The sequence below is a fragment of the Pseudomonas sp. ZL2 genome, assembly GCF_054788455.1.
In genome coordinates this window covers 1-57,671 of record NZ_JBGOGX010000025.1, presented here as the reverse complement: position 1 = coordinate 57,671, position 57,671 = coordinate 1, and the positions used below count along the sequence as shown (strand labels likewise).

35 protein-coding genes (1 of these 35 running past the window's edge) are annotated in these 57,671 nt (G+C 62.9%); 14 read left to right on the top strand and 21 right to left on the bottom strand.

Features of this window, described 5'->3' with window-relative positions; all coding sequences use genetic code 11:
• Positions 1–4,255, top strand: partial view of a hypothetical protein gene (locus ABM562_RS17350; RefSeq protein WP_460422759.1) — the 3' portion only. It extends 611 nt beyond the left edge of the window; the window shows 4,255 of its 4,866 coding nt (coding positions 612–4,866); its start codon lies beyond the left edge, outside the window; the stop codon is at positions 4,253–4,255.
• 10 nt (positions 4,256–4,265) lie between these two features.
• Here ABM562_RS17350 and ABM562_RS17345 read toward each other — a convergent pair whose 3' ends face one another.
• The 8 genes from ABM562_RS17345 to glgA form a co-directional block, all read right to left on the bottom strand.
• Positions 4,266–5,336, bottom strand: coding sequence for an autotransporter domain-containing protein (locus tag ABM562_RS17345; protein WP_115086896.1), 1,071 nt, complete (start codon positions 5,334–5,336; stop codon positions 4,266–4,268).
• A 309-nt stretch (positions 5,337–5,645) separates the two neighbouring features.
• Positions 5,646–6,440: an endonuclease/exonuclease/phosphatase family protein gene (locus tag ABM562_RS17340; RefSeq protein WP_115086895.1), complete on the bottom strand. Its 795-nt coding sequence runs from the start codon at positions 6,438–6,440 to the stop codon at positions 5,646–5,648.
• 64 nt (positions 6,441–6,504) lie between these two features.
• The gene (gene glgX, locus ABM562_RS17335; RefSeq protein WP_460422757.1) at positions 6,505–8,667 is read right to left on the bottom strand and encodes a glycogen debranching protein GlgX; all 2,163 of its coding nucleotides are present in this window, start codon (positions 8,665–8,667) and stop codon (positions 6,505–6,507) included.
• Between the two features lie 119 nt (positions 8,668–8,786).
• Positions 8,787–9,038, bottom strand: coding sequence for a DUF2934 domain-containing protein (locus ABM562_RS17330; protein WP_134065168.1), 252 nt, complete (start codon positions 9,036–9,038; stop codon positions 8,787–8,789).
• A gap of 18 nt (positions 9,039–9,056) precedes the next feature.
• Positions 9,057–11,822 (bottom strand): malto-oligosyltrehalose synthase, encoded by a 2,766-nt coding sequence (locus ABM562_RS17325; protein ID WP_460422755.1) that lies wholly within the window; start codon positions 11,820–11,822, stop codon positions 9,057–9,059.
• Positions 11,819–13,891, bottom strand: a complete 2,073-nt coding sequence (gene malQ / locus ABM562_RS17320) for a 4-alpha-glucanotransferase (RefSeq protein WP_460422753.1) — start codon at positions 13,889–13,891, stop codon at positions 11,819–11,821. The genes ABM562_RS17325 and malQ overlap by 4 nt, the downstream gene beginning before the upstream one ends.
• Positions 13,884–15,662: a malto-oligosyltrehalose trehalohydrolase gene (treZ, locus tag ABM562_RS17315; protein ID WP_460422751.1), complete on the bottom strand. Its 1,779-nt coding sequence runs from the start codon at positions 15,660–15,662 to the stop codon at positions 13,884–13,886. Before treZ ends, malQ begins: the two co-directional genes overlap by 8 nt.
• Before the next feature lie 15 nt (positions 15,663–15,677).
• A complete protein-coding gene (gene glgA / locus ABM562_RS17310; protein ID WP_115086889.1) occupies positions 15,678–17,237 on the bottom strand; it encodes a glycogen synthase GlgA in 1,560 nt (519 codons plus the stop codon).
• A gap of 301 nt (positions 17,238–17,538) precedes the next feature.
• On the opposite strand from glgA, the gene ABM562_RS17305 reads away from it, so the two are divergent.
• Positions 17,539–17,682, top strand: a complete 144-nt coding sequence (locus tag ABM562_RS17305) for a hypothetical protein (protein ID WP_166675758.1) — start codon at positions 17,539–17,541, stop codon at positions 17,680–17,682.
• 11 nt (positions 17,683–17,693) lie between these two features.
• Here ABM562_RS17305 and ABM562_RS17300 read toward each other — a convergent pair whose 3' ends face one another.
• Positions 17,694–17,861 carry a DUF6026 family protein gene (locus tag ABM562_RS17300; protein WP_166675757.1) on the bottom strand — a complete coding sequence of 56 codons (168 nt, stop codon included), beginning with the start codon at positions 17,859–17,861 and terminating at the stop codon, positions 17,694–17,696.
• Positions 17,862–18,058: 197 nt separating this feature from the next.
• Between ABM562_RS17300 and gnd the strand changes: the two genes are divergently transcribed.
• A complete protein-coding gene (gene gnd / locus ABM562_RS17295) occupies positions 18,059–19,042 on the top strand; it encodes a phosphogluconate dehydrogenase (NAD(+)-dependent, decarboxylating) (RefSeq protein ID WP_460422748.1) in 984 nt (327 codons plus the stop codon).
• Positions 19,039–20,541 carry a glucose-6-phosphate dehydrogenase gene (gene zwf / locus ABM562_RS17290; protein WP_460422746.1) on the top strand — a complete coding sequence of 501 codons (1,503 nt, stop codon included), beginning with the start codon at positions 19,039–19,041 and terminating at the stop codon, positions 20,539–20,541. Before gnd ends, zwf begins: the two co-directional genes overlap by 4 nt.
• Positions 20,542–20,566: 25 nt before the next feature.
• Here the strand turns inward: zwf and nhaB are convergent, their stop codons facing one another.
• Entirely contained in the window at positions 20,567–22,069 is a 1,503-nt protein-coding gene (nhaB, locus tag ABM562_RS17285; RefSeq protein WP_115086886.1) for a sodium/proton antiporter NhaB, read from the bottom strand.
• A 158-nt stretch (positions 22,070–22,227) separates the two neighbouring features.
• On the opposite strand from nhaB, the gene ABM562_RS17280 reads away from it, so the two are divergent.
• Genes ABM562_RS17280 through ABM562_RS17270 form a run of 3 tightly spaced genes read left to right on the top strand, consistent with a single transcriptional unit; the run spans position 22,228 to position 24,935 of the window.
• On the top strand, positions 22,228–23,040 hold the full coding sequence (locus ABM562_RS17280; protein WP_115087123.1) for a crotonase/enoyl-CoA hydratase family protein: 813 nt from the start codon (positions 22,228–22,230) through the stop codon (positions 23,038–23,040).
• A 34-nt stretch (positions 23,041–23,074) separates the two neighbouring features.
• Positions 23,075–23,905, top strand: coding sequence for an NAD(+) diphosphatase (gene nudC, locus ABM562_RS17275; protein WP_460422743.1), 831 nt, complete (start codon positions 23,075–23,077; stop codon positions 23,903–23,905).
• A 31-nt stretch (positions 23,906–23,936) separates the two neighbouring features.
• Positions 23,937–24,935, top strand: a complete 999-nt coding sequence (locus tag ABM562_RS17270; RefSeq protein WP_254285414.1) for a hypothetical protein — start codon at positions 23,937–23,939, stop codon at positions 24,933–24,935.
• Positions 24,936–24,976: 41 nt separating this feature from the next.
• On the opposite strand, the gene ABM562_RS17265 is transcribed toward ABM562_RS17270, so the two are convergent.
• From ABM562_RS17265 to ABM562_RS17255, 3 genes are all read right to left on the bottom strand, one after another.
• Positions 24,977–25,756 carry a TSUP family transporter gene (locus tag ABM562_RS17265; RefSeq protein ID WP_115086883.1) on the bottom strand — a complete coding sequence of 260 codons (780 nt, stop codon included), beginning with the start codon at positions 25,754–25,756 and terminating at the stop codon, positions 24,977–24,979.
• Between the two features lie 202 nt (positions 25,757–25,958).
• Positions 25,959–26,726 (bottom strand): SDR family oxidoreductase, encoded by a 768-nt coding sequence (locus ABM562_RS17260; protein WP_115086882.1) that lies wholly within the window; start codon positions 26,724–26,726, stop codon positions 25,959–25,961.
• Between the two features lie 22 nt (positions 26,727–26,748).
• Positions 26,749–27,816 carry a phosphotransferase family protein gene (locus ABM562_RS17255; RefSeq protein WP_115086881.1) on the bottom strand — a complete coding sequence of 356 codons (1,068 nt, stop codon included), beginning with the start codon at positions 27,814–27,816 and terminating at the stop codon, positions 26,749–26,751.
• 223 nt (positions 27,817–28,039) lie between these two features.
• Between ABM562_RS17255 and ABM562_RS17250 the strand changes: the two genes are divergently transcribed.
• Entirely contained in the window at positions 28,040–33,136 is a 5,097-nt protein-coding gene (locus ABM562_RS17250; RefSeq protein ID WP_460422740.1) for a dermonecrotic toxin domain-containing protein, read from the top strand.
• A 64-nt stretch (positions 33,137–33,200) separates the two neighbouring features.
• Here the strand turns inward: ABM562_RS17250 and ABM562_RS17245 are convergent, their stop codons facing one another.
• Together ABM562_RS17245 and ABM562_RS17240 are read right to left on the bottom strand one after the other, a co-directional pair.
• Entirely contained in the window at positions 33,201–33,518 is a 318-nt protein-coding gene (locus ABM562_RS17245) for an SCP2 sterol-binding domain-containing protein (RefSeq protein ID WP_028941938.1), read from the bottom strand.
• Between the two features lie 56 nt (positions 33,519–33,574).
• A complete protein-coding gene (locus tag ABM562_RS17240; RefSeq protein ID WP_115086879.1) occupies positions 33,575–34,285 on the bottom strand; it encodes a histidine phosphatase family protein in 711 nt (236 codons plus the stop codon).
• 196 nt (positions 34,286–34,481) lie between these two features.
• Between ABM562_RS17240 and sohB the strand changes: the two genes are divergently transcribed.
• Positions 34,482–35,501, top strand: a complete 1,020-nt coding sequence (sohB, locus tag ABM562_RS17235; protein ID WP_115086878.1) for a protease SohB — start codon at positions 34,482–34,484, stop codon at positions 35,499–35,501.
• A gap of 99 nt (positions 35,502–35,600) precedes the next feature.
• Positions 35,601–40,517 carry an NEL-type E3 ubiquitin ligase domain-containing protein gene (locus ABM562_RS17230; protein ID WP_460422737.1) on the top strand — a complete coding sequence of 1,639 codons (4,917 nt, stop codon included), beginning with the start codon at positions 35,601–35,603 and terminating at the stop codon, positions 40,515–40,517.
• Between the two features lie 63 nt (positions 40,518–40,580).
• On the opposite strand, the gene ABM562_RS17225 is transcribed toward ABM562_RS17230, so the two are convergent.
• Together ABM562_RS17225 and ABM562_RS17220 are read right to left on the bottom strand one after the other, a co-directional pair.
• On the bottom strand, positions 40,581–41,075 hold the full coding sequence (locus ABM562_RS17225) for a DUF934 domain-containing protein (RefSeq protein ID WP_115086876.1): 495 nt from the start codon (positions 41,073–41,075) through the stop codon (positions 40,581–40,583).
• Positions 41,059–42,711 carry a nitrite/sulfite reductase gene (locus ABM562_RS17220; protein ID WP_134065152.1) on the bottom strand — a complete coding sequence of 551 codons (1,653 nt, stop codon included), beginning with the start codon at positions 42,709–42,711 and terminating at the stop codon, positions 41,059–41,061. The genes ABM562_RS17225 and ABM562_RS17220 overlap by 17 nt, the downstream gene beginning before the upstream one ends.
• A 217-nt stretch (positions 42,712–42,928) precedes the next feature.
• Between ABM562_RS17220 and ABM562_RS17215 the strand changes: the two genes are divergently transcribed.
• Positions 42,929–44,011 carry an ABC transporter substrate-binding protein gene (locus tag ABM562_RS17215; RefSeq protein ID WP_115086874.1) on the top strand — a complete coding sequence of 361 codons (1,083 nt, stop codon included), beginning with the start codon at positions 42,929–42,931 and terminating at the stop codon, positions 44,009–44,011.
• Between the two features lie 261 nt (positions 44,012–44,272).
• Here the strand turns inward: ABM562_RS17215 and ABM562_RS17210 are convergent, their stop codons facing one another.
• Positions 44,273–44,491, bottom strand: a complete 219-nt coding sequence (locus ABM562_RS17210) for a DUF2970 domain-containing protein (RefSeq protein ID WP_010223692.1) — start codon at positions 44,489–44,491, stop codon at positions 44,273–44,275.
• Positions 44,492–44,608: 117 nt separating this feature from the next.
• Positions 44,609–48,316 carry a methionine synthase gene (metH, locus tag ABM562_RS17205; protein ID WP_134065150.1) on the bottom strand — a complete coding sequence of 1,236 codons (3,708 nt, stop codon included), beginning with the start codon at positions 48,314–48,316 and terminating at the stop codon, positions 44,609–44,611.
• A gap of 156 nt (positions 48,317–48,472) precedes the next feature.
• Between metH and ABM562_RS17200 the strand changes: the two genes are divergently transcribed.
• The 3 genes from ABM562_RS17200 (at position 48,473) to nfuA (ending at position 52,562) form a co-directional block, all read left to right on the top strand.
• A complete protein-coding gene (locus tag ABM562_RS17200; protein ID WP_115086872.1) occupies positions 48,473–50,773 on the top strand; it encodes a fatty acid cis/trans isomerase in 2,301 nt (766 codons plus the stop codon).
• Positions 50,774–50,885: 112 nt separating this feature from the next.
• Positions 50,886–51,908 carry an acyltransferase family protein gene (locus tag ABM562_RS17195; protein WP_233674556.1) on the top strand — a complete coding sequence of 341 codons (1,023 nt, stop codon included), beginning with the start codon at positions 50,886–50,888 and terminating at the stop codon, positions 51,906–51,908.
• 69 nt (positions 51,909–51,977) lie between these two features.
• A complete protein-coding gene (gene nfuA / locus ABM562_RS17190; protein WP_115086870.1) occupies positions 51,978–52,562 on the top strand; it encodes a Fe-S biogenesis protein NfuA in 585 nt (194 codons plus the stop codon).
• 97 nt (positions 52,563–52,659) lie between these two features.
• Here nfuA and ABM562_RS17185 read toward each other — a convergent pair whose 3' ends face one another.
• Together ABM562_RS17185 and ABM562_RS17180 are read right to left on the bottom strand one after the other, a co-directional pair.
• Entirely contained in the window at positions 52,660–55,119 is a 2,460-nt protein-coding gene (locus ABM562_RS17185; RefSeq protein WP_460422733.1) for a TonB-dependent receptor plug domain-containing protein, read from the bottom strand.
• Positions 55,120–55,156: 37 nt separating this feature from the next.
• Positions 55,157–57,400, bottom strand: a complete 2,244-nt coding sequence (locus ABM562_RS17180) for a TonB-dependent receptor (protein ID WP_346617273.1) — start codon at positions 57,398–57,400, stop codon at positions 55,157–55,159.
• Between the last annotated feature and the right edge of the window lie 271 nt (positions 57,401–57,671).

Below are 57,671 nucleotides of genomic sequence, written 5' to 3'. Positions count from 1 at the left end.
TAGCGTCCTGGCTGCAATCCCCGCCAGCTTCGGGGTGTTCGGTGCCTTTGGCTTGCCGGTGGTGCTTGGTGCCTGGTATCTGGGGTTGCCGATGGCGGCAGCGGTGCAGTTGGGTAACCAGTCACAGCGGGACACCCGCGAGGCGCTGGTGTTGACGCTCGCCAGGAAACTGCCCGGGCTCGACGATGCTCAGTTGCACATCCTGCTGCAGGCACTTGACGGGAAGCTGGCCGATCTGGATCTTGAAGTCGTTGTCGACAACCTCAGAAGCCAGTTCGCACAGCGCGCCCCGAACATGACGGGCAATGAGCTGCTGGAGCGCATCAATCCCTGGGACTGGTTGCGCGATACCCGCGAAAAGGAACAGTCCAGACCCGACCTGAGCCTGAAGCCGACGCTCTTGGGGGCAGGGCTTGAGTTACTGGTGGGCTGGGGTGCGCCAGGCTTTATACCGGGTGAAAAATACTATGCCGGCAAGCCCCCTTTGAATTTGAAGCAGCTTACCCAGGTTGTTCGCGAGCAGGATGGCAGCGAGCGTGTCGTCACCCAAGCAAAGGATTCGGCAGTCGCGTATTCCTCAGCAGGATCATTCGTCGCAGCAGAGGAATATACTCAACCGGCGGTCCAACTGCCCTGGCGTTCGGAGCCTTGGCAGGTGCCGCTGGTTGAGGCGCAAGGCAAAAGGCGACAAGCACGCGAAGCCCCCACCTCGACGTCTCAGGCCCAATTGCTAGCGGATATCCAGCGCTTGCAAAAGCACAATCAGCAATTGGAGCGTCAGGCCACGCGGCTACGCAAGCGCGCCGCAGCAGCGCCCGCCTATGCCAAGCAAGCGGTTCCTGACCTGTTGGGGCTGGTCACGGTAAAAGCCGTGCTATCGCTTAAGGCAGAAAAGTTGCAGCGCGAGGCGCTCAAGGCTGCGTTCACCATCAGCGAGCGCTACCGACAACTGCAGGGCTTGAAGCAGCCGCAGCCGAAAGACACTGGCACTGTGGCGGCTCCCGCGCTGGACACTTCCCAAACCACGGGGCTGGTCCTCGGCCAGGCGCAGCATATCGACGAGACCATCATCCGCTGTTTGCAGCAGGATGCGCAGGCAGCAGGTATGGATCCGCGGTCCATCAACCTGGCGCTGCTGAACCAGACGCTGTCCTTTCAGCCGAAAACGCCGGTGACTTTCCTGGGCAGCGCCAGTCATTCACGCAAGGAAGTGTTCAGCGTCCGTCAGGTAGCCTTGGGTGAGCATCAACGCAACCTCGTAAACTACGTCGATCAATTGCCGTCAGCCTCACCTGGGCTACCCGCGCCGCTGCTGCCACTGGTCCTCGATGCTCAACTGCGTACTCGCGTTCAGGCCGCGGTGATGGAGGACTTTGTCCAGTTGGCGAGTGATGATGCGTTCAAGCAGCAATACCAGAGCTTTGCCCATCACCGTTTCAATGGCGTAATGACACGACTGCTGGCCAGCACCAATGGCCCCTTGCGCCATGTTCTTGATCGTTGGGTGTCGGGTGATCTGGTTGCCGAGGTGGTAAAGGTCACGGACAAGGTTGTACCCAATCTACTGGCGGTGAGAGACCACGCTGGCGGCTTTCTGGTTTCACTGACCACTGGCAGTGTATATCCGTGGGTGGCCGACGATACCTCGGTTGCCCTGGAGCGGTTCATCCGCTCGCATCTGTCGGATTTTGACAACGGCGTGATCGAGCGCACCGCCATTATCGCCAAGCGCTCGCTCAGGCTGACCGATGTGACTTTTTATCAATCGCAGTTGACCTTTGGCGGTGGTGAGGTCATGCCACAGTTGCTTGCGGCTGATCTGGAGATGATCAAAAGCAACCTCAATAGTGCGGTCTTCACTGCCCAGGAAGAGAATCAGCAACGCTGGACGCAGGCTGCAGAACGCCTGATGCAGTTCGGCACGACCTTGATCTCGATGGTGGTAATGGTGCCATTCGAAGGCTTGGCGATGCCGATGGCACTTGCCTCGATGGACGTGGCACTGGCGGCGGGCAATCTGTATTTCGATGAGCGGATGCTGGACGTTGCTGATCGGGGCGATGTCTACCGCCAGGCCCAGGCGGATGTTGCCCTGGGCAAGCTGACGTTGGTTTTCGTCGGCGCTGGCGATCTGGCGGTCCTGGCCAGGCCTGTGGCCCGTGCGGTGCCGGCAGCGGCGCACTTGGCCGCCGACGTGCGCAACCTGGTCGCGCTGATTCGTTCATCTTCGCTAACCGAAGGCTACAGCAAGTCGCTGGACCTGTTGATCAGCCTGTCGCCCCGCCAGCGTGCGCTGATGCTGGCGCAACTGAATTTGGTGCCGGCTGCCATCAGTGACGCTGCCGGCCCGCTGGAAGGCGTTCTGCATCTGCAGCAACGCGCCGGGGTGATTGATGCGCAGACGCTGCAACGGCTGGTGAGCCTGCCCGGGGCCGATACTGTCGAGGGGTTTCTGGGGGGGAGCGGTCAACAGCTTTATTGCCTGGATGACATCAAGCGCCTGCCAGCCGGTTACCGCGTAGTGGTATTGGCAAAGGACAGCAACAAGGTGCTGCAGGCGGGTTTGAGCCTGGGCGAGGGTAAGGTCATCAGCCTCGATAACAGTGCGCTCACCTTGGGTGAATCGGTCAAAGGCTGGCATGAGCTGAACCTGGCGGATGCTCGGTTGCTGAGGTTCGAGCGACAGGCGGGCAAGCTGGCGGACGGCCGCGACGTACGGATTGTTGTCGAGCACGCTGCGCCCGAATTCAGGGCCGAGGAGCTGCGCAGTGCACAAGCAGCCAGTCTCAGTGAGTCGCAAACATTGCTTGAGCAGGGCTTCCTCGCCGATTTGCGCAAGTATCCGAAAGTCTCGCGCTTGCTCGCCACCGGCAAGCAACGCCCTGGCCCGCTTTTGCGAACAGTCAGAGCCTACATGGCAAAGCACGGCTTCTTCGATATCAAGGTCAGGGTGGTGCACAGCTGGGACAAGGTCAACAAGGCCAGTAGCAGCCATTTCCTGTTGGTAGGTCGTCACCCGGAGCACGGTCACATGGCTTTCGACCTGATGGCTGCCCGGCGCACCCGCCTGGACCTGGAGCCGATGGTTGTCCCCGAGCCGGTCTGGGCGGCCCGCTTTCAACAGGCTGGCGGCAACCGGCTGATGAAATACCAGGATTTCGTCGATCTACCCAGTGCCAGGACGTCGGCGCGGTTGGCACGCAGCACGGCAGCCACTGCGTATCAGGAACGGTCCGTCTTGTTGACGGCTCCGGATTTCTACAAAGTCGAGTCGGGGCGTGAATGGGTACGAACAGAAGAGCTGCTCGGGGGAGGGAATTTTGCCCGTCACGAGCTCATGCCGGCAAAGCAGGTGGAGCAACGTTACGCCAAGCTGTGCAAGGACTGGCAAAACCTCAGCAACAAGAAGACGGAGTTTCAACAGGGACTGCGGGATTACGGAATGCTTACCGTCCCCGGTGTGGATCTGCGCGCCCGGCGTGATCTGGTGCATTTGAAACGGCTGTTCATACGTCCCGATTCGAACCTCACACCTCATCAACTTGGCGCACTGGCAGGCAGGATCAATCGCTTGGAGCTTGAGCAGCACTGGCAGCAAGCCTTCGCCCGTGCCGGAGCTCATGGCAGAAAGCTGCGTCTGCATGGGGCGAGGAGTTACCGGCCGGCGCCGCAAATCCTGGTGACCCGCCCGGACAACGGCCGCTGTCTGCCATTGGCACGCACCATGGCTGTAGCACTGGAAGGGGGCAGCGAACACGCGCTGATGGACAGGATGTATCTGGTGGCGGCGGATGCCCAGAGCAGCGAAGCGGTTCTGTTCAGCAAAGCGCTTGGGGTGCTGCACGGTAGCGGTGGGTCTGCAGTGAGGACCCTGCCAGGCAACCTTGAGCTGGAGGCAGTCATCAAACGCCTGGCGGATGAGCGACACAACGCCTATCTGCAGATCAATACCCCCAACCATTCCATGCTGATGGCCGTGCGTCAGGAACAAGGGCGCTCGGTATTCCACTTCTATGACCCCAACATCGGCCTGATCTCGGCCGATTCCTTGTCGGGTTACAGCTCGGTACTTAAGCACTACTTTTCCCAAAGACCCATGCTCAGTGCTTATGGGCTTGCTGTGCCTGAGTCGCTGCCACACTTTCGCGTCGAGGTCATAGACCCGGCGGCCATGCAGGCGGTGCCGCTGAATCAGGGCCTGACGGTCAAGGACCTGGGTGCGGCACCGGCGCTGTACAGTCGCACGCGCTGGTAATAGCGCGCCTTTACCAGCGCACCCTGATCCCCAGGTTGCCGATCAAGCCATTCAAGTCATTGTCGTCCACATCGCTGCTGTAATCGGCACTGACAAACAGCGCGACCTTCGGCGTTACCCGCGCCACCAGGCCCAACCCCAACTCGACGGTGGCGGAGTTGCGTCCGCTACTGATCTTGTCGACCTGGCCCAGGCTCACGGTTTCAGCGTTGGTGAAGTCATACCAGACGTTGGTACGTACGAACGGCTCGATCGGCATGCCGTGCACGTTGTAGCGTGCCGACAACCTGGCACCGACCCGCCCGGTCCAGTTCGGTTGCTGGTCGAACGCTTCCTGTGTGTCAGTCTGGCTCTGGCTGCCCGGAAAGTACTGCTGGTTGATCAACTGCGCTTGCGGCTCCAGGGTCCAGTTGCTGCCCAGGCTGATGGGGTAGCCGCCTTCGATCGACAGCGTCAGGGCATGGCCGTTGCCGTCCAGGCGCTGGCCGGTTTCGCTGCGGCCATTGATATCGAAGCGTGTACCCATGGCCACTGCATCCAGGTGCCAGCCCTGGTCGTGGGTCATGCTCCAGTACACACCCAGGCTTTCACCGTCGAGGTTGACGACGGTCTTCTGGTCACCGACCTGGGGTCTGCGCAGGCCGTCAAAACCGCTTTGCAGGGTGCTGTGGCCGACGAAGAAACCGGCACGGTGAGTATTGCCGCCGGCTGTTTCACGAATGAACAGGTCCGGGCTGATCTGCAGGCTCTGGTTCGGGGTATCGAGTTGATCGATTTCCGGGCCCGGGGTACGCACCGGCGTCGGGAAAAACTGCGCCCACTGGCTGGCGATGCTGTCGGTGGCGGCCGGGGCGTTGCGCTCGGCCAGGCGCTCGGAAAAGGCGCCAAGGGCACCGAGGCCCAAGCCGCTGGCGCTGACCGGGGTCAGCGAGAGTACAGGCTGGGCTTGCACAAGATTAATCAACGGGTCGTTATCCTCCAGGCCCAATGCATGGGTTTCCAACGGGGTTGCCAAGAGCAGCGACGTGGAAACCGCATAGAAAACATACTCAAAGCCCGTAGGATTTGGAGTTTTTTTCATGGCGGATCTCCTCTGTGTTTAACAGCCAAGGTCTGGCCTGATGTCACGGCTGTAAGGCATAACCAGAGGGCGACCCAAACCAGCAAACCGCTCCCTGCCACGCGCTGAAAAGCGCGAGCTAGAGGTTCGGAATGGAGTCTGCAGTTGCTGCATTACTTCTAGCTAAGGAGAGGACGGGGCGTGCGTCAAGAAAGCGTGAAACAACCGTTATCAAGCTATTGGAAGCGCCAATAGGCTGAAATCAAACAAAAATATACATCTGATAGCCGCAACCGCTCTTTCCAGGGTCGCGGCTATGCCGAATCATTGCTAAAGCTGCACTTCCACCGCCAATGGCAGATGATCGGAGAGGTGACTCCAGGGCTTGTTGCCGAGGATTTGCGGGGCATGGCTGTTGGCATTGCGCAGGTAAATACGGTCCAGACGCAGCAGTGGCAGGCGGGCAGGGTAGGTTCGTGCGAGCAGGCCGTGATGGCGCTCGAAGGCTTCGTGCAGGTCGCGGTGCAGGTTCAGGGTGCGATTGCCGCGCAGTTTCCAGTCGTTGAAGTCACCCGCGATGATCACCGGGGCGTCGGCCGGCAGCGAGTCCAGCAGACGCCGCAGCAGTTGCAGCTGTTTTTGCCGATGACTTTCGAGCAACGACAGGTGCACGCAAATGGCGTGCACCTCGCTCTGCCCGGGCACGTCCAGCACGCAGTGCAGCAGCCCGCGGCGCTCGGGGCCGGTAATCGAGACATCAAGGTTGCGGTGTTCGATGATCGGGTACTTGGACAACAGCGCATTGCCGTGATGGCCGTCCGGGTACACGGCATTACGCCCGTAGGCGAAATCGCTCCACATGCTATCGGCCAGGAATTCGTACTGCGAGGTCTGCGGCCAGCCGGCGTAGCGCGCGGCATGGCGGTCGTGGGAACCGAGCACTTCCTGGAGGAAGACGATATCGGCGCGGGTACTGCGCACCGCTTCACGCAGTTCGGGGAGGATGAAGCGGCGGTTGAAGGCGGTAAAGCCCTTGTGGGTATTGACGGTCAGTACCCGCAGGCGCTTGATCGCAGCAGCCTGGCGGGCAGTGGCGGTGTTGCTGGTGTCCGATTCGACGCTCACGGTTACTCCTAGTCGACAAATCTATAGCATCGGACTTGCCGGGGAACCTCCAGTTCCCCGGCATTCAGGCATCGTCGTCGCGGTACAGCTCGAGCAACAGCAGCGAGCGCCCGCTGACCTGAAACTCGCTGCCAAAGTCATGATGCTCGCCTTTGCGCAATTGTGGTCGGTCGGTGTCGATCAGGCAGTTCCAGTATTCGCCCTCCGGCACCTCGGGCAGGGTGAAGGCGACCGCTTCGTGATGAGCGTTGACGATCAGCAGCAAGGTGGCATCGGCGCCGGGGCGCAGAATACCGCTGACCTGGGCACGGCCATCCATCAGCATGCCCAGGCAGCGCCCGTGGGCGTCTTGCCATTGCTCGACGCTCATCTCGCTGGCGTCCGGCGCCAGCCAGGTGACGTCCTTGACCCCGATCGCCTCATTGTAGTCACCGACCAGAAAACGCGAGCGGCGCAGCACCGGATAGGCCAGGCGCAGCTTGGTCAGGCGCTTGACGAACTTGAGCAGCGCCGCGCCATCGTCATCCAGTTCCCAGTTGACCCAGCCGATTTCGCTGTCCTGGCAGTAGGCATTGTTGTTGCCGTGCTGGGTACGGCTGAACTCGTCGCCAGCGACGATCATCGGCGTGCCCTGGGCCAGCAGCAGGGTGGCGAAGAAGTTGCGCATCTGGCGCAGGCGCAGGGCCTTGATCTCGGGGTCGTCGGTGGGGCCTTCGACGCCATGGTTCCAGGACAGGTTGTTGTTGCTGCCATCCTGGTTGTCTTCGTCGTTGTCCAGGTTGTGCTTGTCGTTGTACGACACCAGGTCACGCAGGGTGAACCCGTCGTGGGCGGTGATGAAGTTGACCGAAGCATAGGGCCTGCGCCCGCGGCGGTTGAACAGCTCGCCGGAGGCGGTCATGCGCGCGGAGAAGTCGGCCAGTTGGCCTTCGTCGCCTTTCCAGAAGGCCCGCACGGTATCGCGAAAGCGGTCATTCCATTCCGCCCAGCCGGGGGCGAAGTTGCCCACCTGATAACCTCCCGGGCCGCAGTCCCAGGGTTCGGCGATCAGTTTGACCTGGCTGAGCAACGGGTCCTGACGACAGGCGACGAGGAAGCTGTGACGTTCGTCAAAGCCCTCGTGATAACGCCCGAGAATGGTCGCCAGGTCGAAGCGGAAACCGTCCACGTGCATCTCGCCGGCCCAGTAACGCAGCGAGTCGGTAACCAGTTGCAGCACGCAGGGGTGGCTGAGGTCGAGGGTGTTGCCGGTGCCGGAATCGTTGATGTAGAAGCGTTTGTCGTCGGGCATCAGGCGGTAATAGGACGAGTTGTCGATGCCGCGCATGGACAGGGTCGGTCCTAGCTCGTTGCCCTCGGCAGTGTGGTTGTAGACCACGTCGAGAATCACCTCGAGGCCGGCGTCATGCAGGTGCGCGACCATCTCCTTGAACTCGGCGATCTTGCCATTGGCCAGGTAGCGCGGGTGTGGGGCAAAAAACGCAATGCTGTTATAGCCCCAGTAATTGTTCAGGCCTTTTTGCAGCAGGTGCTGGTCGTTGACGAAGGCATGAATCGGCAGCAGCTCGATCGACGATACCCCGAGCTGCTTGATATGGCCGAGCAACTCGTCGCACATCAGCCCGGCAAAGGTACCGCGGTTGGCCTCCGGCACCGCCGGGTGGCGCATGCTGATGCCGCGCACATGGGCTTCGTAGAGGATGGTGCGCTCCCAGGGGATGCCCACGCGCTGGTCGCGGCCCCAGGTGTAGGCCGGATCGATGACCTTGCACTTGGGTACGAACGGCGCGCTGTCGCGCTCATCGAAGCTGAGGTCGCCATCGGGGTGGCCGATGGTGTAGCCGAACAGTGCTTCGGACCATTTCAGGCTACCGACCAGTTGCTTGGCGTAGGGGTCGATCAGCAGCTTGTTGGGATTGAAGCGGTGGCCGTTTTCCGGGGCGTACGGGCCGTGTACCCGGTAGCCGTAGATTTGCCCGGGGTGGGCGTCGGGCAGGTAGCCGTGGAAGATCTCATCGGTGTATTCCGGCAGCTCGATACGTTCGAGCTCGACCTCGCCGCTGGCATCGAACAGGCACAGCTCGACCTTGGTGGCGTTGGCCGAGAACAGCGCGAAGTTGACCCCCAGCCCATCCCAGGTAGCACCCAGGGGGAAGGGCAGGCCTTCGCGGATGCGCGAGGGTTCGAGGTGAACTTCGGCGGCAGGCTTGGCTTTGCGGATGGTCATTTGTGCTCCTTGATGAGGCTGGGACTGCTCTGCAGCCCATCGCCGGCAAGCCGGCTCCCACAGGATTCGGTGCAAGCAGCCCCTGTGGGAGCTGGCTTGCCAGCGATGCTTTCAACGGCTTAAGCCACCGGTGGCTTCTTGGCTGCCCTGGGCTTTTTCGGCGCCGCCGCCGCGCTGGCCGGTTTGGCCTTGCTGGTGCTGGCCGCCGGCGCCTTGGCTGGCTTGCGTGGCGTCACCTTGGGTGCCAGCGCTTCGGCTTCGGCGAGCTTGCGCGCCATCGCCCAGTGCCGCTCTTCCTGGCCTTCGGGCTTACCTTCCGACTCCCAGATCTGATAGGCGAATTCACGGATACGTTTTTCTTCGACACTCATCTCTACGCTCCTGAGGACTTAAGTATGTTCAACGAACAGATTGACCGGAAACTCCTTGAGTGCAGTGCTCAGCCACAGCTCCTTTGAGGCTGTGACTGCGCCCGTGGCAAAAAGTCCCGAGCAAGTGGCAGGCGACAAGGCAAACGGCAGGATCAGCCGGGTATCGTCCCAGTTCTGTGCCGGGATCAGGGGGGTCGGGGACTGTGCAAGCAAGCCCCAGGCCAGGCGCGGCACGACGACAATGGCGCGCTCGCCAGCCGTCACGCGGGCAAACGCCAGGACCCGGTCGGCGTGTCTGCCGCGCACTTCGAGCGGCAGGTACTGACCGCGCAGGAACAGCTGCGGGTATTGTTGACGCCACTCCAGCACCTGGTTGATCAGCGCCTGTTTGATCCGGCCGCTGCGCCAGTCCTGCAGCCGCTGCGCCGTTGTGGTGCCGTCCACCAGCGCCTGACGGCGGCTGGCAAAATCCACCGGGCGGCGGTTGTCAGGGTCGACCAGGCTGAAATCCCAGAATTCGTTGCCCTGGTACAGGTCGGGCACGCCTGGCGCGGTCATGCGCAGCAGGCACTGCGCCAGGCTGTTGAGGGCGCCCGGGCAAGCGATCGCCTGCGCCGCCTCGGCCAGTGAGTGCCGCAACTGCTGGCTGGCGCGCTCCAGCAACAGGGTGTCGATGAAGTCCAGGCAAGCCCGCTCATAGGCCTCGTTGGGTGCGCTCCAGCTGCTGCGCAACTTGGCCTCGCGCAGGGCCTTGCGCTGCCACTGGCACAAGCGTTGGGCATAGGCTTCGAGCGCCGTCGGATCGTTCTCGTCCAGGTCCAGCGGCCAACTCCCGAGCAGGGTCTGGTACAGCAGCAGTTCATCAGCGGCGCCCGGTGCCTCGCCGTCGGCCAGCGTGCTGCGCAAGGGACTGGCAAGTTCACGCCAGTGTTCGACCCGGCTGGCAAACCAGCTGCTGCGTTCGCTGAGCACCGCCAGGCGCGCACGGGTGTCTTCACCGCGTTTGTGGTCATGGGTGGCGGTGGCCAGCAGGTTGTCCGGGAACTGCTCCAGGCGCACAAGACAATGCTGATGGAAGTCTTCGATCGGCGCACTGAAACGCTCGGCATCAAAGCCGACATCGTTACGCGACAGCAGCAGCGCCGAGCGGTAGAAGGCGGTGTCTTCCACGGCCTTGGCGGCCGTGGGTGAAGTCAGCTGCTGAAAGCGTACGCAGGCATGGCGCAGGTGCTTGCGCGGGCGTCCTGGCGGCAAGCGGCACCAGGGTTCGCCACCGAGCCAACGTTGCAGGTAATCGAGCACCGGCCAGTCGGCCTCGCTCAGGCACTGGCGGGCACCGCGCATGGCCTGCTGGAAGAACGCTTCGTCTTCTGCGGGACGGCCGCAAGCATTGATGTAGGTGCGGTACACCGGATAGTGCTCGATCAGTGCCTGCAGGGCGCGGCGAATGGCGCCGAAGGTCAGGTCGCGGCTCATCAGGTCGTCACGGGCAACCTGCAACAATGCCTGGGACACCGATTCGAAATCGCCGGCCAGGCTGGCGCTGAGGATCTGCTGGCGAGCCAGGCGCACTTCCTCGGTAAACTCCGGGCGGTCGCTCACCGCGCTCCACAGCGCTGCCAGTTCGCCTTCGCCGTCCGGGTCGTGCTGCAACAGCGAGACCTGGTTCATGAATTCGTAGCCGGTGGTGCCGTCGACTTGCCAGTCGCGGTGCAACTGCTCGTCGGCACCGAGGATCTTCTCGACAAAAATCGGAAAGTGCTCCAGCGCCGCCTCAAGCGGGCGCTGGGCCAGCAGCCCGTCGACCCGGCGGCGCAGCTTGCGGCAGTAGCCACGGGGGTCGGCCAGACCGTCAATGTGGTCAACCCGCAGGCCGTCGACCAGGCCGCGGCCGATCAGCTCGAACACCTTGCTGTGGGTGGCCTCGAACACCGCCGCACGCTCCACCCGCAGGCCGCCCAGCTCATTGACGTCGAAGAAGCGTCGCCAGTTGATATCGTCGCCGGCGGTGCGCCAGCTGGCCAGGCGATAGGGCTGGCGTTCGAGCAGGGCGTGCAGGCGCTTGAAGCCTTCAGGCATACGACTGTCGAACGCAGTGAACACATCGTCCAGAGGCTGCTGCCGGGCCACTGCTGCCAGCTCAGCCAGCAGTGGCCTGGCCCGCAGCGGCGCATCGGCACCGCTGCGCAAACCACTCAAGCGTGTACCCAGCTCCTGCAGGGCGGCGCCGCCGTTGGTGAGAATCACCCCATAATCTGCGGGGCAGATCGGAAAACGGTGTTCGTGGTGCTGGATATGAAACTGGCCCGTAGCGGCATCGAACCGCAGGGGGATTTCTCCGGCCTGTAGCATCGCACCGTAGTCACTGGCCAAAAACGGCAGCAACAGCTGGCCTTCGAGCAACGGGTCCGGCGAGTGCCACTGGATGTCGAAGAATTCGGCATAACGGCTGCGCCGGCCCCAGGCCAGCAGGTCCTGCCACCAGGGATTGTCGCTGCCGACAGCCATATGGTTGGAGACCATGTCGAGGATCAGCCCCATGCCATGCAGGCGTAGCGCTGCCACCAGCCGCTCCAGCGCCGCTTCGCCGCCCAGCTCCGGGCTGACCTGGCCGGGGTCGACCACATCGTAGCCATGACGCGAGCCGGGGCGGGCGCGCAGCAGCGGCGAGGCGTACAGGTGGCTGATACCTAAGCGGGCGAAGTAGGGCACCAGAGGCACGGCATCGTCGAGGCTGAAGTCGGCATGAAACTGCAGGCGCAGGGTCGCCGTCAGGGCTTTCATCGGTCACGCTCCCAGGCTTGTTCGCGGGCTTGCGCCAGCAGCTCCAGGCGCCGCGCCGCGTCCTCGTCGTCGAGCAGGCCGGTAGCGGTCAGGGCAAAACGCCGGCGCCAGTTCGGGTGGCTGTCGGTGGTGCCCGGCAGGTTGGGTTGCTCGTCGATGCCCAGCAGGTCTTCCAGCGGCACCAGCACCAGCGGCGCGCGGGTATGGCCGAGGTAGCGGATGCTGGCATCGATCAGGGCGTCGCTGTCTTGCAGGGGCTGGCCGTAGTTCTGCTCAAGGATCCGCCGCAGGCCCTGGCGTTCGTGTTGGCGGGTTTCGCGCCAGTGGCGTTCGGTGATGCCGTCGATCAGGGTCAGGCGCTGGTTCCAGTCGATATCGCGCGCCTGCAGCCAGCCGGCCAACGGCGGCAAGTCATGGGTGCTGGTGGTGGCCAGGGCACTGTCGGGCCAGTCGAGGATGGGTTTGAAATGGCCGGGCGGGTCCTGTTCGAACAACAGTACGCGCATACCAAGGATCGCCCGTGCGGCGAGCTTTTCGCGCAGGCCGTCGGGCACGGTGCCCAGGTCTTCGCCGAGGACGATGGCCTGGTGGCGCACCGACTCAAGGCTCAGCAGGCGCAGCAGATCATCGAGCGGGTAATGCAAATAGGCGCCTTCGGCCGGGGTGGCGCCTTGGGGAATCAGCCACAGGCGTTGCAGGCCCATCACGTGGTCGATGCGCAAGCCGCCAGCATGGGCGAAGTTGGCCCGCAGCATTTCGATAAAGGCGCGGTAGCCGTTGCGCCGCAGGCCTTCGGGCGAGAACGCGCAGATGCCCCAGTTCTGCCCGGCGCGATTGAGGATGTCGGGCGGGGCACCGACGTTGAGGCCGGCCAGCAGCTCGTCCTGGCGGCTCCAGGCCTGGCTGCCGGCGCCGTCGGCCCCCACCGCCAGATCGGCGATCAGGCCGATGCTCATGCCATTGCTGCGTGCCGCATCCTGGGCGCGCTGCAGGCTGCGTTCGATCAACCATTGGCAAAAGGCGTGAAACTCCACCTCTTCGCTGTGCTGGCGGGCGAACGCACTCACCTCCGGGCTGTGCGGGTCGTGCCAGGCGGCGGGCCAGTCGCGCCAGTCCTGGCCGATATCGCGCTTGAGCGCGTGTTCCAGCAGCACCTCGAAACGGCAATGACGTTCAAGGGCGGGACCTGCGTGCTGGCGATAGCTGTCGAAATCGGCGAACAACGGGTGCTCGGCGGCGATAAAGTCGCGATACAGCGCCCGCAGCAGGCGCTGGCGGAACGACGCTGCCTGGGGCCAGTCGATCAGCGGCAGCTGTTCAAGCTGCTCCAGTGGGCCATGCAACTGACAGGCTTCAATGGCCATGCGCACGGCGCGATCACCGAGCAGCGCCGCGGGGCTGGCATAGAGGCTGTTGAGAAACAGCCGGCTGGACGGCGAGTAAGGGCTGTAGCGCTGGGTGTCGCTGGCGAACATGGCGTGCAGGGGGCTGATCGCCAGGGCATCGGCACCACGCTCGGCGGCGCTGCGTACCAGCGCTTCGAGGGCCAGGCAGTCACCATAGCCACCGTCGTCGGGGCGACGCAGGCTGTACAGCTGGGCACTCAGGCCCCAGCAGCGCGGCGTCGGTGTGTCGAGGGCATCGGCAATGCTGTAGCAGCGTGCCGGTGCTACGGCCAGGGTAAAGTGCTGCCGGTCGATTTGCACCTGGTGATAGCCGATGGGCAACCCGGCGGGAAGCCTGGCCTGAGCGTCCAATTGCAGCAACTGTTCGCTGCCATCCTCAAGCTGCACCCGGCAATCCATCGCGGCAGGGAAATAGCCGGACAGCTCAAGTGCCAGGTCCTGGTCGACCGTCAACAGCGGCGGCAGGTGGCGGGCATCGTGGGCGCTGAGCAGGGCCTGGATGCTGACTTCGATCGCTTCAGCGCTGCCTGCCGGGTGGCCAAGCCCTGCCAGAACCCGTTGCAGCGCCGGGTCGTTGACTCGCTGGGCACGGCCATTGGCGTCGATCCAGTCCACTGCCAGGCCTGCCAGTTCGGCCAGTTGCTGCAAGCGTGAGTCAGTCATGGGCAGGCTCCGCTGGGGTGGTCGGCGTCAGGCTGACCAGGGTGGTGTAAGGCGGTAGTTGTGTAGTGCCGACACTGGCCTGGCTGCAGGTGAACAGCCGCGAAGGGCCATCGGGAAGATCGGCAAGTTGCGCAGTCGGGCCCAGGTTCAGGTCGATACGCAGCTCGCCACCCTGCTGTAATTGCCAGCGCACACTCAGGGCCTGTGGCCCCAGCACATGTGCGCCGAGGGCATGGATACCCGGCAGGTGCGGGACGATGTGCCGGGCGCGCAGAGCCAGCAACTGCCGGTAGAACTGTAGCCAGGGTCGCTGGCGCGATTCAGGCGGGCGTGGCCGTGAGGCGTTAAAGGTATTGATGGCGTTGGGGTCGGGAATGCGTGCCCGGGCGGCTGCGTCCTGGAAGGCGGCAAAGCCGGCAAATTCGGCCCGTCGCCCTTCGCGCACGGCGTCGGCAAGTTCGTCGTGATGGTCGGTGAAAAATACGAAAGGTTGCTCGCAGCCCCATTCATCGCCCATGAACAACAGCGGGATCATCGGCGACAGCAACAACAGGGTGGTGGCTGCCCGCAAGGCCTGCGGCGGACACAGCTGGTTCAGGCGCTCACCGAACGCGCGGTTGCCGATCTGGTCGTGGTTTTGCAGGAACAGCACGAAGGCTGTGGGCGGCAAGTGCCCGCTGGGCTCGCCGCGGGGACGGCCGTTGCGGTCGGGTTGGCCCTGGAAGACAAAGCCCTGGCTCAGGCAGCGCGCCAGCTTCTCGATGGTCGACTCGCTGTAGTCGGCGTAATACGCCTCCTGTTCGCCGGTGAGCAGCACGTGCAGGGCGTTGTGACCGTCGTCGTTCCACTGCGCATCGAAGCCCTGTTCAAGCAGGTGCGCCTGGTTGTGTTCGTTCTCAAGGTTCAGCCATACCTGACGCCCCGGGGTGATCTGGCTGCGCACCCGGCGCGCCAGTTCGGCGAGAAAGTCCGGATCGTCGATGGCATGCACGGCGTCCAGGCGCAAGCCATCGACGCGGTAGTCCTGCAGCCACATCAGGGCGTTCTCGATAAAGAAATCGCGCACCTGGCGGCGGCGAAAATCGATCGCCGCGCCCCAGGGGGTCTGGCGATCATCACGGAAAAACCCGCTGGCGTAGCGGCCGAGGTAATTGCCATCCGGGCCGAAGTGGTTGTAGACCACATCCAGCACGACCATCAGGCCATGCCCGTGCGCCTGGTCAATCAGTTGGCGCAGTTGGTCCGGGGTGCCATAGCTGTGCTGCGGGGCGAACGGCAGCACGCCGTCATAGCCCCAGTTGCGATTCCCGGGGAGCTGCCCGATCGGCATCAGTTCGATCGCGGTAATACCCAGCTCGGCCAGGGCCGGCAAGCGCTCGATGACCCCGGCATAGCCGCCGCACAGGCCGACGTGCAGCTCATAGATGACCGCTTCGTGCCAGGGGCGGCCGTGCCAGTTCGGATGTTGCCAGCGGTAGGCCGCCTGGTCCACCAGCTCGCTGGGGCCGTGCACGCCTTCGGGCTGGTAGCGCGATGCCGGGTCGGCGACCGTCTGCTCAGCGTCAATCCGGTAGCGGTACCGGCTACCGGCCTTGCAGGCGAGGCGGCCGACGAACCAGCCGTCGGCCTGTGCCTGCAAAGGTTCACGCGGGCCCGCTTCGAACTCGACTTCAACCCGTTGCGCGTCCGGTGCCCAGAGGGCAAACCGGGCGCTGCTACTGTCCAGCATCGCGGCCCCGTGGGTCGCTTGTTCCTGTGACCTCAAGGGCATACCTGCCACCTCGCGTCAGCGTGGGGTTACACGGGCGTTTTCAACCAATTCCTCGTAGAGACGGGCATAAGGCTCGACGGCCTGGCACCAGTTGAAGGGTTGGGTCATGGCCAGGCAACGCATGGCGTTGAGCAGGTTCTGCTTGCCGTACACGTAAAACGCCCGGCTCAGGGCTTCGCGGTAGCTGTCGACAGTGGACTCATCGAACAGAAAACCGGTGACGCCGTTCTCGATGGTGTCGGCCAGGCCCCCGGTGTTGCGTGCCACCGGCAGCGAACCGAAGCGCTGGGCATACATCTGGCTCAGGCCGCAGGGTTCGTAGCGAGATGGCATCAAGAGGAAATCGCTGCCGGCGAACATGCGCCGGGCATCGGTTTCGTTGAAGCCGATGCGCACGCCGATCTGCCCGGGATAGCGCAGGGCGAGTTCGCTCATGGCTTGCTCTTCTTCTGGCTCGCCGCGGCCGATGATCGCGATCTGGCCGCCTTGGCGAACAATGTAGTCGGCCACCCCCAGCGTCAGGTCCAGGCCTTTCTGGTACACCAGGCGCGAGACCACGGCGAACAGCGGCCCGGTCGAGGGCTGCAGCTCGAACAGCGCGCGGACCTGCCGGGCGTTGACGGCTTTGCCCTCCCAGTCGTTGAGGCTGAAGGGGTGGGCCAGGTGCGGGTCGCTGGCCGAGTCCCAGCTTTCGTCGATGCCGTTGGGAATGCCGCTGAGCAGGCCTTGCTGAGCCTTGCTGGCTAGAAAGCCATCCAGCCCGCAGCCGAACGACGGCGTGGTGATCTCTCGGGCGTAGGTGGCGCTGACCGTGGTGATGTGGCTGGAATAGGCAAGGCCGGCCTTGAGGAACGACAGCTTGCCGTAGAACTCCATGCCTTCCTGCTGCAGGGCATGGTTGGGAATCGCCAGCTCCGGGCAGCAGGCGCGGCTGACCACGCCCTGGTAGGCCAGGTTGTGAATGGTGAACAGGGTCGGGGTCTGCAGGCCGCGCCAGTGCATGTAGGCCGGGGCCAGGCCGGCGGGCCAGTCGTGGGCGTGGACCAGGTCGGGCTTCCAGTGGACCATGCCTTCACCGGCAGCGATTTCCGCGGCGGCCAGGCCCAGGCGGGCGAAGCGGATATGGTTGTCGGGCCAGTCGCGGCCGTTGTTGGCACCGTAGGGGGTGCCTTCACGCTGGTACAACTCGGGACAGATCAGCACGTAGATCACCAGGCCGTCGGCCAGGTCCATGCGGCCGATCTTGCATGGCGGCAGCGCTGCGTGGCCGCCCAGTTCGCCGACCAGGTGGATCGGGTTGTCGCTCTCCAGCACTTGCGGGTAACCGGGGATCAGCACCCGCACATCGTGCAAGTGGCGCATGGCTCGTGGCAATGCCGCCGAGACATCGCCCAGGCCGCCGGTCTTGACCAGGTCGGCGATTTCCGAGGTAACGAACAACACTTTGCGCTTCTTCGATGAATGTCTGGGGTCAGCACCCAGTGCCTTGGCTGTCGGCGTGAAATCCGCTCCAAGCGACTCACGCGTATCCGGGGTGAAATGCTCTACATGAGGTTCGACAGCGGCACTGATCATACTTCTCTCCGTCCCTATGTTGTGCGGGCGTGGGCGCCCGTTGTTGTTTCTCTGCTGATACTTCTCTCTATAAGTGGTCTTGCCTTGCATTCCATGCCCCGAAGCCAAGCGCACAAGCGCTACGCAAGCCGGCGTCCTGCCGACGGCGTGGTGACGATATGGGATGGGTGGGCCGCGTCCGTTGAAGCGGAATCGATGGCCTACTTAGTTCCTGACCTACCGCGATTCCAGAAGTTTCGACTAATTTCAGTCGAGTTTTCCGGGCGATGTCTGGCCGAATACCGAGTGTAGGAGAGATATCGTGAAATATGTGACCCGCTGGTCACTTTTGCTGGCGGGAAAACCTGCAGCATTTGTACCGCAGGTCATGGCGCAAATTCAGCCGCGCGGCAACAGCGAGGAATGGTGGCTGCTGATCAGCCACTGCTGGCCATTCCAACGATAGAGGCGGCGCCGTCAGGCGCGAGCGGGCACCTGGCCATCCTGCGCTTGCTGCAGCAGCAGGTTGAGCCGGGCGACTTGTTGTTGCAACTGGTCGCGTTCTTCTTTGAGGCGACGCAACTCGTCGCGGTGAACCGTCACGTAGAGGGTCTGGGCAGGCATTTTCGGCAGAAGGGTTCCCATTGCACACCTCGCATAGGGTGGGTCGTTTTTCTAACAGCGTAGCTGCTTGATCGGCGGCGATTCTGAATTCTTTTGTCGGTCATGGGAACTTTTTTGTTTCTGGGTGTCTTGCCGTTCGTCGCTGAACCAAGTGGGCGATGGCTGGACTAACCTTGAAGGCCTGAACCGGCATTTTTCATTCCAGGGGAGCATCGCACATGCAATTGGGAATCGTGGGGCTGGGCCGCATGGGCGGCAATATTGCACGGCGCTTGATGCGTGGCGGGCACCGGATGGTGGTGCATGACCGTGATCGCCAGGCGGTGGAAACCCTGGTCAAGGAAGGTGCCAATGGCGCCCACGACCTTGGCGCACTGGTGGGCAAGCTGGAGAAACCACGCGCGGTGTGGGTGATGTTGCCGGCCGGTGAGCCGACCGAGCAGACCATTGCGCAACTGGCCGACCTGCTGGATGCCGACGATGTGATCATCGATGGCGGCAACACCTTCTACAAGGACGATATGCGCCGTGCCGCCGAGCTGGGCACGCGCAACCTGCACTATATCGACGTCGGCACCTCGGGCGGTGTCTGGGGCCTGGAACGGGGCTACTGCATGATGATCGGCGGCGAAAAGGCCGTGGTCGATCGTCTCGATCCGCTGTTCGCAACCCTCGCCCCCGGGGTCGGTGACATCCCTCGCACCCGGGGCCGCCAGGGCCCGGCCGAACGTGCCGAGCAAGGCTATATCCATGCCGGCCCTGCAGGTGCCGGACACTACGTGAAGATGATCCACAACGGCATCGAGTACGGCCTGATGCAGGCCTATGCCGAAGGTTTCGACCTGCTCAAGAGCAAGGGCAGCGATGCCTTGCCGGCCGAGCAGCGCTTTGACCTGAACCTGGCCGAAATCGCTGAAGTCTGGCGCCGTGGCAGCGTGGTCACCTCCTGGCTGCTCGACCTCACCGCCGATGCCCTGGTGGCCGATCCGCAACTGGGTGGCTACAGCGGCTCGGTGGCAGACAGCGGTGAAGGGCGCTGGACCATCGATGCGGCGGTGGAGCAGGCGGTGCCGGTGCCGGTGTTGTCCAGCGCCCTGTTCGCCCGCTTTCGTTCGCGCCAGCAGCAGGGCACCTATGCCGACCGCATGCTGTCGGCCATGCGCTTCGGCTTTGGTGGTCATGTCGAGAAGAAAGCCGAATGAGCAAAACACAAATCGAAGCGGCCCCGCCTTGCAACCTGTTCCTGTTTGGCGCCAACGGCGACCTGGTCAAACGCCTGTTGATGCCGGCGCTGTACAACCTGAGCCGCGACGGCTTGCTCGACAAGGGCCTGCGGATCATCGGCGTCGACCATAACGCCGCCACCGACCGTGAATTCGCCGCGCGCCTGGAAGCCTTCATGCGCGAGCGCGACAAGGCCAGTGAAGGCGCCAGCAAGTACCTGGATGACAAGCTCTGGGCACGCCTGGCCAAGCGCATCGGCTACCTGACCGGCGACTTTCTCGACGAGGCCACCTACCAGGCCATCGCCGAACGCATCCGCAGCAACCCCAGTGCCAACGCGGTGTTCTACCTGGCCACCTCGCCGCGCTTTTTCAGCGAAGTGGTGCAGCGCCTGGGCGCCGCCGGCCTGCTCGACGAAACCGATGGCTTTCGCCGGGTGGTGGTGGAAAAACCCTTCGGCTCGGACCTGGCCAGTGCCGAAACGCTCAACGCCTGCCTGCTCAAGGTCATGAGCGAAAAGCAGATCTACCGTATCGACCACTACCTGGGCAAAGAGACGGTGCAGAACATCCTCGTCAGCCGCTTTTCCAACGGCCTGTTCGAAGCGTTCTGGAACAACCACTACATCGATCATGTGCAGATTACCGCTGCCGAAACCGTCGGCGTCGAAAGCCGCGGCGCCTTCTACGACAATACCGGCGCATTACGGGACATGGTGCCCAACCACTTGTTCCAGTTACTGGCCATGGTCGCCATGGAGCCGCCGGCAGCCTTTGGCGCCGATGCGGTCCGAAGCGAGAAAGCCAAGGTCATCGGCGCGATCCGGCCCTGGTCGAAAAACATGGCCCTGAAGCACTCGGTGCGCGGCCAGTACACGGCGGGCAAGCAGGGGCGCAAGAACGTGCCCGGTTACCGCGAAGAGCCGCGGGTCGAGCCCGACAGCAACACCGAAACCTTCGTCGCGCTCAAGGTGATGATCGACAACTGGCGCTGGGTCGGCGTGCCGTTCTACCTGCGCACCGGCAAGCGCATGAGCGTGCGCGATACCGAGATTGCCATCTGCTTCAAGCCAGCGCCCTATGCCCAGTTTCGCGACACCGAGGTCGAGCGGCTCAAGCCCAACTACCTGAAGATCCAGATCCAGCCCAACGAAGGCATGTGGTTCGACCTGCAGGCCAAGCGCCCGGGCCCGGCCCTGGCCATGGAGAACGTCGAGCTGGGTTTTGCCTACAAGGACTTTTTCAAGATGCAGCCGTCCACGGGCTACGAGACGCTGATCTACGATTGCCTGACCGGCGACCAGACGTTGTTCCAGCGCGCCGACAACATCGAGAACGGCTGGCGCGCAGTGCAACCGTTTCTCGATGCCTGGAAGGAGGGCGGCGAGGTGCAGCCCTATGCCGCCGGCGAAAATGGCCCGACGGCGGCGGATGAGTTGCTGGCCCGGGACCGGAGGGTCTGGCACCGCATCGGGTGAAACCCATCGCGGGACAAGCCCGTTCCTACAGCCAGTAAGTCACCGCCCACCACCCCAGGCCACCCATGACCACGGTGTAGGGCAGCGCCATCCACACCATCCGCCCATACGACAGGCGAATCAGCGGGGCGATCGCCGAAGTCAGCAGGAACAGGAACGCCGCCTGGCCATTGGGCGTGGCCACGCTTGGCAGGTTGGTGCCGGTATTGATCGCCACCGCCAGGGTCTCGAAGTGCTCGCGACTCATGCCACCGTTGACAAACGCCTGCTTGACCTCGGTGATATAGATGGTGGCGACGAACACGTTGTCGCTGATCGCCGACAACAGGCCGTTGGCGATAAACAGCATGCCCGGCTGCTGATCCGCCGGCAGCGCCAGCACCCACTGGATCAGCGGGGTAAACAGCTGCTGCTGGTGAATCACCGCCACCACGGCAAAGAACACCACCAGCAGCGAAGTAAACGGCATGGCGTCCTGGAACGCGCGGCCGAGGCGGTGTTCGTCGGTGATGCCGGTAAAGGCGGTGATCAACACGATCACCAGCAGGCCGATCAGGCCGACTTCGGCCACATGCAGGCCCAGGCCGATGATCAGGATCAGCGCCGCCAGGCCTTGCACCACTAAGGCGGCACGTTGATGAGTCGTGCGCTGGGCGTCGTCTTCGGCGGCATAGGCGGCCAGCACCTGGCGCACGTTGTCCGGCAGCAGGGTGCCATAGCCGAACCAGCGCAGTTTCTCCAGCAGTACGCAGGTCACCAGGCCGGCGGCCAGCACCGGCAGCGACACCGGCGCAACCTTGAGGAAGAACTCGGCGAAGTGCCAGCCCATCTCGTGGCCGATCAGCAGGTTCTGCGGTTCACCCACCAGGGTGCACACACCGCCCAGGGCCGTACCGACGGCGCCATGCATCAGCAGGCTGCGCAAAAAGGCGCGGAACTGCTGCAGGTCGTCACGGTGCAGGTGAGCGATCTGCTGGTCGCTGTCCAGGTCCGAGTCTTCCCGCGGGTTGCCGCCGGAAGCGACCCGGTGATACACCGAGTAGAAGCCTACCGCCGCGCTGATGATCACCGCCGTGACCGTCAGGGCATCGAGAAACGCCGAGAGAAACGCCGAGAGAAAGCAGAAGAGCAAGGCCAGCAGGGTCTTGGACTTTACCCCGAGCAGGATGCGCGAAAACACGAACAGCAGCAGGTCTTTCATGAAGTAGATGCCGGCGACCATGAACATCAGCAGCAGGATCACCGGAAAGTTGTGCTGCAGCTCTTCATACAGCGCTTGCGGCGTGGTCATGCCCAGCAGCAGGGCTTCGACCATCAGCAGGCCGCCGGGCATCAGCGGGTAGCACTTGAGCGCCATGCCGAGGGTAAAGATGAACTCGATCACCAGCACCCAGCCGGCCACCACCGGGCCAAGGGTGAACAGCAGCAGGGGATTGAGCAGCAGGAACAGGCACAAGGTGGCCTTGTACCAGCGCGGCGACTGACCGAGAAAATTGTGGGCCAGGGCGCCGGCCAGGGAGCGGGACATGAAAATGTATCCTTATGATTCAACAGCTGGGCAAAGTGCCGCATGTGCGAAAGGAGATCAAGGTAAAAGTCCCGGTTTTGGCACAAGCGCGGCCTTGGCGCCGACGGCCACCTTGTTATAGTCCTGCGATCAACCTCGCCGCCATCAAGGAAAGCACCGTGACTGACTACCAAGCGTTCAAGGTCGAACTGATTCACCACATCGCCCACGTGCAGATCAACCGCCCGGAAAAGTACAACGCCATGAACGCGGCGTTCTGGAGCGAAATCGTCGAGATCTTCCGCTGGATCGATGAAACCGACGAAGTGCGCGCGGTGGTGATCAGCGGCGCGGGCAAGCATTTCTCCGCGGGTATCGACCTGATGCTGCTGGCCTCGGTGGCCAACGAGCTGGGCAAGGACGTCGGCCGCAACGCACGCCTGCTGCGCCGGACCATCCTGCGCATGCAAGCGTCGTTCAATGCCGTGGACAACTGCCGCAAGCCGGTGCTGGCGGCGATTCAGGGCTATTGCATCGGCGGCGCCATCGACCTGGTCTCGGCCTGTGACATGCGCTACTGCAGCAGTGACGCGCAGTTCTCGATCAAGGAGGTCGACATGGGCATGGCCGCCGACGTCGGCACCCTGCAGCGCCTGCCACGGATCATCGGCGACGGCATCATGCGCGAGCTGGCCTACACCGGGCGCAATGTCGCGGCTGACGAAGCCCTGCGCATCGGCCTGGTCAACCGGGTGTTCGACACGAATGAGGCGCTGCTTGACGGAGTCTTTGCCATTGCCGCTGAAATTGCGGGAAAATCGCCGCTTGCCGTGGCCGGCACCAAGCACATGATCAGCTACATGCGCGATCACCGCATCGACGATGGCCTGGAGTACATCGCCACCTGGAACGCCGCCATGCTGCAGTCCACCGATCTGCGGGTGGCGGTTGCCGCCCACATGAGCAAACAGAAACCCGAGTTCGCCGACTGACGCCCGGCGGCGAACCCCCGCAAGGAACCGCACGATGTCAGCGCGCTGGATCACCGCAGTACTGGATACGAACATCAGCGGCGGCTGGGCAGTAGCCCGCAGCAGCGAAGGGTTCCTGGTCGATGACAATGGTGCGCTGTTCCCGCGCGACTGGCTCAGGCGTCAGGAACTGGACGTACTGTGCGAGCACGGCATTGGCCATTTCGATGGCCAGCCGGTGTTCCTTCTCGAGCTGCGCAGCCCGCAGGCGGTAGCGGGCTGCAGCTGGCGCGGCTTGCGTCAGTTCATGCTCGAAGGCGACTTCGATACCTACAAGATCCTCGGCTACGCCGCGCAGATCGGCACCTGGGCCCGCGAGCACCGCTTCTGCGGCAGCTGCGGCCAGCCCATGGCGCAGATCCACTGGGAGCGGGCCATGTACTGCGCGCCGTGCGAGCTGCGCAGCTACCCACGCATCTCGCCGAGCATGATCGTGCTGGTCACCCGTGGCGATGAAATCCTCCTGGCCCGTTCTCCACGCTTTGTCACCGGCGTGTACAGCACCTTGGCCGGCTTTGCCGAGCCGGGTGAGTCGGCTGAGGATTGCCTGGTGCGCGAGGTGCGCGAAGAGGTGGCGATCGAGGTGCAGAACATCCAGTACGTCGTTAGCCAGTGCTGGCCGTTCCCGCATTCGATGATGCTCGGCTTTCATGCCGAGTACGCCGGCGGCGAGATCATCATGCAAGCGGACGAGATCGAGGACGCCCAGTGGTTCCGGGTCGACGCGCTGCCGCCGTTGCCGGCGGGGCGCTCGATTGCCCGTTACCTGATCGACTTGTACGTGGCGCGGCGCTTGGGGTTGCAGGAGCCGGTGCTGCTCAGCTGACACAAGCTGACAGGGAAAGTATTCCCTCTAGGTGCCTGGACCCTATCAGAAGAAACTGCCCGACTTTACTAACCAGCCGGGAAAGATCGTCGTGGAGTTGAATCCAGCAGCCAGCAGCTACAGTCATTCTGTTGACCTTCAGGCAGAGTCGCCGGGCGCTTATGAACTACGCGAGCAGCTGGAGCAGGCTTGCGTGGCGTTGGGCGAGGGCCGAGGTTCACGTCCCGAGGCCTATCAAAATCTATTGGCGTTTCTGGCGGCAAGTATCAGCGAAACGCAAATGTCGTCAGAGCAGCAGACGCTGGCTGAGCAGATACTGCATCAGGCAGGGCTCTCTGGCACTGACGCCAACCCCTTCGAACTGCTACCCCGGCTTCTGCCCCGTAACGTGTCGGCACCTGCGCAGGAGGGGGCGCCTGAACATCAGCTTGGGGTGGCGGTATTTGAGGACAGCGATCTGGGGGCGTGCGTGTATTTCGATCGCACCGGCGGCGCGGACGCGTTCTCGGGTGCAGATGCCCTGTTGGAGAGCTTCCCCTGGGAGCTTGAAGTCCGCCCATCGCCACCGGGTAATCCATTCAGCGCACTGCTTGATATCCCGGTCCAGCGCCTGGAGCGGCGCAATGCGGTAATTATTGAAAGTGGCCGCCTTCTGCTGGGCCCTGATGAGGGGTGGGGAGCGATTGAGCGAAAAGGCCAGGACAACATGCTTGCTGAGCTGACGCAGCTTGCACAGGCTTTCAGAATGGACGAGCGACAACTCAAGGCCGCTGTGCCGGAGTTTCTGCTTGATGCACAAAGCGAGTGGCAAGGGTTCTTCAGAGAGGAGCATCCCACGCGTTTTCGCGAGCATGACGCAGTCTTCAACGAACGCTTTGAAGACCTTGAAGCAGCCCAGCCCCATCTGGAGGACGGGCTGTACCGTTTTTATATCGAGCAGTTGAGCTGTGACAAGGCCAAAGACGAGATCGACGTGTTCAAACAGTTGGTGATCGATCATTTCGCCGGTGTCGAAATTACCCGCCTTTGATCCAGCGCCTGCCTATTGCATTCAATGGGCGGGCGCAGGGCTTACACCTGCCCGAACCAATGCTGCCACGCTAGACGCACGGTCAATGCCAGCACCACGGTGATGAACACCGGGCGGATGAACTTGCTGCCGCCGCTGATGGCGGTGCGCGCGCCGAAAAATGCGCCGACCATCAGTGCCGAGCCCATCGACAGACCGACCAGCCAGTCGACCTGGCCGGAGAAGATGAACACCGACAGGGCTGCAGCGTTGCTGACGAAGTTCATGCTGCGCGCCACGCCGCTGGCCTTGACCAGGTCGATGGGGTAGAGCAGCAGCGTGCTGACGGTCCAGAACGCCCCGGTGCCGGGGCCGGCCACGCCGTCATAGAAACCCAGGGTGAAGCCCTGGGGGATCTGCCACTTCTTTTTCACCGGCGCGTCGGCGTCCAGCGGCGCCTTGGGCGTGCCGCCGAACAGCAGGTACACGCCGCAGAGGAAGACGATCACCGGCAGCATCTTGTTCAGCCATTCGGCTGGCAGGTAGTGGGCCACCACCGCGCCAATCAAGGCGCCGATAAACGTGCCGACCAGGGCGTGGCGCCATTGCGCCGGATGGAACAGCTTGCGCCGGTAATAGGTGAAGCCGGCGGTGGCCGAGCCGAAGGTCGAGCTGAGCTTGTTGGTGCCCAGCACCAGGTGCGGTGGCATGCCGGCGGTGAGCAGGGCGGGGGTGGTGAGCAGGCCGCCGCCTCCGGCAATGGCATCGATGAAGCCGGCAACGAAAGCGACGGCGGCAAGAATCGCGAGGGTGGTGAGGTCTACGCTGAGTTCGAAAGGCATGGTCTGGGCTTAATCGACTGGGCGCAGAAGGGCTGCGCCGAAGGGTCGATATGGTAATGGAGATCGAGGCCGTCTGTCAGGCGCCTCATCGATCCTGAAGGCAGCCGCGAACGTGTGGGAGCGGGACTTGCCCGCGATCGAGCGCGAAGCGGTCGTAGGCTGCAATGGCCTCATCGCTGGCAAGCCAGCTCCCACACGGTACTCAGGACAAAAACCCACCATCGACATTCAACGCCACACCGGTGGTATAGCTCGACGCATCACTGGCCAGGTACAGCACCGCGCCGGCCATCTCCTTCGGATCGGCCACGCGCTTGAGCGGGATCTGCTGCAGGGCGGTGTTGAGGATCGCATCGTTCTTGACCAGCGCCGAGGCGAACTTGGTGTCGGTCAGGCCCGGCAGCAGGGCGTTGCAGCGGATACCGAACGGCGCGCATTCCTTGGCGAAGACCTTGGTCATGTTGATCACCGCCGCCTTGGTCACCGAGTAGATACCCTGGAAGATCCCCGGCGACACGCCGTTGATCGAGGCGACGTTGATGATGCTGCCGCCACCGTTGTCGCGCATCAGCTTGCCGGCTTCCACCGACATGAAGAAATAACCGCGGATGTTGACGTCGACGGTCTTCTGGAAGGCGCCAAGATCAGTGTCCAGCACATTGCAGAACTGCGGGTTGGTGGCAGCGTTGTTGACCAGGATGTCCAGGCGCCCGAACTGCTCGCGAATGCCGGCGAAGACCTGGCCGATCTGCTCCATCTCACCGATATGGCAGGCAACCGCAGTGGCCTTGCCACCGGCGGCGATGATTGCATCGGCAACCTGCTGGCAGCCCTCTAGCTTGCGGCTGGAGACGATCACGTGGGCGCCTTGCTGGGCCAGCAGGTGGGCGATGGCTTCGCCGATGCCGCGACTGGCGCCGGAAACGAAGGCGACTTTGCCGTCGAGGTCGAACAGGTGAGTCTTGGACATGGTCTTTTCCTTGTTGTAGTCGTCAGAGTGGGGACTTGGCGATGACCTGCAGGCTCATGTGCTCCAGCAGCTTGTTCATGTGAATGAACTGGGCGAAGCGCTTGTCCTGGGTCTGGCCGTGGAAGAACCGGTAGTAGATCTGCTGGACAATGCCGGCCAGGCGGAACAGGCCGTAGGTGTAATAGAAGTCATAGTTGTCGATTTTGATGCCGGCGCGTTCAGCGTAGTAGTCGACGAACTGCTGGCGGGTCAGCATGCCCGGGGCATTGCTCGGTTGGCGGCGCATCAGCTGCACCGGCGCCGGGTCGTCGGCTTGAATCCAGTAGGCCAGGGTGTTGCCCAGGTCCATCAGCGGGTCGCCGAGGGTGGTCATTTCCCAGTCGAGCACACCGATGATGCGCATGGGGTTGTCGGCATCGAGGATGACGTTGTCGAAGCGATAGTCGTTATGCACGATCGCAGGCTTGGGGTGATCGGCGGGCATCTTCTCGCGCAGCCAGGCGATGACCTTTTCCCAGCGTGGCGCATCCGCGGTCAGGGCTTTTTCGTAGCGGCTGGCCCAGCCCTCGATCTGGCGTTGCACATAGCCTTCGGGTTTACCCAGGTCACCCAGGCCGCAAGCGTTGTAGTCCACCTGGTGGAGTTCGACCATGCGCTCGATGAAGCTCTTGCACAGCGCCTCGGTACGCTGCGCATCCAGGCCCAGCTCCGGTGGCAGGTCCGAGCGCAGGATGATGCCCTTGACCCGGTCCATGACGTAGAACTCACCGCCGATCAGCGCCTCGTCGGTGCAGTGCACGTAAGCCTTGGGGCAGTAGGGGAAACCGCTGTTGAGCTGGTTGAGGATGCGAAACTCGCGGCCCATGTCATGGGCGGATTTGGCCTTGTGGCCAAAGGGTGGCCGACGCAGTACGAACTCGCGCCCGGGGTACTGCACCAGATAGGTCAGGTTCGAGGCGCCGCCGGGGAACTGGCTGATGCTCGGTGAGCCGCTCAGGCCCGGAATGTGCGCCTTCAGATAAGGGTCGATCACCGCAGCGTCGAGTTCTTCGCCGGGGCGGACCTGGGTGGACTGGTCGGTGAGCGTCATTCGTTTCCCTTATGATCGGTGGGGCGGATCATTGGCAATTTAATAGGTTGCCCATCCCCTAACAAGCGTTGCCCAGCTGTTATAGACCGCTGTGTTGCGCTGCGATCACTGTGCCTGATGTGCCTGCGCCGCCATGACCGGCAAGGCTACATATATCTAACGCACCGAAGCGGGCGGGTTGAATTCAACTGGCCTATCCCAAACCGCTGGAGTGACGTACACCATGACATCCTCTCACCCTAACGTCGCCTTTCTACAGGCGCGCGTCCCCTCCTGGATCGCGCGGCTCAAACGCTCGGAGCTGGCGGCCATGCTGCCCGACAGTGCAACCTCCAGCCAGCCGCAATGGTTGCGCAGCGCCTCCCGGCCAATGCGCAACGCCTTGCATGCCAGCCAGGCCCGCAGCCATGCTTCGCGCCACGAAGCTGCCCGGGCCTTCGCCGACCTGCAAAGCGCCTATGAATTTTGCGAACCTGTACTTGAAAACTGGCTCCAGACCCGCTTCAACGTGACTGTTGATATCCTCGAGGCTCGTTTTGTGAGGCGCACCGCCGGCTTTCGAATTTCCAGCGTTTCGCTGTTCGAGGCAGCGTTGAAGAACTTCAGCCGCGATGAACTGATCGCGCTGGCAAGCGACAAGACCAGCGTGCTGACCGCAACCGACAGTGAAGCTCCCTATCCTGACCTGCTCTCGATCTCTGCGGCTGATTTCGCTGAGGGTTGTCGCGAGCTGGACCTGGGCAAACGCTATCAGGAACACCTGGAAAACGTGCTGCTCATGGGCGGCGACAAGGATGTTCTGCGCAGCAAGAAAAAGACCGCTATGCGCGACCTGATGGAGGTGCAAGCCAACATTGCCCGTATCAGGGACGATCTCGACGAACAGGGGTATGCAACGGTGCGGGCGTTGCTGAGACAGTCCGCTGACGCACCGGCCGATGCGCCCCTGAAAGTTGCCTTGGCCCAGGGCAATGTTTTCGACGCCAGCCTGTGTACCCGTCTGGCGCTGTTCGGTGTGGCGTTGACGCAGATCGTGATCATAGCGCCTTCCACAGTCGACTCGACTGAGATTGTCCCCTGCATTGTCTACATCCCGGGCGATCCGCTGCATCCGTTCAAGCAGTATGCATCGCTCGAGGCCTTCAAGACTGACCTGATCAGTCGACTGGCGGATCGGGGGTTTCGGCGGTTTCTCGCCAGCTTTGCCACAATCAAGGAACGGCCAGGTTTTCTTGACCTGCTGGTGGACCCGCAAAGTCTGCGCCGTGCCCAGCATTGGCAGCAGGTTGACGTAAGCCGCGAGCTGTTCGATGTGCTCTATAACGAAAGCGTTCAGTACATCAAGGATCAGTCTCGTGCGCTGGTGGTGAGCAGTCAGGACTGTGATGAGATGCTTCGTGGTGATCTGGACGCAGGCTACAACACCACTTTGGCGGTTCTGGGGGGCGCGACGCTGTTCATGCCCGTGATGGGGGTAGCCTTCACTGTCGTTCTGGCGGCAAAACTGCTGGCGAGATTCTTCCATGGCGCCGATCACTGGAATGTAAGGGTGCAGGAGACCGGGCAAGCTTTCTTGCGCGCGATCTTGCTCAACGCCGCGATTGCCGATGGCGAAGAAGAGGATGAGCTGACGGTGCCTTCAGCCATGGCCCGCCTGGTTGTGGTACGCCTGGACGATGGCCGTGAACAGCTATGGCATCCCGACCTGTTGCCTTATGCGCAGGACGTGCGCTGGAAGAACCAGTTGGCGCCGAACCGTCAGAACGGAATCTATGATGCCGACGGTAAACAGTGGGTACGGATCGACAACGATATCTACCAGGTCGAGAAAGACACCGAACTGGATAAATGGCGAATCCTGTCGCCCAGGGACCCGTCGTTGTTCCGCCCGGTGCTGGAACATAATGGTCAGGGCGCCTGGCACCATGTGATGGAGCAACCGCAACGCTGGAGCAAAGCGACCTTGCTGCGCCGCCTGGGAACTGTCGTTGAGCGGTTCGCAGCAGCCGAACTGCAACTGCTTGGCGACATCAGCGGCGTGACGATCGATGAACTGCGTCAGGTTTTCCGAGACGACCTGCCACTACCTATCGTGCTGCACGAAACGCTGTTGCGCCTTGCCGCGGATCGTCAGGTGCTGGGTTTGATCAGCCGGGCTCGCCGGGGAAGCCTGCTGGCTGAGGACTACTCGCCCGTCGTGCAAATTCTGGTGAAGCTGCCGAACTGGCCACCTGGTAAAACCATAGAGCTCTATGACAGCGTCGAGTATTGGGGGGCGCCGTTGCAAGTGCACGGTGATGGCCAAGAAGGGGTAGAGCCCTTGAAGGTGTCTCGCGCTGATCTGCAGCATAATCGCCTGATCGACCGGGTAGTCGAGGTGCTGGCGGATGCGCCACGGCGTCGACGTGACCTGAGCGACGACGAGGAAGAACCGCAGGAGGGTAACGCATCCCGGTGGGCTTCAGTGTGCGCCGACCTGGCGAACGGCCTGGAGCGCGTGCGTCGAGCCCTTTTCGAACAGTTCTACCACCATTCTGCGCCCTCCTTGCTGGATGTACCGGTGGATGACGAGCAGGTACTGATGACCTTGCAGCGACTGTTCCCCGGCTTGACCCGGTCGGTAGCGGCGCAGGTGCTACGTACGGTGGATGTACGCGAGCGAGCACTTTGGCAAGCCAGACAAGAGCCATCCATGGAATTGACCGAGCGTGTGGTGGAAGTCTCGCGCCGTGTTCGGCTGAGTCAGGCTTTCACCGACTTCGAGCTTGGCTATCTGCACAACGAAGACACCCAGCGACTGGCATTGAGCCTCCTGGAGTATCTACCCGGCTGGCCTGGGCAATTGCGCCTGGAGTTACGTGAGTCCACCCGCACTGGCCGCCTGGTAGCGAGCGTGGGCGAGGTAAGCGCAACCAACAGCCGTGTGCTGGTGCGCACCGAACAGAACTGGCACCTGTATGACGCCGGCGGCCTGGGCCTTGGTACCACCAGCAGCGCACGCTATGGGTTTTTTGCCGGCCTGTTCGCCGCCTTGCCGGCACTCACGAGAAACGCCTTGCCGACCTCCATGGCCAGTGCCGAAGCGTTGCGCCGCAGGCTGCGTGACCTGGCGACCGAGCAGCCGGAGCGCGCGCGCAGGCTGCTGGGGATCGCGGCACCGCCGCGCTGGCTTGAACCCAGTCTGCCGGCTGTGGCGGGGCGCCGGGCCTACCCGGGCCATAGCGTGGTCAACAGGTTGTTCGGCTCGCGCACACTGCAACAGCGCCTGGAGGCCATGTTCGTCGACGACACGCCCGAGCAGATCGCCGTGCGGCTTGAACGCCTGGCCGGCAGTCAGGAGCAGAGTGAACAAGCCGTGGCAGCGCTTGAGCGAGCATCGATTGCATTCAGCGTTTCACTGGACAACTGGGTAGAGGGCCGTGCATTCGATATCGTGCTGCACGGGCATGACCAGCATTACTGGGTGAGGAGTCAGCAACGCCAGCAAATTGCCCAACTGCTTAGCGCTGCGTGGCGCTTGCGCGCGGTCGACAACCGGGTGATCAGGCTGCCATCGGGCGGCATCCAGTTGCGTCTGAGCGGGCTGGCGCTCGACAGCCTGCCAGTATTGAACGGCGAGCTGGCGGGGGTGGAGATTCTGGTGCTCAGCGCCCTGGACATCACCAGCATTCCCGATGGATTTCTGCGGGCGTTTCCCAATCTGCGCGACCTGCAGATCGAAGGTATTGCGCTGCAATCCTTGCCCACCGACATCGGTCAGTTGCCGGCGCTGGAGTATCTGCTCCTTACCTGTCCGGGTATGAGCCCCGAAGCCTTGGCGCCATTGCGCCACTCAACCAGTCTTACAGCGTTGTACATCGAGTTTGCCACACCTGCCCCGACGCTCTGGACCACGGAGCATCTTGCGGCACTGGCTGCCATCGATACCCTCAGGGAGTTGTCCATTTTTGCCAGTCAGGCTCGGTTCGAAGCTGGGGCATTGGTGTCGTTGGCGCAGTTGCACCGACTAATGCTGATCAACAACCAGATCACCCTCGACGCCGACACCGTGGGCCAGTGGCAGGGTTTGACCCGCCTGCAGCACCTTGACCTCTCCGGCAACCCTCTGGGGAGGGCGCCTCAGCTGGGCAGCCTGACGGGGCTGCAGCGATTGCGCCTGGACCAGACCGGGATCACCGAGTGGCCGCAGGGCCTGGAAACCTTGCCCTCGTTGACCCTGGTATCGCTGCTGGGTAACCATTTCACACAAGTCCCGGCGGGGGCTGGGCGGGTGCCGGGATTGAGGCTGACGCTGCCGTACCTGCCGCAGGCTGAACGCGCCAGGGTGGAGGGGGAAATGATCGCAGCGGGCAACCCCCATCGTGCGATGGAGTGGGCGCAGCACGAACCGGTCATGAACCTGGTCGAAGGTGGTAATGCTTTGCAAAGAGTCAATTGGCAGATCATGCGCGAGAATCAGGGCGTTGGCATGCGTCTGCTCTTCGATGTCCTTGAACGCATGAGTCGTACCGAGTCCGCCTGGCTCAACCGCGATGCATTCTTGCAAACAGTGCATTCTCTGTTTGACCAGATGTATGAGCGGCAGGTGCTGCGCGAAGCGATTGGTAGAGCCGTGGTGCTCTACACCAACGAGGCGCGTGATGACTTCTACATCCTTGACCAGGTGCTGGAGTACGCGCAGGCGCAACGAGCCATCCAGCAGAGGGGGGACGCACGCAGCGTATTGATCACTCAAGGGCGTTTGCGCGGCCGCTCGCGCGCCTTGTTTCGTTACGTCGAGGCGCATTTTCATGAGTGGCGCCAGCCTGGGCGGGCAATCGAACAGTACGAGGTGTTCGAGGACTTTCACTTCAGGTTGGCCCAGCGCTTGCCGATGACCCTGCCATTGCTGGGGCGGGCGATTCGCACCCCCCACGACTGGATCACAGAGACCCACTTGCAAGCGGCGCTGGATGCGGTGTCGAGCAGCGAAGCCCGTGAACTGGGCAATTGGCTTCGCACTGAAGGCTACTGGGCCGGCTACCTGCGAGCGGTGTTTGCAGAGCGTTATGGGTTGCTCAATGAGCGCGCACGAATGGCCAGGGATTACCTCAATGCGCTGGCTGAAGGGCGCGAGCAACCAGAGGCGCTGGACGATGAAGTGAGAGATCTGCTGGCGATGGCCATGCAAGTGCAGCCGGCATCGGTTGCGACGGTGGCTCATGATCCTGAGCGTATGACGCAATGGCGTGACAGGTTGGAGACCCTTGTCGGTCAGCAGCGTGCAGCGCTGTCTGTGACATTGACCGAGGAAGTCATCACACCGGTGGCGCCGGCCTGACACTGCGATGTACGGCAAAAAAAAACCGAAGCCCAGGCTTCGGTTTTTTATCGCTGCAAGCCGATCAGGCCGGGAACAGCTCGCTCAGTTTCATCGACAGCATCATGTCGCCTTCAACGCGCAGCTTGCCGCCCATGAAAGCCTGCATGCCGTCGGTGTCGCCGCTGACGATACCCTTGAGGGTTTCGCTGTCCAGCACCAGGGTGCAGTTGGCGTCGGCGTTTTCGCCTTCCTGGATTTCGCAGGTGCCATCCTTGACGATGAGGGCGTAGTGCTTGTCTTCGTCAGTGATGTTGAAACCGAAAACCAGGTCCAGGCCGGCGGCAGCGGCTGGGTTGAATTTGGCTTTCATCGCTTCGACGGCTTTTGCTACATCGCTCATGGTGTGTTCCTTATTAAGTGATTTGCGTGACGGTTGAGGTCACAACGAGCCGGGGTTCATCGGTAGGTGATGAGCTCCGGCGCCTTCAACAGCTGCACATGGGCCTGGCTGTTGAAGGAAGCCAGGGCCACCTCGCGGCCACGAAACTTCAATTGGCTGAGCGAGGTGTTGATGATCTGCCAGTTCAGCTCGAAAGCCTGGCCGGCAGTGATACGGGTCACCAGGTGGAGCAGGGCGGCGATGGTGCCGCCCGAAGTAAAGATCGCAATGTTGTCGCCGTTGCCGGCCTGTTGCAGCACCCGCTGCAGGCCGCCGTCGACACGCTGGACAAACCCCTGCCAGCTCTCGGCGCCTTCGCAGGCATGTTCGCCAGCGTGCCAGCGCTGCACCAGCAGGGCGAACAGGCGCTGGAACTCGCTGCGGTTCTGCGTGCCGTTGCGCAACACGTGCAAGGCCTCAGGCTCGTCCGGCAACAGGCCGGGCAGCAGGCCGCGGATTACACCATCGGCATCGAATTCGTTGAAGGCGTTGTCGGTTTCCAGCGCCGGTACCGCAGCACCGGCTGCCTGCAGGCGTGCCAGGGCCAGGCGCGCGGTATCCTGCTGGCGGCGCAGGTCGCCGGCCAGGCAGCGGTCCAGGCGCAGGCCCAGTTGCGCCAGATGCTCGCCGAGGGCCTCGCTCTGGCGCATGCCCACGGGCGAGAGGACGTCATAGTCGTCTGCACCAAATGAAGCCTGGCCATGTCGAATCAGGTAGATACTGCCCACGTCGTCCGCCTGCGCTAAGGATGAGCCGAGGTTAGGTTGCCACCGTCGGGCTGTCAACGAAAAAACATACAAGCGTTTGAAAAGAGCGTTTGAACTGCATTGCCGAACATTTCCTACGCTGGCAGGGGCAGGGCGGCCTCGGTATGCTTGACTATCGGTTCGCGCCGTACGGGCGCAGGCATGTTAAGGAGTTACTGTGGAGTTTCTTGCAGAGTACGCAAGCTTTCTCGCCAAGACCGCGACCCTGGTGATCGCGTTTCTGATTGTCCTCTCGGCGATTGCCGGTTTGCGCGGCAAGGGCCGGCGCAAGGGCGGCGGGCAGTTGCAGGTCAACAAGCTCAACGAGTTCTACAAGGACTTGCGCGAGCGCCTGGAAAGCAGCCTGCTGGACAAGGCCCAGCTCAAGGCCTTGCGCAAGCAGCAGGCCAAGGCCGAAAAACAGCAGAAGAAAAAGCCCGAAGAAAAAAGCCGGGTGTTCGTCCTCGACTTTGACGGCGACATCAAGGCCTCGGCCACCGAGAGCCTGCGCCATGAAATCAGCGCCGTGCTGAGCCTGGCCACGGCCCAGGACGAGGTGGTGCTGCGCCTGGAAAGCGGCGGCGGCATGGTTCACAGCTATGGCCTGGCCGCTTCGCAACTGGCGCGAATTCGCCAGGCCGGCGTGCCATTGACGGTGTGCATCGACAAGGTCGCTGCCAGTGGTGGTTACATGATGGCCTGCATCGGCGACAAGATCGTCAGCGCGCCGTTTGCCATCCTCGGTTCGATCGGCGTGGTGGCGCAGTTGCCCAACGTCAACCGCCTGCTGAAAAAGCACGATGTCGACTTCGAGGTGTTCACCGCCGGTGAATACAAACGCACTGTGACCGTGTTTGGCGAGAACACCGAGAAGGGCCGGGAAAAGTTCCAGGAAGACCTGGATATCACCCACCAGCTGTTCAAGGATTTTGTTTCGCGCTATCGCCCGCAGTTGCACATTGATGATGTGGCTACCGGTGAAGTCTGGCTCGGCGTTGCGGCGCTGAACAAGCAACTGGTCGACCAGTTGATGACCAGCGATGAGTACCTGAGTCAGCGAGCCCGCGAAGCCAACCTCTACCACCTGCACTTTGCCGAACGCAAAAGCCTGCAGGAGCGCGTCGGCCTGGCGGCCAGTGGTTCGCTCGAGCATCTGGCGGTCAAGCTCTGGAGCCGTCTCAGTGGGCGTCTTTGGTAACCGGCAACCCCCGCGGCGCGCAATGCGCAAGCATTAATTAGCACCCAGGTGGTGCTACCGGCAGGTCTCCTAGGCGTTCAAGCCAACAGGAGACCTGCCATGACCACCCCCCCTCCAGTATCCGTTCCCGGCCTGCATGGCCCCTTCATCTTGCAACGCCTGCCCGCCTGGATCAGGCACGCCAGGCCCGAAAACTTCGACCAGATGGGCGCCCACCTGCTGCCGGAACAGCATGGTCGCGACCAGGGCGACTGGTTTGCGAGCGCCAGCGAAGTTGAAAAAAAACTGTTGGCCGATTACCAGGTGCGCAGCCGCCGTTCCGGGCAGCGCCTGGCCCGTGAGCTGAAGGACTTCAAGGGCATCGGTGCGTTTTGCGAACCCTTGCTCAAGGCCCGCCTCAAGGCTGACCTCGGTGTCGAGCCTGATATCGACAACGATGAGTTCGTGCGTATCGAGCGCGAATCGGTGTTGCTGGGGTCAATGCTCAAGACCGTCCCGCGCCGCCAGCGCCTGATGCAGGCCGCGTTGCAGAACTTTGCCGCCGACAGCGAGTTTGAAGACGGTACCGCGCTGGCCCCCAAGGATGCGTTCTTCCTTGAGCGGGTGCCGGGTAGCGAGCAGGGCTACCCGCGTTTTCGCTACCGCTACTCGCAAAAGCTCGATATCGAGCCCCAGGCGTTTGCCCGCTTGTGCCATGACCTGGATCTGGGTGGGCAGTACCAGCGCCACCTGGGTGAGGTGTTCGAGCATCCGCGCAGCAGCACCAGGCGCCGTAGCCTGGCCATCGAACTGTACAAGGACCTGCTGCGGGTCCGTCTGCAGGTCGCTTTTCTCAAACAGCAGATCAGCGAGCAGGCCCGCGCGGTGCTGCTGGAGCTGGTCCAGGGCGGGCGGGCACCACGCTGGGGTGGCAAGCCGGTGCGCTGCAGCCAGCTGAGCATGTTTGGCGTGCCGTTGTCCGAGGTGCTGGTGATCGGTCCCGAGCGTGACGACAATGGCGTCGAGCCGGTGCTCCTCTACCTGCCGGGGGCGCCTGACGCGCCGCTCAAGGAGTACCCGTCGGTGCGCGCGGCCAGGGATGACCTCAAGGTCAGATTACGCCAACCCGCCTACCAGGCACTGCTGCGCAGCTATGTGCCGCACTCGTCGCAAGAACATGTGTTGTCGCGGCTGCAGGATACCCTGTATCACCTGGTCAATGATGGCGATGGCCTGTACTGGCGGCGGCCGAACCCGGGCGCCAACCTGCATGTGCGCGAGACGTTCATCGACCAGGAGCTGTTTGGCTATTTGCAGGATCGCCATGTGCAGAAGATCAAGGATGACGCCCGTGCCCTGGCGGTGCCGAGTGCTGACGTCGACGACCAGGCCTGGCGCGCCCGTCTCGCTTACTGGGAGTCGATCGGTTTCAACCTGCTCAATGCCGCCGCGTTCTTTGTCCCGTCGCTCGGTGCCGTGATGGCTGCAGTGGCTGCGGCGCAACTGATCGGCGAGGTGGTCGAAGGGGCCCATGCCTGGGAGGCTGGCGATCTGGACGAAGCCTGGGCGCACCTCAAGTCGGTCGGCCTCAACATCGCCATCGTCGCCGGGCTGGGCGTCGCCGGCAGGGCGCTCGAGCCGGTCGCGGCGAGCGAGACGATCAATGGCCTGGTCAAGGTCAGGCTGCCAGACGGTCAGCAGCGATTGTGGCAGCCTGCGCTGGGCGACTACGCCCGTGAAGTTAATCTGCAAGGGATCGAACCTGATGCCAATGGCCATTACCTGGCAGATGGCAAGCGCTACATCCGCCTGGGCAGCGACACCTTCGAGGTTGCCCAGGCAGGCGACGGCCAGTGGCAGGTCTTGCACCCATCTGACCCAACGGCCTACCGCCCCTTGCTCGATCACAATAGCGACGGTGCCTGGCTGGCCCATGGCGAGCAGCCATTGGCCTGGAGCCGTCTGCAGCTGCTGCGCCGTTCAGGACACGCCACCGAGGGGCTGACTGACACCGAGTTGCTGCAGGCGGGCGAAATCAGTGGTATCGATGACAATACCTTGCGTGCGGTCCATGCTGGCCAGCGGGCGCTGCCGCCGCTGCTGGCCGATACCCTGCAGCGTTTGCGCCTGGACCGTCAGCTCGATACCTGGATCGGCAAGCTGCGCAGCGGCTCGCCAGGAGGTATTGGCCGCGGATTCAGTGCGGTACTGGCGACAGAGCTGCCAGGCTGGCTGAACCTGCCGATCGAAGTATTTCGAGGCGCCGGGTTATCGGGCGACTCAGCGATCTACGGCCTCGATCGGTGGCCCGATACCGAGACGTTCAAGGTGTTGATGAGTGAGCTGCACGACAACCGCTTGCCGGAAGTGATTCTGCAGCGTCTGGATGAACCGGCCATCAAGCGCCTGGTAGGTGTCCATGTGCCGCGAAGCGAACGACTGCAGGTGCTGCGCGACGCCTTGGCGACCCGTGCTGAACAACGGCGCGTGGCCATTTTCGACAGTATCTATGCCACCCCAGGCGAGCAGGCCAGCGCTGAAGTGCGCCTGCTGCAGCGAAGCTTCCCTGCGCTGGCCCTGCAAGCCGCCGAAGAGCTGGTTGGCCATGCGACCCCGGCTGAGCTGGAGCAAATGCGCCAAGTGCTCGCCCGGGTTCCCCTGCGCCTGGCGGAGGAAGCCCGGCTGTACCAGCGCCAGGTTCGCCTGAACCGCGCCATGGAAGGGATGTTCGAGCCCAGGCTGGCGAGCCTGGACAGTGACCGGCTGATGGTTGGCCTGCTGGAGCACTTGCCCGGCTGGAGTGGCCAGGTGCGCCTGCAGGTGCATGAAGGTTCGGCTGATGGCCAGTTGCTTATGGCCGCCGGAGAGCCTGACGCAACACTGAAGACCTTGCTGCGCAAGGACGGCCGTTACAGTGCCTATGATGCCGAAGGTAACGAGTTGACGGTCAACGATGATATGGCCGGCGCACTGCTCAAGGCCCTGCCTGACAGTGAGCGTCAGGCGCTGGGGCTGCAGCTTTACCAACCCATGCGCCTGCGTACGCAATTGACGGCACTGGCGAGCAGTGACCGGCTTCGGGCCTCGAAATTGATCGGCCAGCAACCTGTACGCCCCTGGCTGCGTACGCCCATGCGCCTGGCCGATGGCCGTATCGGCTATCCGCTCAGCGGTCGCGGTGCTGCCGACCGCCGTTTCGACAGTGGCTTGCTCATTCAGTTGCGCAGCCTCTACCCGATCCTGGAGCCGGAGCAGGCTGAACGCTTCCTTGAAGAGCTGGGCCTGACCGATGCCGACAGGCTCGCAGCACTGGAGCGTCGTCGCAGTGAATACAGGCAACTGACCGATGCCTTGAATCAGTGGGTCGAGCGTGGGCAATACACGGATGCTGGCGACGATCGCATTCAAGTTGTCCATGAACGGGTGTTGCGCCAGGTTGCCGAGAAAATCAAGAAAGCCTGGCGCCGGGAAACCGCCCGTGCGCATGCCGGCGACGGGCGTTTCATCGGTTACCAACTGGATCTGAGCAACCTGCGCCTCGGCGCGCTGCCGACGTTGACGGCAGACTTCAGTCATGTGGCTGACGTGCGCCTTTCAGGCATGAACCTGCAATCGGTGCCGTCGGGTTTTTTGCAGGTGTTCACCAGGCTGCGCTGGCTCAACCTCAGCAATAATCGCCTGACCATGCTTGCCGATGCGCTGGCTGAGTTGCAGGGTTTGACCAAGTTGGAGCTGCAACGCAACCGTCTGGTGATGGACCAAGTGAACAGCACAGTACTTGCGCGGCTGACCAGCCTGAAGCTGCTGAACCTGAACGAAAACCCTCTCGGCCAGCCACCTGCGGTGGGCACGCTGGCGCAACTGCTCAATCTGTGCTTGATGCATACCGGAATCAGCACTTGGCCGGCAGGCGTGTTCGAGCTGGAAAGGCTGGAATTGCTGGACCTGCGTGACAACCAGATCACCAGCATTGCACAGACCGTGCTTGAGCCGGTCGAGCATGTGCAGCGTGTCGAGAGGGTCAACCGCGCTACCGTCTTGCACGGTAACCCGCTGGATGCCGACAGCCTCACACGGCTGGAGGTCTACCGCCGAAGGACTGAATGGAGCATGGGTATAAGCCCTGCGCTGCGTGGCCCTCATGTCGCGCCATTGCCAACGCCGTCGCAGGGTGTGGATCTCTGGCTGGAGGGCACCGACGCCGACCGGGCGGCGCAGGTTCGCGCCCATTGGCAAGCCTTGTCTGAGCAGCCTGAGAGCGGCGAGTTCTTCCGTCTGCTCAATGACCTGCGCAGCAGTACCGATTTCACTCAGGCTTACCGGGCGTTGTGTGAGCGGGTCTGGCGGATGCTCAAGGCCGCCAGCGACAGTACCCGTCTGCGCGAAGAGCTGTTCGAGTTCGTGGCGCATCCGAATACCTGCGCAGACGGCGTCATCCTGGTGTTCAGCCAGCTGGAGGTACTGGTGCTGGTGCAAGAGGCCTACGAGGCAGGCACAGCCGTGGGCACCGAGTACGCACTGATCGACCTGGCGCGTGGCTTGAGCCGGCTGGATGCGGTCGAACGTATTGCCTTGCGCGATATCGCCGCGCGCCGTGCAGCAGGGCTGCGGGTCGACGATGTGGAAGTGCGCCTGGCCTATCGGATCGGGCTGGCCAGGCGCCTGGAGCTGCCGGGGCAGCCGGAAGGCATGCGGTTCGCGCACATGGCCAATGTCACCGAAGGGCAATTGGACGGTGCCGAAACCGAAGTGCTGGCGGCCGAAACAGCTCAGGCATTGAGAGAAACGATTGCCAGTCGGGACTTCTGGATAACCTTTCTCAAATCGCGCTACGGTGAGCGTTTCGACGAAGTCAACAAGCCTTTCTTTGCCCGGCTCGAAGCGCTGGAGGCAGACAAGGGTTCAATGCGCGATCAGGTTTATCGCACGCGAGTGGAAACCATCCAGCAACGTCGCGGCGCCGATGAGCAGCGTTTGATCGAGACCTTGACCACGCAGATCTGGAACAGTATTCCCGATCAGGTCACCCGTCTGTAAATAGCCGGCAAACCCGCTCCCACCAGATGACATCGGTAGGAGCGGGCTTGCCCCGCGATGCATTCAGCGACGACGGAACAGCGGCTGCGGTTCGTCAGTGGCGGCCTGGTAGGTCACCGAAAAGTCTTGCAGGCTTTGCAGCGCTTCGACCGGGTCCTTGTCGGCACGCAGGGCGAAGGCATCGAAGCCGCAACGCTTCATGTAGAACAGCTGGTCACGCAGCACGTCGCCAATGGCACGCAGCTCGCCGGTGAACTTGTAGCGGTCGCGCAGCAGGCGCGCATTGGAGTAGTTGCGCCCGTCGGTGAAGGCCGGGAAGTTCAGGGCAATGACCTGGAACTGGTTGGCGACTTCGCCGATCTCTTCCGCTTCTTCATCGGCGTCCAGCCATACGCCCAGGCCGCCGTCGCGGGCCATGAGCATATGGCCGTGTTCACGCCACAGCTGCAGCGGAACAATGTAGTCGTCGCAGTTGGTCACTTCGTCGATGCTGAAGTCCTTGGGCAGCAGGTGCCAGGTTTCATCGACAATCTCGTTGTTCTTAATGATTCGCTGCATAGACGCGTTCCTTGAATGGGTCGATGCCAATACGTTGGTAGGTGTCGATGAAGCGCTCGTCTTCGGTACGTCTTTCAACGTAGACGTCGATCAGCTTCTCGATCACATCCGGCATGTCGTCCTGGGCAAAGGAAGGGCCGAGGATCTTGCCCAGGCTGGCGTCGCGGCTGGCGCTGCCACCCAGGGAGACCTGGTAGAACTCTTCGCCTTTCTTGTCCACCCCGAGGATGCCGATATGGCCGACGTGGTGGTGACCACAGGCGTTCATGCAACCGGAGATGTTCAGGTCCAGCTCACCGATGTCGAACAGGTAATCGAGGTCGTCGAAACGGCGCTGGATGGATTCGGCGATCGGGATCGACTTGGCGTTGGCCAGCGAGCAGAAGTCACCGCCCGGGCAGCAGATGATGTCGGTCAGCAGGCCGATGTTCGGCGTGGCCAGGCCATTTTCGCGCAGCTCCAGCCACAGGGCGTGCAACTGGCTCTGCTCGACGTCGGCGAGGATGATGTTCTGCTCGTGGGAGGTGCGCAGCTGGCCGAAGCTGTAGCGCTCGGCGAGGTCGGCGACGGCATCCAGTTGCTTGTCGGTCAGGTCGCCTGGCGCCACGCCGGTGGGCTTGAGCGACAGGGTCACGGCCACGTAGCCGGGCTTCTTGTGCGCCAGCACGTTGCGCGTGCGCCAGCGGGCAAAGCCCGGGTGCTGTTGTTCGAGTTCGCTGAAGTCGAGGTTGTCCAGCGCCTGGTAGTCCGGGTCGACGAAGTGCTTGGCCACGCGGTGCACTTCGGCTTCGGTCAGGGTGCTGCTGCCGCCGCGCAGGTGGACCATCTCGGCCTCGACCTTCTCGGCAAACACTTCAGGGGTGAGCGCCTTGACCAGGATCTTGATCCGCGCCTTGTACTTGTTGTCGCGACGGCCGTAGCGGTTGTACACCCGCAGGATCGCGTCAAGGTAGCTGAGCAGGTCCTGCCAGGGCAGGAACTCGTTGATGAAGGCGCCGACCACCGGGGTACGGCCCAGGCCGCCACCGACCAGTACGCGGAAACCCAGTTCGCCGGCTGCGTTGTACACCGGCTCCAGGCCGATATCGTGCACTTCGATGGCCGCGCGGTCGCTGCTCGAGCCATTGATGGCGATCTTGAACTTGCGCGGCAGGTAGGCGAATTCCGGGTGGAAGGTGGTCCACTGGCGGACGATCTCGCACCATGGACGCGGGTCGATCACTTCATCGGCAGCGACACCGGCGAACTGGTCGGTGGTGACGTTGCGCAGGCAGTTGCCGCTGGTCTGGATCGCGTGCATCTGCACGGTGGCCAGCTCTGCCAGAATTTCCGGGATGTCTTCCAGGGCTGGCCAGTTGTATTGCACGTTCTGCCGGGTGCTGATGTGGGCGTAGCCCTTGTCGTAGTCGCGCGCGATCTTCGCCAGCATCCGTGTCTGGCGCGACGTCAGCTGGCCATACGGCACGGCGACCCGCAACATCGGGGCAAAACGTTGGACATAGAGGCCATTTTGCAGGCGCAGGGGGCGGAACTCTTCTTCGCTCAGTTCACCGGCCAGGTAGCGGCGGGTCTGATCACGGAACTGCTTGACGCGGTCCTCGATGATCCGCTGATCGTACTCGTCGTATACGTACATAGGGGTCCTGTTCTCAAGCTGCTTGCAGCTAATCGCGCGCACGGCCGCGCACTCCGATGCGGAGCCGAAGAAAGATAGCAGTTTGCGTTTATGCGCAAAAGTGAAGTTTTTGCATATGAAAAGAACCATTTGGACTAAGTGAGACTGAATGGCGTTTAGCCAATGTGCCACTACGGCCGGTTATAATGGGTGGTTTGAATAGCGGGAGCGTCAACGCATGCTCAAGGCCTTGTGCCAAAGCCTTTGCCTGAGCCTGCCACTGGTGGCTGGCGCGCAGGCGGCTTCAGTGGTGTTTCTCAATCCGGGCTATTCCAACGAGACCTTCTGGGTCAGTTATTCGCGTTTCATGCAGGCCGCCGCCGACGACCTGGGCATGCAGTTGAGTATCAGGTACAGCGAGCGCCGGCCGGAGCTGGCACTGACCCAGGCCGTTGAAGTGCTCGAAGGCCAGCAGCGCCCGGACTACCTGGTGCTGGTCAACGAACAGTACATCGCTCCGGAGATTATCCGCCTGTCCCGCGGCAGCGGGGTCAAGCTGTTTCTGGTCAACAACGGCCTGACGCCGAACCAGGCCGAGCTGATCGACAACAACCCGGACAAGTACCCGCCGTTGCTCGGGACCCTGGTGGGCAATGACGAGCAGGCCGGCTACCAGATGCTCAAGATGCTGATAGCCTTGCGTGCCCAGCCGGGCCTGACCCGGCCGCTGGAATTACTGGCGTTTTCCGGGCTCAAGAACACTCCGGCTTCGCAGCTGCGCGAGCAAGGCATGCGCCGCGCCCTGGCCGAGCACCCTGAAGTGCGCCTGCGCCAGGTGGTGTATGGCGGCTGGGGCAGGCAGCGCGCGTACGAGCAGGCAACGCAACTGTTGCAGCGTTACCCGAAGATCGAGCTGGTGTGGTCGGCCAACGACGAGATGGCCTTGGGTGCCATGCAGGCGTTTGAAGAAGTAGGGCGCGTGCCGGGCAAGGACGTGCTGTTCAGCGCCGTCAACAGTTCGCAGGCGGCCTTGCAGGCGCGCATTGACGGGCGCCTGAGCGTGCTGATGGGTGGGCACTTCTCGCTGGGCGGCTGGGCTATGGTGTTACTGCACGATGATGCGCTGAAACTGCCAAGCGAGCTCGATGGCCGTCGCGAATTTCAGGTACCGGTCCTGCAGTTGATCGACCCGCTGCGGGCGCGGCGCTGGTTGAACCTGCAGGAGCAGGCCGACTACGGCCTGGATTTCAACCGCTACAGCGCCCAGGGGCATCCGGCCGATTACCGTTATCCGTTTCTCAAGGCCCCCGTCGATTATTGAAAAGCCCCTGCTTGAGCAATGGGCATTGCTGGACTTAACTGCAACGGGTGACATGCATTCCCATAACCACTACAAGAGGCGATGCAATGGGAAACTCGACCAAAGCGGGTAAGAATGACAGCAGTGTCGATGCCTGGGCGATACTCTGTCTGATCATCCTGGTTGTGGTGACCGCGGTGTATTGGGTCAGCCACCAGTGACATCACGCGATGGGTAACAGTAAACCGCCCGCAGAATGGACATCTGCGGGCGGACTGCTGTTCAGCGGGCGGTAAGGTGCATGGCCAGTTGCACCAGCCCGATCAGTACCAGAATGAAGAGCAAGGTGAACACGGTGCCCAGCGCAATGAAGTGGCTGGCCTTGCCGTGGTTGAAGTCGCGGGCGCGGTTCTTGCCGCTCTGCACCCCGAAGGCTGCTGCCAGGATGCTTTGCAGCATCTGCCAGAAAGTCGGGGGTTTGCCTTGGGCGGGTTCGTCCATGAGGGGCTCCTTGTAGAAGGCATCTCCCCCAGTGTAGACGGAAGCTGCAAGCTATGAGCCTCAAGCTACAAGAGGCTGATGCGCCCGCTTGCAGCTTGCAGCTTGTAGCTTGCAGCTTCAGATGTCATAGCCGAGGTTAGGCGCCAACCAGCGTTCACTCACGCTCAGGTCCTGCCCCTTGCGCGCCGTGTAGCTCTGCACCTGGTCCTTGTCGACCTTGCCCACGGCAAAGTACTGCGCCTGCGGGTGGGCGAAGTACCAGCCGCTGACCGCCGCCGCCGGGAACATGGCGAAGTGCTCGGTGAGGAACACGCCGCTCGGCCCGGTTTCGCCGATGGCGGTGCCGTCGAGCAGGCGGAACAGGGTTTCCTTCTCGGTATGGTCCGGGCAGGCCGGGTAGCCCGGGGCAGGGCGGATACCCGAGTACTGTTCCTTGATCAGCGCTTCGTTGTTCAGGTGCTCGTCCTTGGCGTAACCCCAATAGGTTTTACGCACCTGTTCGTGCAGCCACTCGGCGCAGGCCTCGGCCAGGCGGTCGGCGAGGGCCTTGACCATGATCGAGTTGTAGTCGTCGCCCTTGTCCTGGTAAGCCTTGGCCACTTCCTCGGCGCCGATGCCGGCGGTGGTGATGAAGCCACCGACGTAGTCGGTGATACCGGTTTCCTTTGGCGCGACGAAGTCGGCCAGGGAGAAGTTCGGCTTGTTGTCCGGCTTGATGGTCTGCTGGCGCAGGTGGTGCAGTTGCGCCAGCGGCTGGCCGTCGGCGCCATAGACTTCGATGTCGTCATGGTTGACCTGGTTGGCCGGCCAGAAGCCGAACACCGCGCGGGCGCTGATCAGCTTCTCGTCGATCAGCTTGGCGAGCATGTCCTGGGCATCCTTGAACAGCGCAGTGGCCGCTTCACCGACCACTTCGTCGGTGAGGATGCGCGGGTACTTGCCGGCCAGGTCCCAGGAGATGAAGAACGGCGTCCAGTCGATGTATTCGGCCAGCACCTTGAGGTCGATGTCCTCCAGCACTTTCACCCCGGTGAAGCTCGGTACCACCGGCTGATAAGCGGCCCAGTCGTATTGTGGCTTGGCGGCAATCGACTGTTCGTAGCTCAGGCGCTCGGTGCGGGCGCTGCGGTTGGCGGTGCGCTCGCGGACTTCAACGTAGTCCTGGCGGGTCTTTTCGACGAAGCCCGGCTTGAGCTCCTTGGACAGCAACTGGGTGGCGACCCCCACGGCACGCGAGGCGTCGGTGACGTAGATCACCGCGTCGTTGCTGTACTTGGGCTCGATCTTCACCGCCGTGTGCGCCTTGGAGGTGGTGGCGCCGCCGATCATCAGCGGCAGGTGGAAGTCCTGGCGCTGCATCTCGCGGGCAACATGGACCATCTCGTCCAGCGACGGGGTGATCAGCCCGGACAGGCCGATGATGTCGCACTTCTGCTCGCGGGCAGTCTGCAGGATCTTCTCGGCCGGCACCATGACGCCGAGGTCGACGATGTCATAACCGTTGCAACCCAGCACCACGCCGACGATGTTCTTGCCGATGTCGTGCACGTCACCCTTGACCGTGGCCATGAGGATCTTGCCCTTGGCTTGGGGCTTGTCGCCTTTTTCCAGTTCGATGAACGGGATCAGGTGGGCCACCGCCTGCTTCATTACCCGCGCCGATTTGACCACCTGGGGCAGGAACATCTTGCCGGCGCCGAACAGGTCGCCGACCACGTTCATGCCGCTCATCAGCGGGCCTTCAATCACCTCGATGGGGCGCGCGCACTGCTGGCGGCATTCTTCGGTGTCTTCGACGATGAAGGCGGTGATGCCCTTGACCAGCGCGTGTTCCAGGCGCTTGCCCACCGGCAGCGAGCGCCATTCCTCGTTCTCGACTTCCTTGACCGCGCCGCCGCCCTTGTAGTCGTCGGCGATAGCGAGCAGGGCGTCGGTGCCATGCGGGGTGCGGTTGAGCACCACGTCCTCGACCTTCTCGCGCAAGGCTGGCGGGATCTCGTCGTAGATCTCCAGCTGCCCGGCGTTGACGATACCCATGGTCAGGCCATTCTGGATCGCGTGGTAGAGGAACACCGAGTGGATCGCCTCGCGCACCGGGTTGTTGCCACGGAACGAGAACGACACGTTGGATACCCCGCCCGAGGTCAGGGCGTAGGGCAGATGGTCGCGAATGTAGGCGCAGGCTTCGATGAAGTCGACGGCGTAGTTGTTGTGCTCTTCGATGCCGGTGGCGACGGCGAAGATGTTCGGGTCGAAGATGATGTCTTCCGGCGGGAAGCCCACTTCATTGACCAGGATGTCGTAGCTGCGCTGGCAGATCTCGCGCTTGCGCGCGGCGGTGTCGGCCTGGCCGACCTCGTCGAAGGCCATCACCACCACGGCGGCGCCATAGCGCTTGCACAGCTTGGCGTGATGCTTGAAGGCCTCGACGCCTTCCTTCATCGAGATCGAGTTGACGATGCCCTTGCCCTGGATGCACTTGAGACCGGCTTCGATCACGTCCCATTTGGAGGAGTCGATCATGATCGGTACGCGGGAGATGTCCGGCTCACCGGCGATCAGGTTGAGGAACTTGACCATGGCCGCCTGGGAATCGAGCATCCCTTCGTCCATGTTGATGTCGATCACCTGGGCGCCGGCCTCGACCTGCTGCAGGGCGACTTCCAGGGCTTCGGTGTAGTTCTCTTCGCGGATCAGCCGGGCGAACTTGGCGGAACCGGTGATGTTGGTGCGCTCACCGACGTTGACGAACAACGAGTTGCGGTCAATGGTGAACGGCTCCAGACCCGACAGCCGGCACGCCTTGGGAATGTCCGGAATGGCCCGTGGCGGGTACTTGCTGACCGCCTCGGCAATCGCCTGGATATGCCCCGGCGTGGTGCCGCAGCAGCCGCCGATGATGTTCAAGAAGCCGCTGGCGGCGAATTCCTCGACCACCTCGGCCATCTCGGCCGGGGTTTCGTCGTACTCACCGAAGGCGTTGGGCAGGCCGGCGTTGGGGTGCGCCGAAACATGGGTGCCGGCCTTGGTCGACAGCTCTTCGAGGTACGGCCGCAGGTCCTTGGCGCCGAGGGCGCAGTTCAGGCCCACCGAGATCGGGTTGGCATGGCGCACCGAGTTCCAGAAAGCTTCGGTGGTCTGCCCGGACAGGGTACGGCCGGAGGCGTCGGTGATGGTCCCGGAAATCATGATCGGCAATTCGACGCCGTCTTCTTCGAACACCTGCTGCACGGCGAAGATCGCCGCCTTGGCGTTGAGGGTGTCGAAGATGGTCTCGATCAGGATCAGGTCGGCGCCGCCCTCGATCAGGCCACGGGTCGCCTCGATGTAGTTTTCTACCAACAGATCGAAGGTGACGTTGCGGTAGCCCGGGTCGTTGACGTCGGGGGAGATCGAGCAGGTGCGGCTGGTCGGGCCGAGCACGCCGGCGACGAAGCGCGGTTTGTCCGGGGTTTCGAGGGTCTTGGCGTCGGCCACCTGGCGGGCGATGCGCGCGCCTTGCACGTTGAGCTCGTAGACCAGCGCTTCCATGCCGTAGTCGGCCTGGGAAATCTGCGTGGCGTTGAAGGTGTTGGTTTCGAGAATGTCGGCGCCGGCGTCCAGGTAGGCCTTCTCGATGGCGGCGATGACGTCGGGGCGCGACAGCAGCAACAGGTCGTTGTTGCCTTTGACATCGCTTGGCCAATCGGCGAAGCGCGTGCCACGATAGTCGTGTTCCTCGAGGCGGTAGCTTTGGATCATAGTACCCATGCCGCCATCGAGAATCAGGATGCGCTCTTTGAGTGCTTGCTGAAGTGCTTGGAAACGAGCGCTGCGGTCAGACATAGGACTACCTGGTCGGGCAAATACAAAAGTTGCGGAATAATAACAAAGCTGCGCGGTTTTTAGACGTGTTGAAGATTTACATGAATTTCATTCATGTTGGCACGCCGCCAGCACCGGTAGAATCGTGAAGCTATCAATACCCAGGACATTCGGCACATGGTGCATCGCTTACTTGCCGGCGCTTTCGCTCTGTTCATCAGCGGCGTGGCGTTGGGGCAAGCCCCTCAATCAAGCTCGGCTATTTCGTATACCCGGGACATCCAACCGATCTTCACCGAGAAATGCGTGGCCTGCCACGCCTGCAACGACGCGGCCTGCCAGCTGAACCTGGGCAGTGCCGAGGGTGCCTCGCGGGGCGCTTCGAAAGTGCCGGTGTACCAGGGCGACCGCAGCACGGCGGTGGCGCCGACGCGGCTGTTCTACGACGCCAACAGCATGCAAGCCTGGCAGCGCAAGGGCTTTTACTCGGTACTCGACAACCAGGGCAGCCAGGCTGCGCTGATGGCGCGGATGCTCGAGCTGGGGCACAAGACCCCGCTGACGCCCAACGCCAAGCTGCCCGAAGAGATCGTCCTGGGCCTGAACCGCAACAACATGTGCCCGCTGCCCGGCGAGTTCGACGCCTATGCCGGCGCGCACCCGAAAGAGGGCATGCCGCTGGCGGTCACCGGCCTCACCGATGCCCAGTACCAGACCCTGCAACGCTGGCTGGCGGCCGGTGCGCCGGTGGAGCACAACCCGATTCAGCCGAGCGCCAACGAGGCCGCGCAGATCGCCGACTGGGAAGCGCTGCTCAACCGCCCGGGTTCGACCGAAGCGCTGGTCGGCCGCTGGCTGTACGAGCACCTGTTCCTCGCCCACATTCATTTTGTCGGCGGCGAGCAGGGGCACTTCTTCCAGTGGGTGCGTTCGCGCACGCCAAGCGGCCAGCCGATCGACCTGATTGCCACGCGCCGGCCCAACGACCCGCCGGGCACCGACTTCTATTACCGGCTGATGCCGGTGCAGGGCGTGATCGTGCATAAAACCCACATCACCTACCCGATGGGCCCGCACAAGCTCAAGCGCGTCAAGCAGCTGTTCTACAGCGGCGACTGGCACGCCAATGCGCTGCCCGGCTACGGCCCGCGCCACCGTGCCAACCCGTTCGAGACCTTCGAAGCGATTCCGGCGGTGGCTCGTTACCAGTTCATGCTCGATAACGCCGAGTACTTCGTACGCACCTTCATCCGTGGCCCGGTGTGCCGTGGCCAGATCGCCACCGACGTGATCCGCGACAACTTCTGGACGCTGTTCCAGGAACCGGCCCACGACCGCTACCTGACCGATGCCGAGTATCGCGGCCAGGCCACACCGCTGCTGGCCATGCCCGGGCAGATCGACGACGTCGGCAGCATCCTGACCCTCTGGCATGCCTACCGCGACAAGCGCAACGAGTACGAAAAGCTGCGCCGCGATGCCTATGCCGAAGCCCCGCCGCCGAGCTGGTCGACCCTGTGGGCCGGCAATGACAACGCGCTGCTGACCATCTTCCGCCACTTCGACAGCGCCTCGGTGAGCAAGGGCCTGATCGGTGACGTGCCGAAGACCATCTGGCTGTTCGACTACCCGCTGTTCGAGCGCACCTATTACCAGCTGGCGGTCAACTTCGACGTCTATGGCAACGTCTCGCACCAGGCGCAGACGCGGCTGTACTTCGACCTGATCCGCAATGGCGCCGAGGTCAACTTCCTGCGCCTGATGCCGGCCGATGCCCGTGGTGCGATCCTCGGCGACTGGTACCAGAACAGCGGCAAGGTGAAGATGTGGATGGACTATGAGGACATTGACACCGACACCCCGAGCGCGCTGAAGCTGGATAAACGCGACCCCAAACGCGACTTCGGCCTCAAGCTGATCCAGCGCACCGGCAGCCTCAATGCCGCGCCCGACCCGATCAACCGTTGCCAGGGCGCCTACTGCTCGCGCCCGCAGATGAGCGAAACGTTCCGCGATGTCGAACAGGCCCTGAGCCGCCTGGTATCGCGCCCGGCCGCGGGCCTTAAGGTGATCAACCAGTTGCCGGAAGCGACCATGCTGCGCATCGAAGGGCCGGGTGGCCAGCGTCAGGTCTACAGCCTGCTGCGCAACCGCGCCCACAGCAACGTCGCCTTCATGCTCGGCGAGGCCTACCGTTACCAGCCGGGCCTGGACACCCTGACCCTGGTGCCGGGCGTGCTCAGCAGCTACCCGAACTTCATCTTCAACGTCCCGGCCAGTGATGTGCCGGAGTTCGTTGAGGACCTGGAAGCCGCCCGCGACGACACCGCCAGGTTCGAGCGCATCGTCATGCGCTGGGGCGTGCGCCGCAGCCATCCGCAGTTCTGGCAGTACTTCCATGACCTCAATAGCTACATCAAGGAGACCGATGCGGTGGAGTCGGGCGTGCTCGACATGAACCGCTACGAGAACCTGTGAAGATGACCGCCGGGAAGGTCGCCTGACCTTTCCCGGCAACTTGTGGTCCGAGCACTCATGCGGCCCCGGTTCCGGCCGGGGCTTGAGTGGGACTTGAGACGCAGGTAACCGGATGCTGTATTCGCTTCAGGCTTTAAGGGCGCTTGCCGCCTGGGTGGTGGTCTGCCATCACTTCATGCAGATTTTTTTCGACTTCCATGCCAGCGGCCCGATTGGCCAGTTTCTGACTGACCGCGGTGCAGTGGGCGTGGATGTGTTCTTCGTGATCAGTGGCTTGGTGATTTACCTGTCGACCCGCGACAAGGCCATGCCGGCCCGGCGCTTTCTGCTCAACCGGGCGCTGCGCATCGCTCCGGCCTACTGGTTCTATACCGCGCTGATGGCCCTGCTGCTGGTTTCTGCCAGCCAGTGGATGCCGCACCAGGCCATCGAGCTTGAGCATTTTGTCTTGTCGCTGCTGTTCATTCCGGCGGAGAACCCGGGTGGTTATGGCCAATACCCGACTTTGAATGTCGGCTGGACGTTGAACTACGAGATGTTCTTCTACCTGCTGTTCTCCCTGGTGTTCGTGGTCCGCCAGCAACACCGCCTGCTTTTGCTGGCGGCGGCCTTGCTGCTGGTCAGCGAGGTGCTGACCCGGGCCGGGCTGCTCAACCACTTCTATCGCAACAACATCGTCTACGAGTTTCTGCTTGGCATCGGCATCGGTGTGCTCTATTGCCGGGGCTGGATTGCCCAGGGCCTGTGGCTGCCGCTGGCGATCCTGGTGGCGGCGGGGCTGGCGATCTATCACCTGGATGCCTCGATGCGCCTGCTGCACTGGGGCCTGCCCAGTGCGCTGATCGTGTTCGCCTGCATTGCCCTGGAGCCGTACTTCAAGGGCAACCGCTTGCTCAAGGCGCTGGGTGATTGCTCGTATTCGGTGTACCTGATCCACGTGCTGGTGCTGTATGCCGGCTGGTTTGCCAGCGAGCGCCTGAACCTCAGCCCGTATGCGGTATTCGCCCTGTGCGTACCGTTGATCGCCGGGCTGTCGTGGGCCAGTTATCTGCTGCTGGAACAGCGTTTGTACCGGCGCATGAGCGACTGGTTCGAGGCGCGGCGCAGCACGCCGGTGGCGGTAACCCTTTCCTGACAGAATTACTAGGACTTTGTTCGGCGGCCAGGTTGGCGTAAACTGCCGACAAGTCTGTGAGGAACTTCCATGAGCGCCATAACTATTACCGACGCCGCGCACGATTACCTGGCCGATCTGCTGGAAAAGCAGAACACCCCGGGTATTGGCATTCGCATTTTCATTACCCAACCGGGCACCACCTACGCTGAGACTTGCATTGCCTACTGCAAGCCGGGCGAAGAGAAGCCGGAAGACGAAGCGGTCGGTCTCAAGACCTTCACCGCTTACCTCGACGCGGTCAGTGTGCCGTTTCTCGAGGACGCCGTGGTCGACTACGCCACCGACCGCATGGGCGGCCAGCTGACCATCAAGGCGCCGAACGCCAAGGTGCCGATGGTCAACGAAGACAGCCCGATCAACGAGCGCATCAACTACTACCTGCAAACCGAGATCAACCCGGGGCTGGCCAGCCACGGCGGCCAGGTCAGCCTGATCGAAGTGGTCGAGGACGGCATCGCCGTACTGCAGTTCGGTGGTGGTTGCCAGGGCTGCGGCCAGGCCGACGTGACCTTGAAGGAAGGCATCGAGCGGACCTTGCTCGAGCGTATTCCGCAGCTCAAGGGTGTGCGTGATGTGACTGACCACAGTCAGAAAGAGAACGCCTACTACTAGCTCCATAGGCCCCATCGCTGGCAAGCCAGCTCCCACAAGGTTCGGTGCATGCTGTACCTGTGGGAGCTGGCTTGCCAGCGATGGCGGTCTTCAAGCCTCAAAAGTCATAACTGACACTCGCATAGTAAAACGCCCCCTGCGCCCCCTCCGGCGACGTAATCGAATACTTCGGCACCCCGTACAACTGCGGCCCTTCGAGCTTGTCCGGATGGCTGTCGAACAGGTTGATCGCGCCCACCGACAGTTTCAGCCCCTGGTCGAAGCTATAGCTGAGGTCCAGGTCGGTGATCCACTGCGGGCTGAAGGTCTGGTCCAGGTTCGGGTTGCTGCTGTTCAGGCTCTGCCACTCGCCATAACGGCGCTGGGTCAGGGTCACGCCCCAGTTCTCATACAGCCAGTTGGCGCTCAAGGTCAGCTTGTCTTCCGGTGTGCCGTGTTCGATCAGGCCCTGGGTGGCGCGGCCGACGATTTGCTCGCCGCTGATACCGCCGACATCGCGCAGCTCGGTGATCCGTGTGCGGGTCTTGGCAAAGCCCGCGTTGAGGTTGAGCCGGCCGAACCGCTGCAGGTCCCATTGGTATTGCCCGGCCAGCTCGACGCCATCGGTGCGGGTGTCGGCGATGTTGGTGTAGAACGCCGCACTCTGGATGTTGGCGTAGGGCGTGCCGGCAAAGATCGGCCCGACCACGTTGCTCGGCAACTGGTCGGAGAGGGTGATGCGGTTGTCGATGTCGATGCGGTAGGCATCCAGGGTCACCGAAGCGTTGCTCAGCGGGCGCCAGACCAGGCCCAGGGACAGGTTGGTGGACTCCTCGGGCTTCAACGTGCGGCCACCGAGCAAGGCCGCCTCCGGGCTGTCGGCGCGCAGGGTGCGCTGCTGCACTTCGACCCAGTTGCCACTGCCTGAAGGCTGTTCGACCACCTGCACGCTGAACGACGACAGGCCGCTCTGCACCAGCGATGGCGCGCGGTAACCGGAACTGATGCTGCCGCGAGCGGCGATTTGCGGGGTGAAGTCGTAGCGCAGCGACAGCTTGCCGTTGGTGGTGTCGCCAAAGTCCGAATAATGCTCGGAACGCACCGCAACCCCGGCCTGGAACTTGTCGGTGATCTGCCCTTCGACATCGACATAGGCACCGAACACCTTGCGCTCAAGCGACGCGGCATCGACCTGGGTGATGCCTGAGTAGTAACCGGGAATGCGCCGGCCACTCAGTGGATCGAGGGTATTGAACAGCGGTCCGTTCTGCCAGCCAGCCGCTTCGCCGGCACTCAGGCTGTAGTGCTCCTTGCGCCAGGCCAGGCCCGCCGACAGGGTCAGCGGCTTGGCCAGCAGGTCGGTAGGGAAGTCGCGCACCCAGTCCAGGGTCAGGTTGGTCTGTTCGTTCTCGCGCTCGCCGGTGTAGATCTTCTGCGGGCTGGCGTTGCCCCAACTGGGGTTGATGGCATTGCGGTCGGTGGACTTCAGCGTGTCGTTGCCGTAGTTGGCCGCCAGGTCGAACTTGCCCAGTTGCTCGTCTTCGTAACGCACGCCACCGGTCACGGCATAGTCTTCAAGGTTGTAGCGGGTGATCGGCAGACGCCCGTCCGGGTAGCGCTGCAGGGCCACGCTGCCATAGTTGTTGCGCAGGGTGGTGGGCGGGTCGAAGAAGCCTTCGGCGTCGGTGTTCTTGTGCGCGTAGGTGGCAAAGCCGTAGGCGGTCAGGCCATCGCCGATGCCGATCTCGCTGTTGGCCACCAGGTTGTACTGGTCGGAGACATTGCCCGAACCCCAGTTCCAGGTGCGGTAGCGGTTGTTCTGTTCGCGCTCGCTGTTGATGCTGGTGGAGCCTGGGTAAAAGATCCGGTTGTCCGGGCGGGTGTCGCTGGCCGGGTCCTGGCTGCCGGCATCGAAACTCAGGTTGAGAAAACCATCGTTGGGCAGGGCCAGGCCCTTCCAGCCGCTGAGCTTGCGCTGCAGGCCGTCGCCCTTGGCGTAGCCGCCAAAGCGATAGCCGATGTTGCCGCCGGCGTCGTTCTCCTTGAGCACGATATTGATCACCCCGGCGATGGCATCCGAGCCGTACTGGGCGGCAGCACCGTCACGCAGGATCTCCACCCGCGAGATGGCGCTCAGCGGGATCAGGCTCAAATCCACCGCCGCCGCACCGCGGCCGTTGGCCAGGCCCTGGCGGGTGACGTTGGCACTGCTGTGCCGGCGCTTGCCGTTGACCAGCACCAGCACCTGGTCGGAAGCCAGGCCGCGCAATGAAGCGCCCTGGGCGATGGAGCCGGCAAAGGCCCCTTGTGGCGACTGCGGGAAGCTGAACGACGGCGACAGCGCGGTGAGCGCACCGGACAAATCCTGGGCGCCGGTTTCCTGCAACTGCTCGGCACTGAGCACGTCCACCGGGGCGGCGCTCTCCAGGGCGGTGACATCGCTGCGACGGGTGCCGACCACCACCACGGTGTCGAGCTTGCTGTCGCTGGCGCCCGGCGCCTGGGCGTAAACGTCGGGCGCGCCGAAGCCGCCGATGACCAGCGCGATGGCGCTGGCCTTGGAGGTAGGTCGGAACATGGCAACGGACTCCTGTAAGGCGAAAGAGGTGCAGCGATCAGAACCGGCTGGTGACACTCAGGCCCACGGTGCGCGGGTCGCCATAGGTGATCACGTACTGGCCGGCGGTGCCGTTGGGGCGGCCGTGGACCTGGTAGCGGCGGTCGGTGAGGTTGTTGACGAAGCCGGTGACGCTGAGTTTTTCATCCGGGCTGAACCAGGTCAGGCGGGTGTTGGCCAGGGTGTAGTGCGGCTGGTTGAGGGGCTGGTCGGCACTGCTCTGGCGATCGGCGAGAAAGTACTCGCGGTCCCGGAAGCTGACATCGGCACCGGCCACCAGCTTGCCGCCGACTTCCAGGGGGATGGTGTAGTCGCCCCCCAGCGACACCACGTAGCGTGGTGAACGGACGAAGCTGTTGCCGCTGTAGTCGGCGGTTACCGCGCCGGTGGTGGGGTTGGTGTTCTTGAAGTCGGTGTATTCGGTGTCGAGGAACGACAGCGCCGCACGCAGGTGCAGGGCGTCGGTTGGTTGGCCCTCGATTTCGAGCTCGGCGCCCTTGACCTTGCCCTTGGCGCCGTTGGTCAGCGCCGTGGTGAGGATGCCGTTGTTGACCGTCAGCAGGTTGACCTGGATGTCCTGGTAGTCGTAGTAGAACAGGTTGGCGTTGACCGTCAGGCGATGGTCGAGCCATTCGGATTTAAGCCCCAGCTCGTAGGCGTCCAGCTCTTCCGGATCGACCGTGGTCAACTGCGCGAGGCTGGTCGACAGCCCGGTGTTGAACCCACCGGAACGAAAGCCATGGGCGTAGCGGAAGAACACCCGCAGGTTGTCGTTGATACGGTACTCGGGGGTCAGGTCGTAGGTCCAGGCATCCCAGCGCTTGGCTTCTTCCTGGGAGCCGTTGCTGCCATTGGCGGTCAGCGGGATCAGCGGGCCGTTGGCGGTGGCGCGGGTCAGTTGCACCAGGTCCAGGTCGATGTCCTTTTTCTCGGTGGTCCAGCGCAGGCCGCCGGTCACCGTCAGGTTGTCGGTGACGTCGTAAGCCAGGTTGCCGAACAGCGCGTAGCTGTCGGTTCTGTGGGTGTAGCTCAGGTCGCGAAAGTCCACCACGCCGCCAGTCTGGTTGGAACCAGTGCCATTCGGAGTCGGCCCCGGGGTGACGGTGCGCAGGGCGCTGCTGTCGAGGGTTTCGTGGAAGTAGTGGGCGCCGAGCATCCAGCGCAGGGTTTCCTGCTGCGGCGAGGCCAGGCGAAATTCCTGGGAATACTGGTCGTAGCGGTTGTCGCTGTCGGCGGCGCCGTTGACTTCATAGGGGGTGTAGTCGGCGTCGCTGAGCTGCTGGTTGCGGATGTAGTCGTAGGCGCTGATCGAGGTCAGCGTGTAGTCGCCGATGTCCCAGTTCAGGGTCAGCGAGGTGCCGTTGTGGTCGAGCTTGGCATCTTCATCGACGTTCAGCTCGATGCGCCGGCCTTCCGGGCGCTGGTAACCGACGTTGTAGTAACGGCCCAGTGGCAGCGAGCCGCTGCTGCCATCACCCTTGAACTGGCGGCCGTGGATCTTCCACAGTGCTTCCAGGTCGGGGTTGAGCCTGGCCAGGAACTGCACGCGTACGGCTTTCTTGTTGACGTCGCCGTAGGTCTGGTCGTTGGTCAGGTTGTGGGTGAAGCCATCGCGCTCTTCGGAGTACAGCGACACCCGCGCCGCCAGGCGTTCATCGACCAGGGCGCCGCCGATGGCGCCACTGAGGATGCGCTCGTTCTTGCTGCCAAAACCGATTGTGCCGAAGCCGTCGGTCTCGAAGCCCGGCTTCTTGGAGATGATGTTCACCGCACCGGCGGTGGTGTTCTTGCCGTACAGGGTGCCTTGCGGGCCGCGCAGGATCTCGATGCGCTCCAGGTCGAACAGCGGGCCGCCGCCGGCCACCGGTGCATTGAGGTAGACGTCGTCGGCGTAGATGCCCACCGGGTAGACGGTGGCGGCGCCGGTGTCACCGGTGCCCAGGCCGCGAATGTACCAGCGCGGGCGGCCGTCGCCGTCGGGGTTCTTCGCCGAGGCGTTGGGGATGAAGGTGGTGATATCGCCCATGGCGCGAACGCCGTCGGCGGTGATGCTAGTGCCTTGCACGGCAGTGACCGCAACAGGTACTTCCTGCAGGGTTTCTTCGCGGTGCTGGGCGGTGACCGTGACGGTCTTCAGAGCCGGTGTGCTGCTGGTGCCGTCCTCGGCCCTGAGCAGTTCCGACTGGCTGGCCAGGAGGATGCTCAGGCCGATGCCTTTGGCGATTGGATTAAGTGTGTGCATGCTGCTGGTCTCCCCGGATGTGCAGTTGAAGGGGATAGAGCAGGGTTTGTGCCATGTTTGTAAGGCACTGTATTTAAAGGGTTTTATCGGTTTTTTGGTGGGTGATTGCTAGCTATCCAGCAGGGCGCTGTGGAATGCCTGTTGCTCCAGCAGCAATCGCCAACCCTGTGGGAGCTGGCTTGCCAGCGATGAGTCCGGTACAGCCAGTACATCAGGTGTCGGCCTAATTACGACCGCTTCGCGCTCGATCGCCGGCAAGTCCGGCTCCCAC

Bases quoted from the DNA above. Each gene is read 5' to 3' on its own strand.
- ABM562_RS17345 (WP_115086896.1), bottom strand. From the start codon at position 5,336: ATGAAAAAAACTCCAAATCCTACGGGCTTTGAGTATGTTTTCTATGCG.
- ABM562_RS17300 (WP_166675757.1), bottom strand. From the start codon at position 17,861: ATGGGAACCCTTCTGCCGAAAATGCCTGCCCAGACCCTCTACGTGACG.
- ABM562_RS17180 (WP_346617273.1), bottom strand. From the start codon at position 57,400: ATGCACACACTTAATCCAATCGCCAAAGGCATCGGCCTGAGCATCCTC.
- glgA (WP_115086889.1), bottom strand. From the start codon at position 17,237: ATGATCAGTGCCGCTGTCGAACCTCATGTAGAGCATTTCACCCCGGAT.
- ABM562_RS17230 (WP_460422737.1), top strand. From the start codon at position 35,601: ATGACCACCCCCCCTCCAGTATCCGTTCCCGGCCTGCATGGCCCCTTC.
- ABM562_RS17260 (WP_115086882.1), bottom strand. From the start codon at position 26,726: ATGTCCAAGACTCACCTGTTCGACCTCGACGGCAAAGTCGCCTTCGTT.
- treZ (WP_460422751.1), bottom strand. From the start codon at position 15,662: ATGCCCTTGAGGTCACAGGAACAAGCGACCCACGGGGCCGCGATGCTG.
- ABM562_RS17185 (WP_460422733.1), bottom strand. From the start codon at position 55,119: ATGTTCCGACCTACCTCCAAGGCCAGCGCCATCGCGCTGGTCATCGGC.
- ABM562_RS17210 (WP_010223692.1), bottom strand. From the start codon at position 44,491: ATGGACGAACCCGCCCAAGGCAAACCCCCGACTTTCTGGCAGATGCTG.
- glgX (WP_460422757.1), bottom strand. From the start codon at position 8,667: ATGACCATCCGCAAAGCCAAGCCTGCCGCCGAAGTTCACCTCGAACCC.
- ABM562_RS17255 (WP_115086881.1), bottom strand. From the start codon at position 27,816: ATGACGCTCACCGACCAGTCCACCCAGGTCCGCCCCGGCGAAGAACTC.
- gnd (WP_460422748.1), top strand. From the start codon at position 18,059: ATGCAATTGGGAATCGTGGGGCTGGGCCGCATGGGCGGCAATATTGCA.
- malQ (WP_460422753.1), bottom strand. From the start codon at position 13,891: ATGACTGACTCACGCTTGCAGCAACTGGCCGAACTGGCAGGCCTGGCA.
- ABM562_RS17225 (WP_115086876.1), bottom strand. From the start codon at position 41,075: ATGCAGCGAATCATTAAGAACAACGAGATTGTCGATGAAACCTGGCAC.
- zwf (WP_460422746.1), top strand. From the start codon at position 19,039: ATGAGCAAAACACAAATCGAAGCGGCCCCGCCTTGCAACCTGTTCCTG.
- ABM562_RS17200 (WP_115086872.1), top strand. From the start codon at position 48,473: ATGGTGCATCGCTTACTTGCCGGCGCTTTCGCTCTGTTCATCAGCGGC.
- nhaB (WP_115086886.1), bottom strand. From the start codon at position 22,069: ATGTCCCGCTCCCTGGCCGGCGCCCTGGCCCACAATTTTCTCGGTCAG.
- ABM562_RS17195 (WP_233674556.1), top strand. From the start codon at position 50,886: ATGCTGTATTCGCTTCAGGCTTTAAGGGCGCTTGCCGCCTGGGTGGTG.
- ABM562_RS17250 (WP_460422740.1), top strand. From the start codon at position 28,040: ATGACATCCTCTCACCCTAACGTCGCCTTTCTACAGGCGCGCGTCCCC.
- nudC (WP_460422743.1), top strand. From the start codon at position 23,075: ATGTCAGCGCGCTGGATCACCGCAGTACTGGATACGAACATCAGCGGC.
- ABM562_RS17220 (WP_134065152.1), bottom strand. From the start codon at position 42,711: ATGTACGTATACGACGAGTACGATCAGCGGATCATCGAGGACCGCGTC.
- metH (WP_134065150.1), bottom strand. From the start codon at position 48,316: ATGTCTGACCGCAGCGCTCGTTTCCAAGCACTTCAGCAAGCACTCAAA.
- ABM562_RS17265 (WP_115086883.1), bottom strand. From the start codon at position 25,756: ATGCCTTTCGAACTCAGCGTAGACCTCACCACCCTCGCGATTCTTGCC.
- ABM562_RS17330 (WP_134065168.1), bottom strand. From the start codon at position 9,038: ATGAGTGTCGAAGAAAAACGTATCCGTGAATTCGCCTATCAGATCTGG.
- ABM562_RS17325 (WP_460422755.1), bottom strand. From the start codon at position 11,822: ATGAAAGCCCTGACGGCGACCCTGCGCCTGCAGTTTCATGCCGACTTC.
- nfuA (WP_115086870.1), top strand. From the start codon at position 51,978: ATGAGCGCCATAACTATTACCGACGCCGCGCACGATTACCTGGCCGAT.
- ABM562_RS17245 (WP_028941938.1), bottom strand. From the start codon at position 33,518: ATGAGCGATGTAGCAAAAGCCGTCGAAGCGATGAAAGCCAAATTCAAC.
- ABM562_RS17215 (WP_115086874.1), top strand. From the start codon at position 42,929: ATGCTCAAGGCCTTGTGCCAAAGCCTTTGCCTGAGCCTGCCACTGGTG.